Raw genomic sequence first — 57,342 nt, forward strand, 5'->3', positions numbered from 1 at the left:
CGCGGACTGTCAAACGCCATGTAGCGGATGAAGCCGCTTTCCACGTCGAACCCGAACAACGTTTCGGCACCTTGCGGGTCGGTGATCCTGACCATGGCTGTTTCATGTCCGAGAATGTCACGCTGCGGTGCGAGTGACAGCGTAAAGCCGTCATCCAAAGCTGAGCGGATAATCCCGAACCCGAAATTGTTGGCCCAGTATTCGTCGGCCTGAGCCTTGGGCATGATGCCGCGCTCTGTCCACGTCGTCTCGCCATCATAGCCGATCGCGAAGATCGTGCGCTCACCGGATTTCGCGATAATTCGCACTTTGCCGTCTGCACCATGCGCTTCAGTCCGGCCGCGCTCGAAGGCTCGCGCCATCGTATAATCGTCGGCAATTGCGCGGACCTGCCCTGTCTGGCCATCGAAGAAAGTTGCCGTGCCCGATAGCTGCAACGTGCCCGGATCTAGGAATAGCGCGCCGCCGTGGACCGCGATGCCGCGTTCGACGACATCACGTGCGCTGGTCGGCTCTTCGGCTTGCGCGAGACCGGCCATGCCCAGCATGATCGCCGCGAGTGATCCCAACCATTTGCACATTGCTCGCTCTCCACCGCATCCGGCAATTTGTCCGGACAGCTTTTCAACCACCTCCGCGTGGTTTAGGCAAGCACGCATGAAAAACTGTATCGCTCTAGCTAGCCTCACAGCGTTTGTACTTGCTGTACCTGCGCAAGCTGAAACGCGGCTCGAACCGGGAATCTGGACCAACACGGAGGACGTCTATTTCGCTGAGGAAGAGGGCCGCGAGAGAGCAGAATGGCGCGCTTATGAGATTTCGAACGACAGGCAGTGGCGGCTGATCGATGAATTTGGCAAGCCGGTTGACGGGATTGACGGCCAATGGACTGTCGGTGCGATCCCAAGTCTGACAGAGCGTGAAGAGGGCGGCTGGCAGATCGGCGCAAGCGAGCTTCGCAAAGCCAACCCTTTTTCATGCTGGGTATCAGTGCGCAAATATGCTGCGAAAGAGGATGGCTCGCCTGATTGGACCTTCGCGCGCGACCTGCAGATCTTCGATCAAGGCGGGCGCATTCTGGTTAAAGGCAATGGCGATGCGCCCGACGTAACATTCCGGATGCGCAATGTGACCTGGGCCAAGGGCAGCCGCAACAAACCTTCGCTCGTACTTTATGTGCACAAGGATGATCCGGTGCTCGCAGAAAGTTATAGCTGGGCGTCGCCGGATACGGATATGGTGGGCATAAATCTGCGCTGGGTTCAGGGCAGTTGCAGCCGTGTACAAGGAAACTGAATTATGAAAAGAGCGCTCGCAATCCTCCCGCTGTCCGTCCTGCTCATGGCCTGCCCACCGTCCGAAAAGATGGTGCAGCAATGGGCGGAGATGCAGCAGGAACAAGAGCTGCAACTCGCTGCAGAAGGCGAACGCTGGCTCACCCATTATCAGGCGGGCGATTGGGAAGCGCTACGGGCGCTCTACACTGACGATGCAGTGTTGATGACTCAGGGCCAAGAAAAGATCGTCGGGGCGGACAACATCATCACCTTTCTGCGTCGCCTGCCTGATTCGGGCGCGCTGGTGCAATTCCAGTTCGAGAATGAAGAGGTCGATGCAGGTGGCCGCTACACCTATGTCAATGGCTTCGTCACCGCCAAATACATGATGACGATCACTTTCCCTGGACAAGAGCCAGTGCAGGTCGCCGGGCGATCCTTCCTCGTCTACAAATGGGTTGATGGTCAGTGGAAGCTGTGGCGCGATATTGATAATCTTGCGCCAGATGTGACTCCAGCAGACTTCGCGCAATGACACGCATCCCGCCGCTTGCGCCTGCTGAAGCTTTCGGCGGCGACGAGAATGCGGAATTTGCTCGTGAATTGATGGGATATGTGCCCAATTCCGTGCTGACCATGGCGCATTGGCCGGAGCTTTTAACGGCCTTTCGAGGGCTCGTTGCAGTGATCTATGGCGAGAGCAAGCTCGACAACGGCTTCAAGCGGCTGATTGGTCACGCGGCGAGCCTTGCAGCTGGTTGTCGCTATTGTCAGGCCCACACCGCGCATGGAGCTGAGGGATTAGGGGTCAGTGAAGCGAAGCTGTCCGCGCTGTATGATTTCGAAGGGTCAGAGGAGTTCACTGAGGCCGAGCGCGCAGCGCTTGCGCTCGCTTTTGCGGCAGGCGCCACGCCCAATGCAGCAGAAGACGCGCATTTCGCCCGGCTTTCAGAGCATTATTCCCACGCTGAGCAAGTCGAGATCATGGCGGTGATCTCGATGTTTGGATTTCTCAACCGCTGGAATGATACGCTTGCGACCTCGCTTGAAGCCGAACCGCTAAAGCACGCTGAGACGATGCTGACCGGACACGGCTGGGAGGCCGGTCGTCACTTAAGAGACTAGCCCTGCTTCCAGGTCGCGCCGCCAACCCAGTCACCAGCGACGGCTATGAATTCTTCGCTGCGAATGGATTGCCATACGCCGGCAGAGAAGTAGGGATCTGCTTCGAACTTGGCGCGTGCTTCGTCCTGATTGTCGGCCTTGATGACAAGGAATGAGCCGACGGTTTCATCGCCGCGTTTCAAAGGGCCTGCCACCGCATAGTCGTCTATATGGGCTTCGACATGCGCCAGATGCGCGTGCAAGTCCCGCTCACGCAGTCTCGCGCCATGCTCGCCGTCGCGGCAATAGAAAGCGTACAGCGCCATTATCTTATCCTACCTCTACACATTCGATGAGTTCTGTGCCTGAGCCGATGGCGGTTGCGGCACGTCGCCCTCCATACATCGCGCCTTGCCGTACGGAAGGCTCTTCAATCCATTCCGCTTCACATTCATCGAGGTTTTCCACCGCGAGTGTGACTAGTGCATTACCTGGCGGTAGCATGCCTTCATGACGCGGTCGGCGCATGGCGCTGCGCGGATAGTCATCGACTTCAACGATCGGCATGCGGCCCTGCTTGACCATGCTGATCGTCGTCAGTGTGTCGTCGGGCAGTCCGAACGCATCATTGATCATGGAATAGGGCAACGTGTAGTCGGCACCGCGCTCAAGCCCCAGATTGTCGGCATACCATTCGAGGCTCGCCTTGCGGTCCGGAGTTGCAAGGATGACGATAAAGATGCGGTCAACATCGGATTTGGCTCGCGGCAAGTCCGTGTCATCCATATTCTTCAGCACCTGGTTGAGATAGATCATCTCCTTGCCTGGCCCGAGCGCTTGCATCGGGATGAAAGCTGGTTCGATGTTCTCAAGCGTCTTGGGCGGTCCGACTATGGTGAAGTGATTTTCTGGCAGAGCGTCCGGCCATTTCCAGACATCTTCGACTGTCAGTTCGAACGCGGCCCAGCCATAGGTTGTGGTCGGTTTGAAACCGCCAAAGTCTGGCTGCTCGACCAATCGCAGAAAGCACGGCTCACCTGATTTGGGCTGGAGCACAGCATAGGGAGAGCCATAATTTCCCGAACAGTTCCAGCTTGCTGCAAGACTTTCGTCAAGCTCGCCTTGTTCCACTAGATCGAGGCCGAGAACATCGCGATAGGCAGCGATGCCAGCCTTGAGATCGGGGACTGTTGAAAGTCCGCCAAGGATCGTGCCGTGTTCTATCATCGCTGCATTCTCTCCCGTGTCAGGGTCGGCCCTTGTGGCCTAACTCAAAGCAGCAGTCCTGCGACTTTGGCGTCTGCAGATGATCGACGCGCGGACATAAGAAGGGTTCCCTCTACTCTGGCAGGGTCGTTCAGAATTTCGGCTTTCGTTTCTCCATGAATGCCCTCGTGCCTTCCGCAAAGTCATCACGCGTGAAGGCAGCATCGAAAATCCCAAGGGTCTCGTGATCGTCCTCGCTCTGCCCGTCCAGAACTCGCTGAATGAACCGTTTGCTTTGCCGTGCAGTATGGCTGGACGCAGCCAGCAATTGTTCGATCAGGAAGGCGCTATCTTCGGCGACAAACTCGACCAGACCGATGCGCTGGGCCTCCGCCGCATCAATCAGCTCGCCTGTGTAAAGCATTCGCTTGGCTTGACCTGGACCGACGAGGTCAACCAGCAGTTTTACATCGTGAAGCGGATAAACAAGGCCGAGTTTTGCTGGGGTGATCCCGAAACGCGCGGCCTTTGTTGCAACGCGCATATCGCATGCCATCGCGAGGCCGCATCCGCCACCGACGCAGTCTCCTTCAACGAAGGCAATGGTCGGGATGTCCGCCCGGGCGAGCTCATGCTGGACCCGGTTTATCTCGGCCTGATTGGCGTTCCGCCAGCTGGAATTGTCCTTGTTCTCCATCAATTCCTTGATGTCTGCACCTGCGCAGAAGGCGTTTCCAGCAACTGCTGAACGCAATTCCAGTACGCGGATCGCTGGATCGGATACAGCATCATTCAGCAATGCCGGAAAGGCTTCCCACATCGCCATATTGAACGCGTTGCGCTTGTCAGCCCGGTCAATCAGCAATCGGGCGATGGCCCCGTCTTTTTCCAGTCTCAAACTCATGCCGGATTGGTCTCCATGAAGTGATCCGCGATTGCTTTGCGCGTTGTCACCCATACACCATCATGTGCGCGGACATGCTTGAAAAATTCTTCCAGCGCCCAGATGCGCCCGGGCCGCCCGATAATACGCAAATGCAGTCCCAGGCCCATCATCTTGGGATTGCCTTCCACGCCTTCGCGATAGACTTGGTCGAAATTCGCTTTGGCATAGTCGAGCCATTGATGCGGCGTGAAAGCCGGGTCGGTCCACATCTTCATATCATTGTTGTCGAGCTGATAGGGGACGATGCACATGGGGCTGCCTTCGGGCGGTCCGCCAGGGCCGCTGCCGCGATCCCAGAACGGCACGTCGCCTGAGTAGTCGTCCATGTGATAGGTGAAGCCCTCTTCCGCCAAGAGGCGGCGCGTATTGTCCGTCAGAAGATAGCGGCTGAGCCAGCCATAAGGACGCACGCCGCAGGTCTTTTCGATACTGCTCACAGCCTTGCGGATGAACTCGCGCTCTTCGTCTTCTTCCATCTTGAACTGATGTACCCAGCGATAGCCATGGCTGACCGGCTCATGACCCAGCTCTACAATCGCTTCAGCGATCTCGGGATGGTTTTCGAGCGCAAGTGCGGCAACAGTCCAGCTTGCCATGATGTCATACTGCTTCAGCAAGTTGACGATGCGCGGTGCGCCAGCTTTGATGCCGTATAGGTAGTTGCTCTCGTTTGAATAGTTGCGGATCTTCGACTTTACAAAGACGCCCAACTCGTCGACCGGCTCCATCCCTCGGTCGCCGCGCGCGATAGTCATTTCACTACCTTCTTCGACATTGACGACGACGCTTAGCGCCATCTTTGCGCCGTCAGGCCAGTCGATCCGTTCTTCAGGAAGCGGCATCAATGCATTTCCTCTCCGCCACTAACATTCAAGGCTTCGCCCGTCACATAGAACGCTGCATCGCTCGCTAGCCACAAGCATGCGGCCGCAGTGTCAGATGGCAGGCCGGGACGGCCCATGGGATTTTTCGCGCTCATATTGGCAAGGTAATCCTCGACTGTGTCAAAGCCCAAGAGCTTGGAGAAATACTCGTTCTGCTGTGCGCCAAGGCCGGTTGTCACATGGTTCGGGCACACCGCATTCACAGTGATGCCATGCGCTCCGAGTTCAACGGCCGAGGCACGCGTCAGCCCGACCATGCCGTGCTTGGAAGAAACATAGGCAGGCAAATGCGGAAAGCCCGTTTTGGCTGCTTGGCTGGCGATATTGATAATCCGCCCGCCATTGCCTTTCGCCACCATCGCGCGCGCGGCAGCTTGCGAGCAGTAGAAAGCGCCCGACAGATTGACGCTGAGCACTTGGTCCCATTCGGTGGCTGTGTCGACTTCGAGGAACGGTTTCATCTTGAAGCCGATGCCAGCATTGTTGACCATCACATCGACAGCGCCGAAATGCTCGATAGTCTGCGCGACCAATGCCTGACACTGCTCGGCGCTGGATACATCACATGCAATGGTCGCTACCTTCGCCCCGCGGCGGCGCAGCTCCTCAGCCACCCCGTCGGCTTCAGCATCAATCGCAAGGTCTGAGACGACGCAATTCGCACCATCATCGGCAAAGGCCTGCAAGATGCCTTGACCAAGCCCCCGCTCCTTGCCGGAGCCTGTGACGACAATGGTCTTTCCAGTAAACTGGCCCACCTTAGAGGTCTTCCGTCAGGATAAACTGCGGCGCATCAGCATAGACCTGAAAAGGCGCTGCAGCCTCTTGGAATTCAGGGTTTGAAATGTCTGCAATGAAGTCATCCATACTCGTGATGTCGAGCACTTCGAAATAGGCATAGGGCGATGGCGTATCCGGATCGCCAAACAGCCCGGTTGCCTTGTGCACGGTAAAGCTGGTGACAGAAGGAAGCGCGCTTGCGGTCGGCACATCCTTGGTCTTTGCCCATTCCTCATATTCCGCCACATCGGTGCCGGGCTTCAAATTGAACGGTACGATGATGCGCATGGATTTTCTCCTTCAGCATGCAGGCGCGCGGTAAGCGCGCAGATTGTTATCGAGGAAACGAGCAAGAGCGAACAGGCCTTTCTCAAAGCCCGGCGCGCAAAGCATTTGCACGCCCAGTGGCAAGCCCCATTCCGTGCAGCCCATCGGCATGCTCAAAGCAGGTACGCCTGCGATATTGGCCAGACAAGTAAAGTCTGCCTGTGCTGGCGGTTCAGGCTCGGTATGCTTGAACGGCGGATTGGGCACTGTCGGCATGATGAGGAAGCCATGCTCTGCGATGATAGTCCGCACTGTCTCGGATGTTCGTTCGAGGATGTGCCGATCCTCCCCCCACTTCTCGCTTGCACGGGCAGGACCATAAGTCAGCAATTTGGCGAGATGATCGGAGACGGGAACGCCTTGCAAGTGCTTTGCCATGACCTTTGAGACCTGAATGAAGCCGGCATAGCGGATGCGGCTGCAGGGATGCTCAAGCGATACTTCGGCCGGTGGCGCTTTCAGCCCTGCGACCGTGCGGCGGAAAGCGCGGGCCACTTCGGAGTCGATTTCAACGCCGTGATCGACCAGCACCGCCCCGCTAAAGGCCTCCTGATTTTCGCCGAAATCGGAGATGACTCGCGCAGCCTTTTCAAGCGTATCAAGATCGCGCGCGAGTGGTCCAATGGCATCGAGTGACAGGTCCGCTGGCTCCAAGCCGTCCTGGCTGACCCGCGAAGTTGCGGGTTTGAAGCCGTACACCCCGCAATGAGATGCCGGAATGCGAACCGAGCCCATCGTGTCTGTGCCAAACGCAATATCGACAAGGCCCGCTGAAACCGCTGCTCCACTTCCACCGGACGAACCCCCGGGAGAAAAGCCTTCGCCATGCGGATTCTGCACAGGACCGAAATGGGGGTTATCCGTCTTGGAACCGAGCGCTGCTTCTTCCATATGCAGCACGCCTGTGATCGCAGCGCCAGCTGCGCGCAGCTTTGCGACCACTTCTGCGTCGCGATCAGCCTTGCGATACTCCCAAGCGCCGATCCCGGCATGGAATGGCATGCCTTCGACCATGATGTTTGCTTTCACGCCTACGCTCAGGCCAGCGAGCGTGCCATCCTCGCTGCCCGTTGCCGCATCATCGCGGTAAGCAAAGGCGTTATAGCGGTCGAGGGTCATGCGTTTCTTTCATCGATCAAGCGCAGCGGCTTTTGGCGAGTGTCGATCTCTGTCGCCTGGGCTGTACCACCTGGCTCGCAAAGCGCGACATCGACCTCAACGCCCAGCCCTTGTTTCAGCGTTGCAGCAAGTGCTGCTTGGTCGGTCCCGCCGCGGCTTTCCAGCGTCACCCGCATCGCATCGCGGCCACTCGCATCGCGAGACAGATGGCAGACATATTCGCCGGTCAAATCCGGGCTGTTCTCAATGATCGCGCCGATCGCGTGCGGAAAGACATTAATCCCGCGCAGTTTGACCATGTTATCGCTGCGGCCACGGAAACCGGCGATTCGCTTGAAAGCGATCTCGCCGCGTCCATCGAGCTCATGCGTGATATCATGCGTATTGAAGCGAATGCAGGGTGCCACGTCATCTTTGTAGAGACACGTCACGACCATGTCGCCGGTTTCGCCTTTGGCAACAGGATTGCGATCATCGACGCCGAGCAGCTCGAGATATTGCGCGTCTTCCCAGACATACATCCCGTCGCGCTCAGGCCCTTCGCCGGCGATAGAACCAGTATCGCCGACGCCGTACCAGTCATACGCCTTGGCGCCGTGCCATGCGGCTTCAGTCGCTGATCGATCTTCTGTGCCGAGATGCCCGATGATCATCTTGATATTGATGCGGTCAAACAGGCCTTCGGCTTCGGCTGTTTCAGCAAGCTTGCGGATGTAGTCGACAAAGCCAACCAGCGTTGTGACGCCGAAATCCGCCATCAGCCGTACTTGATTGACGCTGCGTGTTTCTATGCCTGTGCCAGCGGATAGGAACACGGAGTTTGTGAACTTGGTCACAGCCTCGCGGATGTAATGACCGCCATTGATCATGCCGTGGCCATAGACTGACTGGACTACGTCTGTAGGCTCCAGCCCCATCCAGCGATACATGCGCCCGACAAGCAAATTGCCGACCTCGCGTCCCTTGGGGCCGAACATCAAGACCTGGGGCTTGCCGGTCGTGCCGGACGTCGTGTGGAAGACGGACGGCGTGCGGCCCGAAGGTTCTCCGAGGCCATGAAAGTCGCCATAGGGTGGATGCTCGTCGATCGAGGCCATCAGGTCCGATTTGTCATAGACTGGAAGCTTTGTGATGTCGGTGAGACCAGCGATATCGCCCGGCTCGATCCCATGTGCGCCCCACAGGCGCTGATAGAATGGAATTTCCCAACCGCGCTTCATTAGCCGTTTGAACTGGGTGTCCTGGATCGCAAACAGCTCATCCTGGCTCATGCCGCGATAACGCGAAAGGAAGTCATCTCCGATTGGGTAATCAGCGAGCATCTGCTTGGCATCAAAGGCTTCAAAATAGGTCGGGTAAGTCATGATTTCCGAGTGAAATAATCCAAAGGATCGTCGAAGATGCGCGGGTCAGCATCGGCGGGCACAAGCTCACGAGCCAGTGCCATGCGTCTTGCAGATTGCGTATCCGTAAGCGGATTGTCCGGGCTGCCGAGTGTGGCTGCGATGGCGTGTTTTGTGATGGAACCGTCGTTTAGCGTGACAGTCAAAGACTGCGGAAACAGCGCATTGGGATCCTCATTGTCGTCCGGCACGAGTGCGAGCTTCTGTGCCAAAGCGGCCAGCCCTGGGTCTGCCATATGTTCAGGCGTGAAGCGGCGCGGGTCTATGCGTCCATCTGTCAGCATTAGTGCGCTCAGCCATTGCAGGCAGAGCCGCGCATAAGCTGGCGTCATTTCTTGTTTGTAAGGCCGTGCGACCAAGCGCCGGATCAAGGGCGGACAGGCAAGTTCAATGCTTTCCACTTGCTTGGGGTCAAGTGCGAGCTCTTCCAGTTTGCCCAGCGCCGCATGGCTCGCCCGGCCTGACGGATAGGGCTTCACGCTGATCTCGCTAACCCGCCAGATGTTCCCCAGATGATTGGTGTATGATGCGAGATCACCTTGGTCGAACAGCGTGAAATAGCCGAACTGACCTTGCAGCGGATCTTTCGGGCCGGGAAAACCTGCTTTGGCGAGATCGCTCGCGGTAATAGCCGCGCGCGCAGCATTGGCTATCTGAAAGGGCAGCGTTGCAAGCCCTTCGACATGCGCTTGCATGGTGCCAGCGGCAGAGGAGTAAGCGACACCCAACGTGTCATCCAATGGTGCGCCATCGATCCGCGCCACAGCCAGCGCGGCTCCCATCACGCCTGCGGTCGCCGGACGGAAAAAGCTTAGGCCGCTTGTTGCGGCGAGGCCCAGGCCTGAAGCAACATCAACGCCGACAGAGAGCGCCACCAGTGCTTCTTCCGGGTCGCAGCCGCCTTTGCGATCGATCGCTGCACCGAGCGCGGCGACAACGGTGCTCATCGCGTGAACTACGGCAGGCTCATGCACCGCATCCCATTCCAGGCAATGAACGCGGTAGCCATTGACGAAGGCCGCAGCGGGGGCAGGAAGCATCTCGGACGTACCGAGCAGGCGCGCTTCTGCTACGGTTCCCATCGCGCGCGCTGCGGATAGGATTTGATCCGCGCCTGGCGCGTCAACCGCGGCCGCGCCCACGGCAAGCGTGTCGCCCAGCAAGCGTTCTGCATCCGCGCGGGCATCCGCGGGAAGCACATGGTCCGCACCGGCAAACTCCAACAGCTTTTCAGTCGGGCTCATCGAGTCCAAGCCTCCAACATCGCATCAAGCGCATCGACGTCGTCGCTTTGCAAGGCGAGGTTCACCGCCTTCTCCGCTTCTTTTGGCTGCAGTCCGCCCCATTTTGCGAGGGAGAGCATTTTCGCAATGATGTCGTCTTCGCTTACGGGACGCTCCGGATCACCAAGTGTATCGACCAGCTCAAACCCGTTTACGCGCGCGCCGAAATGCGCCGGATAGCGGGCGGTAATCGCTGGGTCCTCGCTGACAGTCACTTGCGCGCGCAGCTCGCTAAGCGCACAGACCGCTTCCATTGTGAAATCCTGCGGTTCGGCTTGTCTGCCGTCTGCGACAACTGCAATCGCATGCTGGAGCGAGAACTTTGCTTCCAGCTCCGTTTCTGGCTCTGGCCTGTCGCAAAATGTCAGCGCGTCTTTGAAAGTCTCCACTTGGAATGGCGCTTCTAGTTTGCCGGCCCTGCGCAGCTCCATTGCCGCATCGATTGCGGGGTGCGCATGCCTGCAAGCAGCGAAGGGCTTGAAGCTGACCGTGTCGATCATCCAGCCATCGCCGTTCGAGGCAAGCTCGCCCGGTCCTTTGGTGAAAGCCTCAAAAAGCCCCTGAGGACCTTCCAGAATGCCTTGCGGTCCGGTTGCGCCGTAGTGGACATGCATTGCTGCATCGCGGCCAGTGCGTACCGCATGATAGATATGCCATTGCTTCGTGAGCACATCGTCATGCCGCATATGCCAAAGGCCGCCTGCGACAGAGCCCGCATTGCCCAGCGCATTCGCGTATTCGACGGGCGCGAAGCCAATCAGTGAACCGAACGACGCGCATGCACCAAACACGCCCATTGTCGCGGTCGGATGCCAATGCGCGTAGTGATGCGCGTCAAATGCTGCGCCGATCGCAATCATCGCTTCATAGCCGCGCACCGCTGCATCAAGCCGCGTGTCCATGTCGGCACTCGGCATGGAAAGGGCCGCTGGCCAGATCACAGGCCCCGGATGAAGCAGCGAAGTGCGGTGCACATCGTCCATCTCGAGCACATTGCCGGAATAGCTCGCGCTTTCCCAGCCGCGCGTTGAAATCGCGCTGCCCATCGCATGAGCTTCAGTGCCGCGCGCGCCTGCGATGCAGGCAAGCCAGTCAAGCAAATGCAGTCTTGCACGCTGACGCTCGCTTTTGCTGACAGGACGCGCTAATGTCCGGACAAGTCGGGAGAGCAGAGGCTCGCTCATCGCAGCGATCCTCCTAACAGGACTGGAAGACGAACTAAGTGGCAAGCAAAGCGGCCAAGAAGGCCAAATCCGGTAAATCGAGCAAGACCCCGCGTTACCTGCAATTGGCCGGTATGCTGCGCGAAGCGATCCTTGCAGGCGACTTTGCCGACGGTGGTCAATTCCCGACGGAAACCGTGTTGTGCAAGCAATTCGATGTCAGCCGTTTCACGGTGCGCGAAGCTTTGCGCCGCTTGGAAGCGGAAGGGCTTATCCAGCGCAAGCGCGGTTCCGGCACCACGGTACAGCCAGCTGCGGCACGCGGAGGCGCGTTGCATCAGCCATTGAGCAATGTGGGTGAGATCCTGCAATATGCCCGTGGAAGCGCGGTGGTGTACCGGCCTGCTGGAACGAGCCCTTTGCCAAGCGATATTGCTGAACAGATCGCGCCCAGTACTTCTGGTAACTGGACGATGTTTAGCGGCATCCGCCAACAGGATTTTGGCGAAAAACCATTGGCCGCCACTGCTGCCTATTTCCACGAAAGCCTCGGCGATGCGATCGAAAACTTGGATTTGAATGCCAGTTCGCAAACGCTGTTCAGTCAGATCGAGCAGCTTGCAGGCGTCAGCGCTCGCACTGTCACGCAGGACATTCAAGCGATTGCTGCAGACAAAGATATGGCTGAGAAGCTCGATGTTCCTGAAGGCAGTCCGGTGCTGCAAATCCTGCGGTGCTACATCGATGCCAAAGGCCGCGTGTTCGAGATCTCGGTCAATCACCACCCTGGTGACCGCTTCGCTTACGCGATGCATATCGACGTCGACAGCTAAGCTCATTTTTCGCCAAGCCCAGGTACATCGCCAGGTTCCCAGTCTTCTTCTGCGAAGCGAATGGCTGGTGCGACGTGTTTGCCTCCGCCGGGGGCCTCAACCAGCAATCCCCGCTCTACGATATGCGCCTCGTCCAGCGCTTCGCGGTAATCAAGAACGGGCGCAAATGCGACGTCCTTGTCTGCAAACCATTCCACCCACTCTTCACGAGTCTTGCTTCCGAAGGTCTCTTGTAAAAATGCGACGAGTTCGCCTTGTTCGCCTGCAGGATCCTCAGCGATGGGAAGCAAGTCTTCGCGTCCAAGTGCGGTGAGCAGGTTCCTCGAAAACTTGAGCTCGCGTCCGCCAAGTACAACGTGTTTGTCATCTGCAGTTTTGTAGACCTGATAGAAGGCTGCACCACCAAGGCTTCGCTGCGAAGCTGATCGCGGACTTTCACCCCCTGCAATCGCGCTACCAGCGGTGTGCGCGCACCATGGCAGCAGGCTATCGAACATCGCGCAGTCAATATACGCGCCTTCGCCGTTCCGATCGCGCCCGACCATCGCCATCAGAACCGCAGACAGAGCGGTCAGGCCAGCTGCAAGATCCGCGCTCGGCGCGCCGGGAACGACCGGCGTTCCATCCACTCCGTCATTAACTGAGAGGAAACCGGCCAATGCTTGCACGGCCATGTCATGGGCCGGATGATGGGCGAGCGTTCCTTCTTGTCCGAAGGCAGATATCGAGCAGTAGATGATGTCAGGCCTGATCGCTTTTACAGCGTCATAGTCAAAACCGAGCCGCTTCATCACGCCGGGGCGAAAGCCTTCGACAAATACATCAGCGTTGGCAATGAGGTCGCGCAAAGCCGCTTTCCCGGCGTCAGCTTTAAGATCGAGCACAACGCTTTTTTTGCCCCGATTGAGATTGGCGAACCAAACCGAATGCTCCTCATCGCCATAGGTGTCGAAAGGAGCCTGGTCGCGTGCAGGGTCACCATAGGTCGGCTCGACCTTGATGACTTCAGCGCCTTGATCCGCCATCATGACCGTCATCATTGGTCCCGGCAAAAACATCGAGAGATCGACAACACGAATGCCGGAGAGTTTGCCCATGATGCTCAGATCGTTCCATTCGCTCGCAGCTTCGCAACTGCGTCTTGGTCATAGCCGAGCTCGGCCAGCACATCCTCGCTGTCCGCGCCCAGCAATGGCGCTGCACGGTTGGGCACTCGCTGCCCATCAAACTTGATCGGGCTTGCAAGGATTTGCAGGTCATCCTTGTCCGGATGCTGGACTTCGTCCCGCATCCCGATGGTCTTAAGCCAGGGATTGTCGAGCGCATCGCCCAGTTCATAGACCGGCGCGACAGGCACGTGGCCAGCCAGCAGCTCTTGCCAATGCGCCATGGTGTGCTCGCTGAAATGCGCGTCGAGAAGTTCGGTTAGAGCATCGCGATTGGCGAGCCGCGAAGGATTGTCGGCAAAGCGCAGATCATCGCGTAGGTCCGGCCGCTCAAGCCGTTCGACCAGAATGTCCCAGAACTTGGGCAGCTGGCACATCACAAACATCCAGCCATCCTTGGCTTTGAACATCTGGCTCGGCGTTGCTTGCGGGTGCGCGGAACGCGGTGTTCGCTGCGTTTCGTCGCCGTCATTCATGTACCAGATCGCGGGATAGCTTGTCTGATGGATCGCTGCGCTGAGCAGGTCGGTATCTACATCGCGGCCTTTGCCGCTGGATCGTGCATCGACCAATGCGCCGAGCAGCCCGATGCAGAAGATTGTGCCGGTCATAAAATCGACCATGGAGAGGCCCATGCGCTGCGGATCTCCGCCTGGCTCGCCTGTCATCTGGCAATAGCCCGCCTCGGCCTGCATCAAATAGTCATAGCCGGGCCATTTGGCGCGTTCATTGTCGCGCCCATAGGCAGAGAGATGCGCACAAACGATCGCAGGGTTAATGCTCTCAAGCGCATCGTAAGTGAGGCCCAGACGCTCTGGCAGATCACCGCGGAGATTGTTCGCCACAACATCGCAGGTCGCGACAAGTTTGTGCAGGATTTCCTGCCCTTCATCGCTGTTCAAATCGAGCGTGAGTGAGCGCTTGTTAAGATTGAAAGCCTGAAAATAAGTGCTTTCACCTTTGCGAAGGTAATGCGGACCGACGAGCCTTGCGGTGTCGCCGCCGCCTCGCCGCTCGCCGTCAGGACCGACTTTACCAGGCGGCTCGATCTTGATGACCTCCGCGCCCATTTGCGCGAGGAACATCGTGCCATAGGGGCCTGCACCGTATTGCTCGGCGCTGATGACTCTGATGCCTTTAAGCGGCAGATGCATCTTCAGCTCCCTTCCCAGACTGTTCCGCTTTTCGCGCGGCTTGTTGTTCTTGCATGCGAAAGCGAATGATCAGATCGGGTTTGCTTTCAAATGCTGCTTCGCAATGATGATGCGCTGCATTTCATTGGTGCCTTCGCCAATACACATCAACAGACTGTCGCGGTAATAGCGTTCGATGTCATATTCCTTGGAGTAGGAATAGCCGCCATAGATGCGCATTGCTTCCTGGCTGTTTTCAACCGCTGCTTCTGACGCGAAATACTTCGCCATGCCCGCTTCCATGTCGCAGCGCTCGCCTTTGTCATAGGCTTCGGAGGCGTCGAGCGTCAGCAGCCGGGCAGCGCGTGCGCGGGTCGCCATTTCACCGAGCTTGAGTTGGATCGCCTGATGATGCGCTATGGGCTTGCCCATGGTCTCGCGCTGCTGCGCGTATTCGGTGGCGTGGCGCAGTGACCCTTCAGCAAGGCCTACGCCGCGAGCTGCGACGTTGATCCGGCCAAGCTCAAGCCCGCCGGTTGCCTGGAAAAAGCCTTGCCCTTCAACACCGCCGATGAGTTGATCAGCCGGTATGCGATAGTCTTCCATGATGAGTTCAGCACTATCGATTGATTTGTAGCCAAGCTTGTCGAATTTCTTGCCGGTGGTCAGCCCGTCGCGCTTGTCGGCAATGAACAGACTCATGCCTTTGTAGCGCGGGTCTGCATCAGGATCAGTCTTGGCAAGAAGCGCAAAGCACTGGCCATTCAATGCGTTGGAAATCCAGGTCTTAGTGCCGTTGAGCACATAGTCGTCGCCATCACGCTTCGCCACTGTGCGGATCGCTTGAAGGTCCGTTCCGGCATTGGGCTCAGTCAAAGCCAGACCGCCGCGAATCTCTCCGGTCGCGAATTTCGGAAGCCATTTGGCTTTCTGCTCGGGGGTGCCGAAACGCTCAACCGCGGCCGCCATGATCAAATGCGAATTAAAGATACCTGTGATCGCCATCCAGTGGCTGGAGATCTTCATCACGATCTTGGCATAAGTTGTGGCAGGCAGACCAAGCCCGCCATATTCCTGACTGATCGTGGCGCCGAATAGGCCCATTTCCGCCATTTGCTCGACCAGCTTTTCCGGCCAGATATCGCCGTGGTCATGCTCTTTGATGACAGGGATAACTTCGCGTTCCAGCCAACGGTCGATCGCGTCCATGAATGCGCGTTCTTCGTCCGGATCGATTGACCGGATCGCGTCGTCGAGCTGTACTGCGGTTGCCATGATATCTGTCCTTTGAGGTATTCAGGTCTTTGTCGTCTTAATCGTCGAGATTGCCGAAGCCGCGCTTCCACACGAGCACCGTGCGTTTGTAGTGCGCGACCACATCACTGTGCTGGTTCTTGGCCGTCGTTTTGAAAGTCACAATGCCTTGTTCCGGCCGGCTCTTGCTCTCGCGTTTCTCCAGCACTTCGCTTTCGCAATAGACTGTGTCGCCAACGAACAGTGGATGCGTCATGCGCACTTCGTCCCAGCCCAGATTGGCGATCGCTTTGCCGCTCGTGTCTGAGACGCTCATGCCGGTCATGATTGCGATGGTGAACGGGCTGACGACCAGCGGCTTCCCGAATTCGGTATCTTTGGAGAGTTCATAGTCGAAATGTGCAGGATGCGTGTTCATAGTAAGCAGCGTGAACCAGACATTGTCAGCGTCAGTAATCGTGCGACCGGGACGATGCTCGTAAATATGGCCGACGACGAAATCGTCGAAATAGCGACCTTGCACTTCGCGAAAGCGCCCGGGGGCGACTTCGATGACTCCATCACGCATTACGCTTGTCCTTTATGTCGCGCGAGGATTGCGCGGTATGTCTTTATCATCGGCGCTTCCAGCATGCGGCCTTTGTGGCGCACGGCCTTGCCGCCGGTTTCCTCGTAAACCTTGAGCGCCTCTTGAGCTTCTGCGACCTGCTCGGCAGTAGGCGCAAATACATCTTCGATGATCGGCACTTGCTTGGGGTGGATTGCAGACTTGGCCGTGATGCCGATAGCGCGAGCCGCTTCGCATTCGCGGCGCAAGCCGTCTTCGTCATCCAGATGAATGTAAGGTACATCTATCAGCGGCGTGCGCGCTTCAGCGCAAGCCAATACCAATTGCTGGCGGGCTGCAAGCAAGGGCTCCCAAGACACAGCGACTTGCAGCTCGCCAGAGAAATCCGCGCCTCCAAACATCAGGGCAGAGACTTTGGCGTGGCTCGCGATCGCAAGTGCGTTGCGCAGTCCTTTGGGCGTTTCAATGAGGGGGATAAGGGCAGGGCAGCGCTCCCCAAAGGCGCTTGCGATAATGTCCAGCTCCACCGCGCTTTCCACCATGGGCACCATCAGTGTCGCAGGTAAAACATCGCTTTGCGTAAGCGCGGCCAGGTCACGAATACCTTCTGGCGTGGTCAAGGCATTGATCCGGATCGCAAAACCTTCGCTTGCTTCGCGCACTTGCTTGAGTGCCGCTTCACGAGCGGATTCCTTGTCTGTTGGCCCGACTGCATCTTCCAGATCGATCACGACAAGGCCAGCGCTCGCCGCGCCTGCCTTGGCAAAGCGGTCCGGACGCGATCCCGGCACAAATAGCAGGCTTGAAGCTGCAAACATTAAGCAAAGCACCTTTCCTGCGGCTGGCTTTCGCGCCGCTTGAATTCTCGTTTTACAATTTGTCCGGACAAATCTAAAGTCAAGCGCAAATCGGGATATAAACGCATTTGAGGGGGAATCTTTCCAGCTATGACTGACATCATCAAGCGCACAACTCTCATGGTTCGCGATGCGGAGAAAGCAGCGCAATGGTATGAGGATGTGCTTGGGATGAGCCGCTGGATGGATACGCCATTCACGCTTTCAGGAACCCAGCTGGCCGCAGGCAATAAAGGTGACAAGACTCGCCTTGTAATTATGAAGGCCGAACATGAGACCATCGGCATGATCGGCCTGCTGCAATGGGTTGATCCGGAGCGGGAAGATGCACCCGCCGAGCTACCGACAGAACTAAGCTTTGGCGCGCCCATATTCGTTGTTGCAGCCGAAGACACCCGCGCCACGGTTGAACGGGCGCGTGCTGCCGGATCGCGCATCCATAGCGAGCCGCGCGATTGGACGGTCACCGGGGCGGACGGCAAGCAAAAGGATATGGTCGGCGCAAGCTTCTGGGATCTGGACGGCTATTTCTATGAAGTGAATCAGGTGGTGCAGGTCCACGGCTGATGGGCGCTGCGGAAGAACTCGCAGCGTTTGACGCATTGGCAGCCAAGCGCATTGATGATGATGCGAACTATCAATGGCGTATCGCTCGCAGGCCGGTTGGCAATGTGAGACCGGAAGACTTCGAGTTCGGCGTTACAGAGATCCCAGAGCCGCGCGAAGGCGAAGTGCTTTTGAAGACACATTACCTGGGGCTCGCCCCGGTGATGCGGTTTTATATGCAAGCAACAGCGCGCACAGGCGATGTGTCGCTCGGCATTGGTGATGTGATCCATGGGCGCGGTGTTGCTCAAATTGTGAAGAGCCGTCACCCCGATTGGCGCGAAGGCGAGATCGTTCAGGGCCAGATGGGCTGGCAGACCTACAAAGTCAGCAAGATGACAGCACAGGAAAAGTTCTTCCGCATGCCAAACAATGGCCTGGATGCAGCTTTGGGTGCAGGTGTCCTCGGTATGACGGGACTGAGCGCGCATGCGGGCTTGTTCGCTTGTGGCTCTCCCAAAGAGGGTGATCGCATGGTCTTGTCCGGTGCGGCAGGCGGGGTCGGCTCCATGGTCAGCCAGATGGCCGCGAATGTCGTCGGCTGCGATGTCGTCGGCATCGCCGGAGGCCCGGAGAAATGCGCCTTCATCCGCGAGCATGGGTGCCGCGCATCGATTGACTACAAGGCAGACGATATCGAGGCGATGCTCGATCAGTTGCGTCCTGAAGGCATCGATCTCTATTTTGACAATGTGGGAGGCGAAACGCTGGAAGCCTGTCTCGAGCGGCTGCGCATGCATGCCCGCATTGTCTTATGCGGCTCGATCAGCGAGTACACCCGCGAGGAGCCGTTCAAGCTTTCCAATTACACGAGGCTGCGGGCCACAGACAGCGTCATGCGGGGCTTCTTTGTTTACAATCATTTGAGCGATTGGGACCGTGTCATGGGCGAGATGTCCGGCTGGATCGCGGACGGGAAGTTGAAGCCAGTGCAGGATATCGAGCAGGGCTTTGGCGCGATGCCAAGGGCGCTCGCCAATCTCTATTATGGCCGCAATGTCGGCGTGCAATGCTGCTCTGTGAGGGGCGAACCGGAGGAATGGGTGTGAGTGAGAAACCGGCGGTGCGCTTCCAGCGGGCGAATTTTGTAGTCAGCGATCTGGATCGCGCGCTCACTTTCTACGAGGGCGTGCTGGGCTTTGAAGTGGCCTATCGCAAAGGGCACAATCCAGACAGTTATTCCGTTCCGGTGTTCGAGATACCCGATGGCGCAGAACTTGGCTTTGCTATCCTGTCACTCCCAGGCCAGCCGCGTGTGATGGCGCTTTCTGAGATCAAGGCCATCGACATGCAGCCCGTTCCTCATCCGCGCAGAGGCGCGATCGTGCTGGAAACGCAAGACCCGGACAAAGTAATGGCGGAAAGCCGTGCACTTGGCCTGAAAGTTTATGAAGAAGGCCGCTTGGAAACACATGATGGCCGTATCGGTCGCGAGATCGGGATCGTCGATTTCGACGACAACTTGGTCGTCATCTACATCATTCCGGATGCTGACTGATGCCTGCTGAAGCCGCCGCACCCGCTGAGGTCGAAGCCGCTGCAAGCGCAGCCAAGCCTTATCCGTCGGCTACTGCTGGCTGGTTCCTCGTGGTCATGCTGACCATTGCCTACATCTTCAGCTTTGTTGACCGCTACATCCTCGGGCTGCTGGTTGAACCGATCAAGGAAGAGTTCGACCTTTCCGACATTCAGATTGGCTATTTGTTGAGCGCTTTCACCATTGTTTATGGTTTTGTCGGCATTTTCATGGGTTGGTTGATCGACCGCGGCAAGCGCATGTGGATCGTGTCCGTCGGCATTGCCTTATGGTCCGCTGCGACGGTCGCGACAGGCATGGCTAAGAACTTCGTGCAATTGTTCGCGGCGCGCATGGGCGTAGGGGTTGGTGAGGCAACGCTCTCGCCAGCGACATTCTCCATGATCGGCGACAGCTTCCCGCCGGAAAAGCGGGGCAAGCCGATCGCGTTTTATTCCAGCGCGCTGCCGATTGGCGCTGGTGTGGCTTCGCTCGTCAGCGCCGGGATCATCGCTTGGGCTGCGTCAGGCGGGTCGCAGAGCCTCCCGCTATTCGGCGAGCTTTCGCCATGGCGCTTCACGCTGATCGTCGTCGGCTTGCCAGGCCTGCTGCTCGCGTTGTTCTTCCTCTTCATGAAAGAGCCTGCGCGTCGGCCTGCGCGTGTTTCAGAAGATGTCGTTGGGGGCAGCGGGTTTACCGATGCGCTCAAATACATCTTCAAGAATTTCGCGCTTTATGCAGGCGTCATCCTGATTGTGTGCTGCATGACTGCCATTGCATACAGTCAGGGTCTGCTGCCATCGACGTTTGAGCGCACCTGGGGCTGGAGCCCGCAGAAATACGCGCTCATCAATGGGGTCGCTCTGCTGATTATTGGCCCTATCAACATGATGATTTTCGGCAGCCTGTCGGATAGGCTCTCTGCCAAGGGGATCAAGGATGCGCCGCTGAAGATCCTCTATATCGGCTTCTTCATCATGGTGCCGTCAGGCGTGCTGCCATACTTCATGCCAACGCCAGAGCTCGCCTTTGCGGTTCTGTGCATCAACACTGTCGGCATCGGAATTGTCTCGGCCATCGGAGTAACCGCGCTGCTCGGTATCACTCCTGCGCAAATCCGCGGGCAAGTGATCGCGCTTTATTATCTCGGGATCAGCTGGTTCGGCTCGCTCGGCCCGATCGCGACGGGATATTTCTCCAGCAATGTCTTCGGCGAAGAGAATATCCGTTATGCCGTGGCCGTCGTGCCGGTCCTGTTTGCGATCCTGCCGCTCATTCTGATGCCGCTGACCCGCCGGCTTTACCTGCAGCAGATCGAGCGCATCGGTGAAGGCAGCAATTGACCCTTCACAAAATGTCCGGACAAATTTACAGTCAAGCCAATCCACAGGAAGAGGAACCGATCTATGCGTTTTAAATCTTTGCTTGCTGGCGTAGCTGCGCTGGTCACCGCAGGTACGATAGCGGCCACTCCTGCTGCGGCTCGCACGCTTGATCCCAATGTGCCGGAAGATGCGCTGGAGATCTCCAAGCGCTTGCAATGCGGCGTCTCGGCTGACGAGCCTGCTGTCTATCACTGGTCAGGCAATATCTATGGCCGCTCGCCTGGCATCCGCGACAAGCTGCTTTTCAAGGGCGAAGGCATGAACATCCGCCGCTGCGTCGAGGTTGATGATCCGGAGCGCGGGAAGGGCTGGCGCTTGATCAGCCGCGAGATCATGCTGATGCTCGATCCGGAAACGGGTGAAGTCGTCGATGAATGGGTGAACCCCTACACGGGCGAGACCAATCAGGTCATGCAGATCCATAATGATCCCGTGAACGGTCGCCCCAACTTCGCGTACAATGCAGACGGTTCGCCGATGCGGATGAGCACGCTGCGTGAGGCAGGGCCTTATGTGTTCATTCCGTTTGAAGTGCCGCTGTTTTACACGAATCCGCTTGCAGGGGCCTATCAGGACTATGTTGGCAACCAGTATCATGCGATGGAAATCTTTGATTTTGCAGCGCTAAAAGATGACTTATACGACACTGACAAGCCGACCGCCTATCCAATGATTAGCTGGGTGCGGATTTCGCAATGGGCACCATGGATGAAGATGGGCTCGCGGCCCGGCCTGATGATTTTCAATGCGATGGGTCGCAAATTGCCCGGCGGATTTGAAGAATTGCCTGATGTGCTTAAGGATGAAATCCGCGAAAACTACCCGATCTACGAATATGCCCCGCCCAAAGATGACACGCGCAGAAACGAGACGACCTGGACAAAGTTCAAGATGCTCGAAGATGAGCGACGCGAAGCGGCAGGTGAAGACGCTCCCGCTGCGGGTCACTCAGACTAAGCGGCAAGTCACCAATTCAAGCGACACGATAGTCGCAGGAGGACAAGGCGGGTGCTTCAAAACGAAGCGCTCGCCTTTCTTTTTTACAAATGTTTTGAGCTGCTAGTTCAGCCGGACGCTGGATTGCGCGATGATGACCCAGCCTGCATCCTCGCGCTTTTCCCAGACCTGCATGACGCGAAAGCGAGCCTCGCTCATGCCGGTGCGGGTGCGCGCATTGATGTAAGTCACAATAGCGCGGCCTTCGCTGAGCCGAACAGCGACCTCGCTATTGTCCCACGCTTCAAAGCCGTTGCCGAGATCGAACAGAGCAGCTTCCCGACCGTATACCTTGCCTGACTGTGAGATGAGGACGAGATCGTTGGCGAATATCTGCCCGGCTTTTTCCGGTTCACTCTCCAATGCGGCCATCCGGACCGTCTCTAGCGAGCCGCGGATTGCGCCTTCGTCCGGCGCCATGATAGATTGAGCATTCGCAAGCGACAGCGCGCCGATCGCAGATAGCAAAAGGCAGCGAAACATCGCGATGATGCTCCGCTGCCTTTGCATGGGGTGATCCCGGACGATTAGAATTGAAGCCGCAGAATGGCCCCGAAACGCCGGCTCGGACGATTGTTGTATTGGAACCCGCGCGACTGACCTGCGGATGCCAGGTTGAAGCCGTTCGCAATGTTGGTCCCGCCAACCACGAGGCTTCCATTGCCGCCCGTTGGATCAATGAAGCGCAGCACACCGAGCGGTGCATCTTCATTGGTCAGGTTCTTCCCGTAGAAAGCGAGGCTCAGATTGTCGCCGTATTTGAATGTGATGCGCGCATCCAATTCAAACGAGCTGCCCGTTTCAGCAAGGTTCTGGACCTGCGCAAAGCGGCTTGAGAGATAATTCCCGTTGATCGAGAAGATCGTCGAGAAATCTCCGCTCAGGTCAGCCTCATAATCGCCGAAGAACGCGGCCTGATGGCGTGCCTGACGCGGCAGCGACTGGCCGGTCAGATCGGGGTCTCCGAACACTGCGCCTTGCGTGGCTTCACTGCCTGAGGTGAAGTTAGTGTCCGTCCATGCATAGGAGCCGCCCAGTGTCAGGCCCGGCAGAGATGCAGGCGACCAGACCGTATCGAGCTCGACCCCGAAGATCTCAACATCGCCCAGGTTCGCTGTCACAGACCCGGTGGTAGAGGCTGCACCCAGCGCAGCAAGGTTCTCCGTCAGCTGATAGTCTTTCAGCTTCGAGAAGAAGCCAGCCGCGTTGAAGATCAGCTGATTGTCAAAGAAGGCGTTCTTCGAACCAATCTCAAACTGCCATACGGATTCTTCATCAAACGTGCCGAAGCCGAATTCGAAACCTTGTGCACCGTTAAATCCGCCCGGCTTAGTGCCCTTTGCAGCGCTTGCGTAAAGCAGACTGTCCGGCGTTGCTTCAAAATCGAGGATGAAGCGCGGCGTGGTGGCCTTGAAGTTCGCTTCCACGTTGAACGGCGTCACGCCGTCATTGAGGAAGATCAGATTGCCTGTGTCGATGTCGAACACGCGCAGTTGCTGATCTTCGGAAGCCCAGCGTAGTTCAGCGGTGGCCGTCAAACGATCGGACAGATCATAAGCTACCGAACCGAAGATCGAGACGTTCTCGATCAGGCTTCTCTCAATGTCTGGCGGACCAAGATCAACGAATTCGCTATCAGTCAAGTTGACTGCAACAAAAGCACCGGAAGCAGCCGCGACCTGTGCCAGCGTGGCATCGCGGGATGCAAGAATGGCTGCTTCACGTTCTGAAGTGAACGCATCGCGCAGCGTGTCGTCTTTCTCTTCATTGCGGAAGTAATAACCGCCGATCCTCCAGCGGAAAGCTTCCGTCTGAGGAGAGTCCAGACGAAGTTCTGCCACGTAAGTGTTCTGCGTGTCATTGTCATTGGTTGTAAAGTCAAATGGCAGCAAGCCGATGCCGACGACGCCTGGGCCGAGCGGGAATGGCCCGAAAATCCGAGCTGTGCCAAATGAACCTGGTTGGCCGTCGCTATCAATGAGATCGCGGAACCGCTCGCGTGTATAACCAAGCGTGGAAACCAGCGTGTAGTCGCCTAACTCGAATTCGTTGTTCAGTGAGAAAAACAGCTCTTCACGCTCAAGGCCGCCACCTTCGCCGATGATGTTCGGCAATTGATCGCTGCCGCTCGGATTCGAGCCTTGCGCACGAACAATGCCTTGGAAGAATGGCTGGACGCCGCCCAGGTCAATTCCGCCCGGGACATTGACGTTCAGCGTCTCAAAGCCGGCAAGACCAATCGGGAAATGTCCGTCATCATCCTTGTTGTACGCTACGCGAAGCTTGCTGGTCCAAGTATCGGTTGGACGGAACTCAAGCGTGCCGCCAACGCTGATCGATGATTCATTGCCAAGGCTGGGATTGAGATTGCCCGGGCGATCAAACTCGCTCTTGAAATCGTAATAACGTGCAGCGAGGGAGAAGAACAATTTGTCTTCCACCAGCGGGCCGCGCACATTTGCAAGGACTTCATAAAGGTCGTCTTCACCCACTTCCAGGCTGATCTCGCCGCCGAAATCATTGGTCGGCTGGCGGGTCGTGATGTTGATCGCACCAGAGTAGGTGTTACGGCCGAACAGCGCAGACTGCGGGCCTTTGATGATCTCAATGGTTTCGATATCGCCGAAGTTCAGGCTGCGGATCGACTGAGTGACGTTCACATTGTCGATGAAGACTGAAACGCCTGAACTGCCAAGGATGTTGGCTTGTCCGCGAATGATCGGACGGTCGAACTGCCGACCGAACGGCGTGTCAAAGATGAAGCCAGGTGTCCGCTTGGAAAGGTCATCGATATTGCCGATACCTTGCTCAAATAAGTCTTCCGAAGTGAACGCGGAGACCGCGATCGGAACATCCTGGATGCTCTCTTCTTTTTTACGAGCCGTAACAATGATGACGTTTTCGTTCGTCGCTTCTTCCTCTGGGGCATCCTGAGCTACGGCAATTGCGGGGGTTAGTCCGGTGGCCAGAACAGATGCGGCGAGAAGAGCCGTACGCGTCGCGCGGATCATAAGTGAGTCTCCCTGTCATTTCAGCTTCGTCGATCCCATTCGCGAAGCCTTACATTGCATATAGTTTCGCCATGCGCACAATTTGTCCAGACAAATTTGATAAATCCGTCTACAAGCCGTCAATTGTGAACGGATTTAGTGGTATGATTGCAACGCCATCCGACGTGATCCAGATCGCCTTTTGTGCTCGCAGAGAGCTCAGAAAACCGGCTTCACATTCCCGAGAAACGCTGTGATCATCAACAGAATATAGACAATCCAGACCCAGATCCGGGTCTTGTCCATTGTCCGCCGCAGAGGAATCTCGGTCTCGTCGCTCGATCCTTTCTCAAGCAATGCGCCCAATTGTGCGCCGACCGGCTTAAAGGCGACATCGATCATGATGGCAGCGACAAAGATTGCTCCGAACAGCAATGCTTTCCATGCGAGCCAGTCGGGCATGAGCGGTCCGTCTGTTGCGAGGCTGAGCCCTCCTAGACCAAGATAGAATGCGCCAATTGTCCAACTGATCACGCTTTCGATCTTGCGATTGCGCGCTGCACGAGGCGTCATGTCATGCTTGTGCGAATCCCACACCAGCCAAAGCCATGCGAGCCCAATAGTCCATGCTGCAATCGAGAGCGCCATGGGCACGTCCCACCAATTGCCCATATCGACGACCGTCAGCGAAAGCGGAACCATCAGCGCCCAAGCGCTGCGTGGGACCATGTCCACCTCGACCAGAAGCTTGAGCAAGGCGATGCGCTGATCAAGCGTGTATGTCTCGCGTTTGCGGAAATGCTGACCAAGCAGAAACACGCCGACATCCGCACCCAACCATAAGACGAATAGCAGCAAGTGAATATATACAAGCGTCGGGTAGGCGAGATCGGCGAAGCTCATGGTCGCTCCTTGAGAAGTTTTGCCGCAGCAGTGTTACTCGAGCGCCTCACCATGCGACATAATGTTGCTTAGCGCGGCGCAACTTGCACTGTTTTGCTTGACAAGCAACCCTTTGTCCGGACAAATCCGCCGCGGACGGAGGGACAGGTGCGGCTTTGACCGGGCAAACCGGCATGGCTGCTGTAAAGCGTACCTTATCCAGGGAAGGAAAATTTCATGAAATTCCGTAAGTTGAACCCGGTGGTTCTGGCTAGCACGTCTTCGGCGTTGGCTTTGGCTACCATGGCAACTCCTGCTCTGGCGCAGGACGCTGATACTGATCCGCAAGAAGCAGAAGAGCAAAGCGGGGTCACCACGATCATCGTAACCGCGCAGCGACGCGAGGAAAGCGTCCAGGATGTGCCGATTGCTATCAGCGCGTTCAATCAGGAGACTCTGGAGCAGCGCGGCATTGGTACTGCGCTCGAAGTTGCACAATTCGTGCCTAACCTTGTGGGCCTCAACAACACAGGGCTTGGGACGGCGAACGCCTATTATTTGCGCGGCATTGGTAACACGGAATCAATCGCGACCTTCGATCCGCCAATCGGCACATATGTCGATGACATCTATCTTTCGCGCCAGAACGCAAACAACCTCTCATTGTTCGATGTCGAGCGCGTTGAAGTCCTTCGCGGCCCTCAAGGGACTCTGTTCGGCCGCAACACGACCGGCGGTGCGGTTAATGTCTTCCTGTCCGAGCCAGGCGACGACTTTTCGGGATATGCGGAATTTGGCTACGGTTCATACGAGCAAAAGCTGGTTCGTGCATCGGTCGACCTACCTCTCGCTGACAGCTTCGCAATCAAAATCTCCGGCTATTGGCAGAATGATGACGGATACGCGAAGAACACCTTCACGGGCGAGCGGACCAACGAGAATGATGGCTGGGGTGTACGCCTGGGCCTGCGCGGCGAGTTATCTGATACAGCACGGTGGACGGGTTCTTACATCCATACCTTCGCCGACAGCGCCAACATCCTGAACTTCGACTGCGATCCGCTTGATCCGACCAATTGCGATGGCCGCTTCGTCACGACCGGCCTCCGCTCTGACAGCAATTTCACGAGCTCTGTGTTCGGAGATCTCCTCACGGGCGATAAGAATGATTTCGGTCTCGGCAACGAAGCCACGATGGACTTCGTGTCGTCCAACTTCGAATTTGAGATTAGCCCGGACTGGTCCGTCAACATCATCACTGGTTTTGTCGACATCAGCCAGAAGTTTGCTTTGGATTTCGCCGATGGGCGCGGGCTTCCGAGCGTTGCGAACCCGTTCCCGGCGGTGTTTGCGCCCAACCCGGATCCGCTCGCTGATCCGATCCCATCGCGTTACACTTTTGGCGGCTTTACCATCGCCAACGATGGACAGCACACGCAGTTCACACAGGAAGTGAAGTTCAACGGCTCAATCGCCGACGGACTGCTCGATGTCGTGGCCGGTGTCTATTACTTCTACGAAGACAACAAGACCGACTTCGGTGACATCTTCACGCTGCCGTTCGCTCCTGCGCCTGACGGCTTCCCGTTTGTTTTAGCAGACCGCACGCTCGACAATACTGCGGAAGCCTGGGCTGGCTATATTCAGGGTGACTTGAACGTTACCGATCAGCTCACGATCACTGCTGGTATTCGCTACACAGACGAAGAGAAAACCTTTGGCGTTCGCGACAATCGTGCGTCATGCAATGACGGCACGATCGAAGCGACATGTCTTGATACCTCAAATCTGTTTGCCCCGGTTTTGCGACGCGATGAGAATGGCGATGTTGTTCTCGACGTGGATGATAATCCAGTCATTGATACGGTCGCAATCCCGACGAAACAAAGCGTAGGTATCTGGACGCCGCGTTTTGCGATCAATTATGCAGTGACTGACGACGTCCTGCTGTTTGCAAGCGCAACGCGCGGCTTCAAGTCAGGCGGCTGGAATGCGCGCGGCACGTCCGCAGGCGAGTTGCTGCCGTTCGCTCCAGAAAAAGCATGGAGCTATGAGGCTGGTGCTAAAACGACGTTGTTCGACCGTTTGCTTCAATTCAACGTCACTGCTTTCTGGCTGGACGTAGGCGGTCTGCAAACGCCGTCAGCATTCGTCCGTGGCGATGGTTCGCTTGCCTTCATTACGCGCAACTTTGCAGATTATCGTAACAAAGGCGTGGAAGTGGAGCTTACCGCTGCCCCGACTGACGGCCTCAACCTGTTCGCCGCCATCGGCTATCAGGACGATGAATATCGCCTTGATGACGATAGTCCCGACTTCGACGAGTTCGGCATCAAGTCCGTTGGCCTTCAGCTTGCCGATTGCCGCGCTCAATTGGCTAACGGATTGCTTCCGAATACTGCTGGGCCGGACAATGCGCCTGACTGCGGCGTCGGCATCGTTGCACCCAATGGCGAACTTGCCGAACCGGTGCGTACGCCTGAATGGACAGTGGCACTTGGCGGTAGCTACGAGTTTGTCTTTGGCGACTTGTCTCTAACCCCTGCAATCAACGCCAACTGGCGCGCGGAAAGCGAAGTGGGCACTAGCCAAGTCACAATCTTCGAAGGCGAAGTCACCGGCGCTTCCGACACTGATTATCCGTTCAACACACTCGGAGTTGGCACCCCGGTTGTCCCAACGACCGGATCTTTCAGTGATGATCGCTGGATTGTTAATGCGTCGATAACGCTGTCGAGTGTTAGTGGCTGGTCAATTCTGGCAGAGTGCAAGAACTGCTTCGATGAAGAGGCTGTTGAATCTGCTTTGGCGAATTACAGCTATCTCAACCCGCCACGTACATGGGCCGTTCGCGCCAAGTACGAATTCTGATGCGCAAATGCCTCGAAGTCTTCGGGGTGATGGTGGGGCTGATGCTGTTCGCAGTGTCAGCCCCCACTGCTTTGGCTGATGAGGACGCAGATGCCGCCCAGTTCGGCGTCGCACCGTGGAGCGAAGCGATCGTCAGTGTATCCGATCTTCAGGAAAGTTCTTCCTGGCTGATAAAGGACGGCGATTGGCGCATCATTGCCGAAGGCGAGCTTGAGGCGAGCGAGCTGCTATATTGGAAGCAAACGGAAGGCGTTGGCGCTGCATTCCGGCTCATCTGTGCGGCCAAAGAAGAGACCGGCTGTATACGTTTCATCCGGTTTGATGGTGCAGAAAAGCAGCGACCGATTCGTCGCACCGCGCGGCCGTGGGATACAGGCGGTATTTTCTCGATCATGCTTAGAAGCGAGGACACCGAAGCGCTTTACGAGGCCGCGATTGCACGCGGGTGGTGGGCCGAAAGCGAGCCCTATCGATTCAGTTTTGGCGGTTCGGACCTAGTCAATGTCGTCATTCGCGGCCCTCACGGTGTCAATTATGCATTGTATGAAAGAGAGGCGCCACCTTTCACAGGATTTCCCATCGGCCGTCTCAGTCAAGCCTTCAATACGATGCGAATGGTGAAAGATCAGCCAGCCAGCCTGGCATTCTACCACGACACTCTTGGGCTCGACGTTTTGTTCGATGCGCCGTTTACAGATCCGGAGCCGCGCTCCAACAATTTCTCTGTGCCTGCCAATCTGGCCACCACTCTGGTCCGTCGAGCTGCAGTGGTGCAGCCCAAGCTGCCAGGTGAAACAGGCCGCATCGAAGTGATGCAGTTCGAAGGCTTTGAAGGTCGCGATCTGTCTGAGCATGCAGTTCCGCCCAATCTCGGGATTTTATCCGTTCGCTATCCGGTCGCTGATTTGGCGGGCTATCGCTCTATGCTGGAAACACGCGGAGTTACCATCGACTATGAAGGGCAAAACGTGCCAATCCCAGGCATCGGGACAGTCGACATCTTTGCAGTCCGTTCACCCGATGGCGCGATCACGGAGTTTTATGATGCGCCTTGATCGGCTTGTTCTTGCACTCGCGGCGTTGCTTTCCGCACCTGCGCTGGCGCAGGATGGCGCAGAGCAAGTGGACGAGAATTTTGAGCGTCGCTGGGAAAGTCTGGCTGCAGGCGGATATCAGCCGCTCACGATCCCGGTGGATTGGTATGATCCGATTGCAGAAGTTGCTGGCGATCCCAAGCCTTATTCGCTGACGACGCCGCAAGCTGCCGGAATTGCGACGACTTCTATCGCGTCGGCAGATGCTTGGGCCAAGTCGCAGAATTCCACTGCGCTGATTATCGCGAGAGACGGCAAGGTCGTTCACGAGCGTTATTGGCAGGGCTCTGGCCGAGATACGCTGTTCAATCCGCAAAGCATGTCGAAAACGCTGACGGCGATGCTCGTAGGGACTGCGATTGCGCGGGGTGAGATCGCGTCGGTCAACGATCCGATCGGCAAATATATCAGCGAATGGGCCGACGATCCGCGCGGGCAAATCCCGTTGCGCCATATGCTCTGGATGGCGAGCGGGCTTGAGCAAGGCGATGATGGCTATGGCTATCAAGTCACGCGCGATAATCCGATTGTGCGCCATTCGCTTGGCAGCGATTTTACAAAGCGACTATTGACGCTCAATCAGCGTGGGTCTTCCGGCGAGACTTTCGACTATAACAATCAAGTCAATCAGCTGGTTGGCATGGTGCTCGAAGGCGCGACTGGCAAAGACTACGAGATCTTGCTGTCCGAACGCTTGTGGCAGCCGCTAGGGCTTGCCGATGCAAAGATGCCTTTGGACCGTGAAGGCGGAATGGTCTTGTCGAGCTGCTGTGTGATCTCGCGCCCGATAGACTGGGTGCGGATCGGCGGTGTGTTTGTCGATGCTGAGAAGGTCGGTGCACGCCAGATCATTTCGCGCGAATGGCTTGCTGAAATGGCGGAACCCTCACCTGGCTATGCGGGTTACGGCTTTCAGGTGTGGACTGGCAATCAGCAGATTGGCGGCGAGCGTCCGCCTGGCGTTCCACTCATCCCGTGGCAAAGCGAAGCATTCGCTGCGCCAAAAGTGATCGTCTTTCACGGTCATGGCGGTCAGCGGACTTATGTGTTGCCCGATAAAGGCCTCGTTATCGTCCGAGCTGCGAGAGACTGGCCGGATGCCTGGGACGACGCTTTACTGCCCAATGTGATATGGCGCGGGACCAGCGCACAAAAAGGAATAACTGAGTGACCACAACTGCAAATTCCATGACGGACGACCGCGGCGAGTTTTCCAAGGGCTGGAAAGTCCTGCTCGCTGGTGTTCTCGGCGTCATGTGCGGCGCAAGTCCGATACCTTACAACGTAATCGGATTTACAGCTGAGCCCTTGCAGGCTGAATTCGGCTGGTCGCAGACGCAGGTTCTTTTGCCAATCAGCCTGTTTGGTGTGATCGCGAGCCTTCTTGCGCCGGTATTCGGCTGGATGGCCGATCGCTTTGGCGTTCGCCCGGTCGCGCTGTGGTCATTGTTCGCGTTTGGCGCTGCGTTTGCCGCGATCAGCCTAACCCCGACCAGCGATGAGGCTTCAACGCTCTACATCTATTACGGTCTGTGGATTATGGTGGGGCTCGTAGGCATTGGCTCGACGCCTGTCACGTGGAGTCGCGCAATCAATCTGTGGTTCTTCAAGAACCGGGGGCTGGCGCTCGGCATCCTGCTGATGGGCACGAGTATCGCTGCGATGATTGTGCCTCAGGTCGCCGTTTGGGCAATCGAGACTTATGGCTGGCGAGCCATGTTTGCGATTATCGCGCTGTTTCCGGCTGCTGCGCTTATCATTGCCTTCTTCCTGTTTCGTGAGCCGCACGCGGACGAGCGCCCTGCGGATATTGCAGGGGCCAGCGGGCGGTTGACAGGCGTTACGCTCGGCACAGCCCTCAAGGATTACCGCTTTTGGCTGATCTGGCTCTCCATTGCACTGATCGCAGTGAGCTTCGGCGGTGCGTTCATCAACATGCCGACAATGCTGCGCTTGCGCGATGTCGATGCGCAGTCTGCTGCGACCGTCATGGGCATTCTCGGTTTCGGCATCTTCGCGGGCCGCCTGATAACAGGCTTCCTGCTCGACCGGTTCTGGCAGGGCTTTGTTGCATTCCCGCTGCTGTGCCTTCCTGCAATCTCCGCGTGGATATTGCTGGGTGACAGCATCACTTTCCCGCTTGCAGCGCTTGCCGGTTTCCTGCTCGGCTTTGCCGCAGGCGCGGAAAGCGATCTGATCGCCTATCTGACCGGCCGCTATTTCGGCATGGCGCATTATGGCAAGATCTACGGCATGCTTTACATGCCGTTCGGCTTTTTCTCAGCCGCATCACCTGTGATCTACGCACAGGTTTTCGACCGTACTGGCAGCTTCGATCCCATTCTCGAGCTCGCCATCTTTGGGTTCATCATAGGCGGCGGTTTGCTGCTGTTCCTCGGACGATATCCAGACAGCTTCCCCGAAAGCGATGATGAAGCTGGCACCCCTTCAACCCCCACTCAAACCCAACTGGAGGCCGCCTGATGGCAACCCTCGCAACTGACAACCCGCTAGCTCCGATCCGTTCCGCTGTAGACGAAGCTGCGCTCCTGACCGACGCGGACAATCTCGCGCTTTACAGCCATGACGTTTTGTCTCGCGGAAGCGAGCCAGTGGCTGTCTTTCGCCCTTCAAGCGTTGAGGAACTGGCCGCGGGGGTTGGCGCTGCAACCAAGGCAGGCCTTGCTATTGTTCCGCGCGGTGGCGGGATGAGCTATACCAGCGGCTATCTCTATGAGGGCGGGCCCTTCCTGCTGATTGATACAGGCGCACTCAACGCCGTGCTCGACATCAATGAGACAGACATGACTGTCACGGTCGAAGCAGGCTGTACCTGGGACAAGCTCTATCGCGAATTGAAGCCGCGCGGACTGCGGGTGCTGGCATGGGGTACGCTCTCCGGCATCCGCGCGGCGATCGGCGGCGGGATGAGCCAGAACGGCATCTTCTGGGGCGCGCGCAATGGCACCGCAGTCGACAGCGCGCTGAGTATGGATGTTGTGCTCGCTGACGGTACAGTTGTGTCTACTGGCTCTGAATTCTTCCGCCCGTTTGGCCCTGACCTGACAGGCTTGTTTGCGGCTGATTGCGGCGCGCTTGGAGTGAAGGCCCGCGTGACTCTAAAGCTCGTCCGCGAAGCTACGGCATTCGCCTATGGCTCTTTCAGTTTTGACACTCATGAAGCGCTTTACGCCAGTATGAGCGAGATCGCTCGCGCAGAACTGGCATCGGAAAGCTTCGCCTTTGATCCATTCCTGCAAGCACAGCGTATGAAGCGCGACACTCTGCTCAAGGATGCCCAACAGCTAGGCAATATGATGAAAGAGCAAGTGAAGTCCGGCGGCGTTCTCAAAGCCATGAAGGAAGGCGCGAAAGTTGCGATGGCGGGGCGCTCTTTCCTCGATGATGTGCCGTTCAGCCTCCACTGTGTCGCCGAGGGACGTCACCAGGCCGCAGTCGATGCTGACATGAAAGCCATCGAAGCGATTGTCACCGGCAATGGTGGGAAAGTGATCGAGAATTCCATTCCTAAAATCCTGCGTGCCAATCCTTTCCCTCCGCCCAATTCCATGCTTGGCCCAGATGGCGAGCGCTGGGTTCCAGTGCATGGCTTCCTGCCGCATTCCAAACTCGTGGAATGCTGGGATCGCTTGCAGGCGCTTTGGGATGAGCATGCCGAAGATATGGCCCGCCTGAAGGTTGAAACCGGCGCTCTTATCGCCGCGACTAGCCGCACCAGCTGCCTGATCGAGCCGGTGTTCTTCTGGCCAGGCGAACACAATCCTTTCCACAAACTCGCGGTTGAGCCTGACCATATGGCGAAACTGCAAGAGCAGCCTGATAATCCCGAGGCCAATGCGCTGGTTATGGAGCTACGCCGAAAAGTGATCGATATCTTCCATGCAAGGGGCGCAATCCATTTGCAGATCGCGCGCTCCTATCCCTTGAAGGAAAGCCATCAGCCAGAGGCATGGAACATCCTTGCTGCATTGAAGCACCAAGTCGATCCGCGCGGACTTATGAACCCGGGCTCGCTAGGCCTTTAAGAATGGCGCTTGAGACGGACCGACGTCGCGCAATCGCAGCGGGCATGACCGCAGCGGTTGTGGGGTCGGTTCCTCTGGCCGCGCCGCTTGCTGTACAACAGGACAAAGATGTGACTGACACTGCCACTTACTCCGCCATCGCCATGCAGTTGACCGCACGCTCGCTGGAGCGGCTGCCGGATGAAGCGAGTGCACGCAAAGCGATCCAGGATCACATTGCAGAGCTGGAAACGCCGATCCGCACCAGCGCGATCTTCGTCCAGCAATATGCGGGAAAGCCAGTGAAGCTGGCCGTGCTGCCCGAATATCTCTTTACGTCTTATCCCGGGCGCATTTCCATCCCCGATTTCGCGCGCAAGGTCGGATTTGCGCCGGGCGGCGCGGAATACGAAGCGCTGGGTAATCTCGCGAGCAAATTGGGCATGTTTGTCGCAGGCAATGCCTATGAGACCGACGATGCTTTCCCGGACTTCTATTTCCAGACGAGCTTCGTGGTTGCGCCGAATGGCGACACAGTCCTGCGCTATCGCCGCCTGATTTCCATGTTTGCCCCAAGCCCGCACGATGTGTGGGAGACGTATCTCGACAAGTATGGGCTTGAAGCGGCGTTTCCGGTTGCTAAGACGGAGATTGGCAATCTGGCAGCGATTGCGAGCGAAGAAATCCTCTACCCTGAGATTGCCCGCGCGCTCGCGCTGCGCGGAGCGGAGCTTTTCTGCCATTCCTCTTCGGAAGTCGGCAGTCCAATCGCCACCAACAAGGATATCGCCAAGCAGGCCCGCGCGTTCGAAAACCTTGCTTATGTCGTGAGCGCCAACACTGCCGGGATTTCAGGCGCAGGCCTCCCGCTTAGCAGCGCTGAAGGCAACAGCCAGGTTGTCGACTATAAAGGCCGCGTGATTGCGCAATCGGGCGACGGCGAGACCTTCACCGCATTCGCGAACATAGACCTTGGCAGTCTGCGCGAAGCTCGCCGGACACCTGCCATGACCAACTATCTCGCGCGGCAAAGACCCGCGCTGTGGGCGGAAGCCTATGCGGCGGCGGCGGACAATTTCCACCGCGCAGACGGAATGATGGCAGATGGAAGACCGGCGATCCCTGAACGCGATTACTTCAAGCGCGCGCAAGAGAAAGTCATCGAGCGTTTGGACAAAGCGGGGATCATCTGATGCAGCACAGAAACGTCCGCGGGAAGATCCGCTATTCGTCGATGAAGCCCGGCATGGAAGGGCAGGAGCGCGGGCGTGAGTGGTTCAATTTCACCCACCATGCCGATGGCTCTGTCATTATGAGCGCGCAATGCGAGATCGAGGAGCCTGATCCCACCGTGCTCCGCAATATCGTTTGTCATATCGGACCGGACCGCAAGCCGCAGAACCTGCTCGTGCATCTAACACTCGGCGATGAGTTCCTGGGCTCAGGCTGGATGGCTTACGATCAGTCAGCGAACCAGATTACATGCGAAAGCCAGGGTCCTTCGATCGGGCGTAATTCAGAAACGCGCGAAGCGGGCGAGTTTGATGCGTTCGGCACTCATCCGGTAGTGGGCGATGGCTTCACCACACGGCTGATGGACATCTCCAAAGGTCCGCATCGCCGCAAATTGCGGTTTTTCCTGCCATCACCGGACCATCGCGGCGCGACACCTCCGCAAATCGCGGAAGTGTTCATGACCATGGAATATGTCGGCGAAGAGGAAAAGACAGTTGAAGCAGGCACCTTCCAATGCCGCCGCTATCGCTATGTCGATGACAGCGACGAAGGCATGGGCGGGGAACGCCACCCGGACTTCGACATGTGGGTGACGGCAGATAACGACTCGGTGCTCGTTTACGGTTCTATCGACGGGTACATGATGAACCGTTACGAGCTGGTCGAGCTCGAGCGAGACTAATTCGCTGTCGTTGCTCGGCCATTGTTCACCGGGCGTCTAGCCATGGGCTGATAGCCGCATGGCCATGCCCCCAACCTTCAAATACATTCTCGCTGCCGGCTTCGCTTATCTTTTTGCGAGCACTGTATTGGCGCAGGACGCTCCGTCGCAGAGCGAGATTGTCGTCACAGCACAGCGCTCGGGCGCGCCGATGTGGACCATCGACACGGCTGGCGGGACGGTCATTCTGGTCGGCGAAATCACAGCTGTGCCCAAGTCGACGCCTTGGCAGCCGGACCGGCTTGAAGAGGCCACCAAAGAGGCAAGCCGCGTTATTATCCGTGCGCGGCCCAAGTTCTCGCCGGGCGATGTGTTTCGCCTGATCTTTCGCGGAGGGCGGATCACTAAGCTGCCCAAAGAATCAGTTGCTGCCGATTACCTCTCATCTGAGCAACGCGCAGAGCTCGCCGCTCTCGAAGCAGAGTATGACATTGATTATGATCGGCGTAGCTTTCTCATGACATCATTCGATCTGCTCGCGCGGCGGCTCGATTTTGACGACGATACGACAAAGGACGCGACAGACATAGTGCGCAAGGCCGCTGGCCGCGCAGATGTGCCGATTTCGCGGCCAGAGCGCTTTCGCGGAGAAGACTTGCTCGACGATCTGGCTGAAGCTGACCCTGAGAGCCACATTCCATGCCTGGAAGCGGCGATGGCTGCCACTCGGGCAGGGCAGGATATCATCGCCGAGCGGGGCAATGCGTGGCGCAAATATGATGTGCCCGCCGTCATGGCGAACCCGCTTGAAATCGCGCTGGGTAAATGCTGGCCTTGGGCGGATGAAGAGATCGGCGAGGAAATTCGCGATCAATGGACAGGCATGATCGCCGATGCTGCCAATGAGACCGGCGTAACGCTAGCGGTTGTTCCGCTCAGGGTACTTGCAGAAGAAGGTGGCGTGCTTGATCAACTTGAAGCGCGCGATCTCACCATCAGCGGTCCAGAGTGGCGCGCCGCTCCAGCAACTACATCTGCGCCTACGCCTTGACCTTGTCCTGAAAGCTCTTGCGAAGCTTCATGGGCTTAGGAGGAATCGAAGAGTATACCGACTCTGATTTCTAATTCTTGAGGAAGGTCGATCCTTGCAGCGAAACGCGTGATGGGATCTTCGAATGATCGCAGGTCACAGTGATCCCCAGATTTGGGTAGATAAACTCACCATCGCCAAGATGGACCAGCCCATAGTCTCCATCCTTGTTGCGCAACACAGCTTTCCCGTCTTGCTGTAGCAAGTTGATGGTACTCGCTGGCTCGTCTTGGTTGGAGAATTCGCCCAGGCATGATTGAGCGACTTTTTCACTCATGGCCTTCCGGACGACCGTGCGAGCTACAGGATCGTCATAACCCAGATTTGCGCCAAAGCCGCGATTGCTTTCTGTCGCCAGCTGGATGCCATCGGGGTGGTTGGTCATCACGACTGAAACGGCGCGATCTTTTGGAAAAGCGCTGAAACTGGCGCGATATCCAGTGTTGCTGCCATGGTGCTCAAAGGACTCAACGGTACCGTCTTCAGCCATCAGAATTCCGAGACCCAAGCCATACCCGCGCGAGCGTCCCGTATCGCCGACAACAGTCAGCATATCTTTTGCAACTGATGTCGGAAGGCCGGTGTTTGTTTCGCCACCCGCAGCCTCCATAACAGCCACGATGAACTTTCCGTAGTCTTCAGCGGTGGTCCAAAGCCCTGCTGCTGCAAGTTCAGGGAAGTTGTGCCAACCACCTTCAACTGCCCCGCTGCGTTCAAATCCTTCAACCGGGAAAAGCGGCGCGACCGCTTGTGGATCGAGCGCGATGATGAATGCACTACGTTCCATGCCAACAGGATCGAGAACCAGATCTTTGGCCAAATCACCAAACGACTTGTTTGAAACATCTTCCGCGAAGGCCTGGGCGATTTGATAGCCGCCCCCTGAATAATACCACTTGCCTTCTTCCTGTGTGAATTCGACGGGCTTGGAGTTTGTTGCGTCAGAGCCGAAAATGACGTCCACATTCGATGGAATGGGGTCGGTGCGAGGGTATCCGGCAAAGCCCCCGACATCGCTTTGCGACGTGTGAGAGAGGAGCTCGCGGAGCGTGACAGGCGCTTGGTAACCCTTCACGGACGTCAGATCGAAGCTGGTGATATATGGGGCAATGTCTTCATCCAGGCTGACGCCTTCGCGCTCAGCCAGAATGGCGATGGTGGCAGCCGCCACGGCCTTGGAAAGCGACGCGCTCTGGAACAGGCTATCAGGGCCAATATCTTCGCCTACAAATTCCTGATGGATCAGCTCACCATCCTTGAAAAGCGCATATCCAGCAGCCGGAATCCCAAGCTCCTTGGCATATTGTTCAAGAGAAGCATAAGAGAGTGGTGCACCCTCTACAGCTATGCGCGGAGCTGGATTGTAAGCGATGGCCGCAAGGCGAGCCTGCTCCGCTTCCCCGTCACTATCGGAGCTATTTGTGCAAGCTGTCGCAAGAGCGGCAAGCGGCAGGATTTTCAGATGCTTGAGAATTGGAACCTCCTCCAAGAGTGAGACCCAGCGTATATTGATTACACATGTAGTCAATATAGTATTTCAAGCTCGAACAGGCCCACAGCGTGGCCTATCGAATGACTGGCGACTGCTTTGCTACGCCTTGACCTTGTCCTGAAAGCTCTTGCGAAGCTTCATCAGCTTGGGCGGGATCACAGCGAGGCAGTAGGGGTTCCGCTGGCCTTCTCCTTCCCAGTATTCCTGATGGTAGTCTTCTGCCGGGAACCATGTCGCTGCAAGGCCACCTTCAGTACCTTCAATGGTCGTGACTGCCTCTTGCCCGGGATGTTCGCCATTCCAGCGCGCGATGGCTGCCTCAGCCTCGGTCTTTTGCGCGTCATCAAGCGGGAAGATCGCACTGCGATATTGCGTACCGACATCGTTGCCCTGGCGATTGAGCTGCGTCGGATCATGCGTGCCGAGAAACACATCGTAGATCTCAGCCAGTGAAATGACAGCTGGGTCGAAGGTCACGCGAATGCCTTCGGCATGGCCAGTGCCGCCAGTGCAGACCTGCTTATATGACGGGTTCTCGATTGTGCCGCCGATATAACCGCTTTCCACTTCGGAAACGCCGACGACATCGCGGAACACAGCTTCAGTGCACCAGAAACAGCCGCCAGCTATGATAGCCTTTTCCATCACGAAATCCTCGCCATTTGCAGAAACTCCTTGCTCGCTTGTCAGTTAGGTATTGTGCGAGCGCTTGTCATCTGCCTGCGCTCAACTATTGCTGATATTTGCAACTCTGCGCATCCCCCATGGAGAGGACCTGACATGAAAAAGCCCCTTATTGCCCTTGCTGCCTTGGCTCTCGCTGCCCCCGTTGCTCCGGCGTTCGCCGATGATCATGGCGACCATTCCGCCGCACCCAAGCTTGAAGACGTGCTTGCGCATGAGCGCCGCGATGGTGACCGCGCGCGCGATCAGTATCGCAACCCGGCTGAGACGCTCGCATTCTTCGGTATCGAGCCAACTATGACAGTGATTGAATGGGGGCCGGGCGGGCGCTGGTATACCCGTGTCCTCGCGCCGTATTTGATGCCTGCTGGCAAGTATATCGCAGTCAATGCAGACAGCGATGCACGCGAATACAGCAACCGTGCTCAGGAAGCGCGCTCCAAAGGCTGGACGGAAAACTTCAAGAACACCGTTGCTGAGAATATGGGCATTGAAGCGGATGCAGTCCACGCGTTTGAAATCGACGAAGTGCCGGAAGAGCTTAATGGAACAGTCGATCGTGTCGTGATCTTCCGGTCCATGCACGGCCTGCACCACAATAGCCTTGCGGATGGCGTCCTGCGCACGCTTCGTCCGCTGCTGAAGGATGATGGCATGATCGGTGTCGTCCAGCACCGTGCGCCCGATGGCGCAAGCTATGACGATTACGGTGCGCGCCAGCGCGGCTACATGCGCACAGAAGACGTCATCGCGACATTCGAAGCGGCTGGCTTCGAGCTGGCTGGCAGTTCTGAAATCAACGCGAATCCCAATGACCCGGCGGATTGGGAAGGCGGCGTATGGACGCTTCCTCCGATGCTGAGCTTTGGCCGTCAGAGCGAAGAAGAACAGGTCAAGCATCGCGCGATCGGCGAAAGCGACCGCATGACGCTTCTGTTCAAGAAAGCGGACTGACTTTTCAGTTTCTGAAACTGGGCTTAAAGGGCGGCACATGAGAGAGATCACTGTTGCCGCCCTTCAGCTGCCGCTTGGCAGCGATGACGAGGCTGAGAACATCGCCGCGGTCAGCGAGCTGGTCGAACAGGCGGCCGCGCGCGGAGCAGAGCTGATCCTACCGCCCGAACTTTTCTCAGGGCCTTATTTTTGCAAGACCGAAGATGAAGCGCTGTTTGCGCTTGCTCGTCCGACACTGGAGCATCCCTCGGTCATCGCCATGCGCAAGCTTGCGGCGAGACTGAAAGTGACCATCCCGACGAGCTTCTTCGAACGCGACGGACATCACTATTACAACACGCTCGCGATGATCGATCCGCGCGGCGAGGTCACAGGCACTTACCGCAAGAGCCACATTCCCGATGGGCCGGGCTATGAGGAGAAGTTCTATTTCCGCCCGGGCAATGACGGGTTCAAGGTCTGGGACATTGCGCTGCGGGAAGGCGGCTCTGCCAAGATCGGCGTCGGCATTTGCTGGGACCAATGGTATCCCGAATGCGCCCGCGTGATGGCATTGATGGGCGCAGAGATGCTCCTCTATCCGACCGCAATTGGCTCTGAGCCCTATGATGCGGATCTGGACACCAGCCGTATGTGGCAACGCGCCATGCAAGGCCATGCGGTCTCCAATTGTATGCCGGTGATCGCTGCAAACCGGATTGGCGAAGAACAAGGCCAGGCCTTTTACGGACATTCCTTCATCACCAATGAATGGGGCGACAAGGTAGTAGAATTCGGCAAGGAAGAAGACGGCATCCTCGTTGCAACACTCGATCTCGATCAAGCCGCGACGCACCGCGCAGGCATGGGCTTCTTTCGCGATCGGCGTCCGCAGCTTTATGGCCGCATCGCAGAAGACACATGAGCACGGCAGCTGAGCTAGCGGACCCAGCTGGTGATCTGGCGGCAAAGGTGTCGCATCGTTATGTGCTCGCGTTCGGCTCCAATATGCGTGTCGCGGGTATCGGGAGCCCTAGCGAGGTGATCAAAGCAGCGATCGAGGACTTAGAGGACCTCGGGCTCTGGTTTCACAGCGTCTCCCCTTTCATTCGCAGCGCTGCCGTCGGTCCATCGAGCCGCGAGTATACGAACGCAGTGGCACTGGTTGAGACCTACCGTACGCCTGCCAGCATGTTGCTGCTCGCCCGCGCGGTTGAAGATGGCCTGCGCCGCAAGCGCCGCGGTCAGCTCTGGAAAGCGCGGACAATCGACATTGATATTGTGCTGTGGGATGGCGGAATTTTCGTGATCGAAGACTTGGCAATCCCGCATCCGCGCTTCCGCGAGCGGGACTTTGTTCTGGGCCCTGCCAAAACGGTGGCTGCTGACTGGCATGACCCGGTGACCGGACTTTCTTTAGCACAGCTGTTTGCACGCTTGACCCGCCCGCGCGGTGTCACTAGGTGAGCCGTCTCGCGCATGCGCCGACATAGAGTCTTGTGCGAGCCCACAAAGTGGGGGCCCTTAGCTCAGTCGGTAGAGCAACTGACTTTTAATCAGTAGGTCGCAGGTTCGACCCCTGCAGGGCTCACCACCTTTCCCAATCAGTCTTTCCTTGACCTAGGGGCGCTCAGCGGGCGATCTTGAGCGACGTCTGAGGAGGACCCGCAATGATTACCCGTCGCTCCGCATTAAAGGGCAGTGCAGCAGCTATTCTCGCAGGGGCTGCGCCGCGCATGGCATGGGCGGCGACGCAGGATGAAGTGGTCATCATTGGTGCGGGCTTTGCGGGGCTTGCCGCGGCGAGAATGCTTGAGTTTTCAGGTGCTAAAGTCACGGTTCTGGAAGCGCGCGACAGAATAGGCGGGCGCGCGCACACGCTCGACGATTTGCCCGGTGCGCCAGAAGCAGGCGGCATCCAGATCGGCAGCGGCTATACAAGGCTGCGCGCTGCTGCTGACGCATTGGGCATAGAGCTAGTCACAGGTGGCGGAGCGGGCGCTGGCATCGCAGATCTGCCCGGCAATGCCTACGCGATCGCAGGCGATGCGGCGATTGCCCCTGATGCCTGGCCCACTAGCTTAGCCAACAAGTTGGAAGAGCCGCTTCGCCAGACAGAGCCTGCGGCGCTCTTGCGGACTTATATGCGCGGCTTGTCGCAACTTTCCTCTCCAGCAGCGTGGATGAATGCCCCGCAAGAGCTCGACATTTCCTTGCGTACGGCATTGGCAAATGCGGGTGCGGATGAGCAAGCGCTGCGTCTGATGGAAGCGAATTTCAACGGGAACACACTTGCTGGAACCTCGCAGCTCAATGCCTTGCGCAGCGCAGCGATCTACCGCAGCCAGCCGGGCCCGATATACACCGTCAAAGGCGGGACGCAGCGGTTGCCGGAAGCCATGGCGGCATCGCTCAAGGGGCCAGTGCGCACAGGTGTGAAGATCACTGCCATTCGCGAAGAAGCTGACCGAGTGGTCTTGGAGACTTCCGCGGGCACAATAAAGGCACGGCAGGTGCTCTGCACCATACCGTTTGCAGCATTGCGCCAGATCAAGCTTGAAACTCCATTGATGCCTCCGGCTGCGAGGATGATCGCAGAGCTTCCATACACCCGCGCGAGCTTTGCCTTCATTCAAGCTAAGACACCATTCTGGCGCGAGGACGGATTGCCCGCGACGACCTGGACCGATGATCCTTTGCTTGGCCGTGTTTTCGTTCTTGGCGACAGCCCTCCCATGTTGAAGCTTTGGACGACCGGGGCAGGGGCAGACATGCTGGACCGATTGCCGCGCGAGACGGCGAAAGCGATGATTGTGGAGCGGCTCACTCAAGCGCGTCCATCTTCGCAAGGTCAGATAGAAGACATTGCGTTCTATAGTTGGCAGCGCTCGCCATTCAGCGCAGGCATCTACCACCATATCGGGACTGGCATGGCGAGCGATCTCGCGGCAACTGTCCGGCGCGCAGGCCGACGCTTGCACTTTGCAGGCGAGCATCTCGCGCGCGCTAGCACAGGGATGGAAGCAGCGTTCGAAAGCGGCGAGCGCGCTGCGGCTGTGGTAGCCGCTTCGCTCTAGTTCAAAGCGGTTTCTGGTCGAGCCAACGCGCGAGTTTGACGCCGCCGGTGATCAGGAATGGCACCAAGACAATGCTCAATGTCACCTTCGCGATCACCTGACCAATCAGCAGATCCGTAATGTCGAACTCGCCGTAGAATGCGAGCGTAACAAAAATCACAGAGTCAATTGCCTGGCTCAAGGCCGACGCGATCGCGCCGCGCACCATCAAACCGAATGTGTCCGCTTCACCGTCTCCGCGAAGGCGCGAGAAAATCCACACATTGAGCAGCAGGGAAACGATGTAAGCAGCGGGTCCGGCCAGCATGATCCGCGGTGTCTGCGAAAGCACGGTTTCGAAGGCGGCCAGATCGCCTGTACGAAATTCCAGCATTTCCGGTGAGGCAGGTAGGATATTGACGAGGCCAATGAGTGCAGCGGAGATGCACAGAGGCACAAAGCCCCACCAAACCAGGCGCTTCGCCATGCTCTCTCCATAGAGCTGCGCGATTGTGCTGCTGATCACGACCAGCATCAGGAACGCGAAAATTCCCGCTTCAACTGCGAGCTGTGTGGGCCAAAGCTGGACTTGTTTGAAAGCCAGTACGCCTGCAATCACAGTCATGCCGCCATACAGCAGCAGATAGACAAACAATCCGCGCGGCATTGTCATGCCCGCGACCGTATCCGTTTCTTCGCTTGCGTTCATCCGCAAGGCCTATGCGCGAGCGGTTGAAAAGGGAAGATGTCGCGTCTGACAGCCTGTGGGAAGCGTGTGCTATCAGGCTTTCAGAATTTGACTGACGCGCGACAAAAGGCGAGACGCTGCCATTCCATCGATTCTGGCCGCTGAAGGGGTCTCATGCCGCCATTTCTCATAAATATTGCCGGGATACTCGTAATCCTCGCTATCGCTTTCCTGCTTTCAACGGGCAAGAAACGGATCAAGTTGCGCGTTGTTGGCGCGGCCTTTGCGTTGCAGGCGCTCATCGCCTTGCTCGTTTTGCGTACGTCTTTCGGGGTGGGCGTGATCGAGTTCATGTCCGACGGAGTGATCGCGTTGCTCAGCTACTCCGTTGCCGGGATCGAGACGATTTTCGGACCCATGGACAGCAATCCCTTTGCAAGCACGTTTCTGATCGCGGCTTTGCCGGTTATCGTGTTCTTCGCAGCGCTTGTGTCGATCCTTTACTATCTGCAAATCATGCAACGGTTGGTGCGCTGGGTTGGCGGGGCAATCGGGTGGATTACCGGCATCAGCAAAGTCGAGGCGCTGGGCAGCGCTGCCAATATCTTCGTGGGTCAATCGGAGAGCCCGCTGGTTGTGCGACCCTATCTGGCGGCTTTACCGCCAAGCCGCCTGTTCACGCTCATGTGCGTTGGCATGGCGGGTGTCGCGGGCACCATTCTTGCCGCTTATGCTGCTTTCCTCGGCAATGACGCAGTTCCGTATTTGCTCGCTGCCGCGTTCATGTCTGCGCCTGGCGGTATCCTGATGGCGAAAATCATCATGCCGGATGACCCGGAAGAAGCCGCTGAACACGACAAGCTGATGGCTGATGTCGCGGTGTCTGAAACCTTCGAGGACGGCCATAACCCTGCAAACATTATCGAAGCGGCAGCCCAAGGTACGCAAACCGGTGTAAAGCTGGCTGTAGCGGTTGGCGCCATGGTCATGGTGTTTGTCGCGCTTGTAGCGCTTGCGAACGGCATTCTTGGCGGAATTGGCGGCTGGTTCGGGTATCCTGATGTCTCATTCCAGCAATTGCTCGGTTATGTCTTTGCGCCGGTCATGTTCCTGATCGGCATCCCGTGGGCAGATGCGGGTGCTGCCGGAGGCCTGTTCGGCACGAAGATCGTGCTCAACGAATTCGTCGCATTCATCGATCTGGGCCAGATGGAGGGTCTGTCTGAAAGGAGCCGTGCGGTCGTCACCTTCGCCCTTTGCGGATTTGCGAATTTCTCCTCGATCGCGATCCAGATGGCTGTGACCGGAGGGCTTGCGCCAAATCAAAGACCCGTAATCGCAAAGCTGGGATTGCGGGCTCTGGCTGCTGGCAGTCTCGCCAATTTGATGAGCGCGGCGCTGGCAGGCCTGTTTCTGCCTTACTAAGATCATCTTGCCTGACTAAAGTGACCGATATGACTGAGTCTCAAAACAACATCGCGGTTGTGAGCCTTGCCCAGCCGCTTGAAACCATCGCTGACGAGCTGGGCCGTAGCTTTGCCGAGTTTGGCTTCGCGGTCGTGCGCGACCACGGCATCCCCCAGGATCTGATCGAACAGGCAGAAGCCAAGTCGAAGGAGTTCTTCGCACTGCCGGAGGATGTGAAGCGCAGCTATCACAAGCCCGGCATTGGCGGGTCGCGTGGATATACCCCGTTTGGGACGGAAAAAGCCAAGGACGCGCAGATCTTCGACTTGAAGGAATTCTGGCACGTGGGCCGCTCTTTGCCAGAAGGGCATCCTCTAGCTGAGTTTATGGCGCCCAATATGTGGCCCGATGAAGTTGAAGGCTTTCGCGAGACATTCAGCACGCTCTATGCAGCGTTCGAAACAGCGGGCTTGCGGGTCCTTGAAGCAATCGCTTTGCATCTGGGGCTAAATCAGCAGTATTTCGCATCGACTGTCGAAGACGGCAATTCGGTGATGCGACTGCTCCATTATCCGCCGCTTGGCGAAGACGCACCTGATGGTGCAATCCGAGCCGCAGCGCATGGCGATATCAATACGATCACACTGCTACTGGGCGCTGAAGAAGCAGGGCTTGAACTGCTGACCAGGCAAGGAAACTGGAAGGCTGTGGACGTGCCGGAAGGTGCGCTCGTCATCAATGTCGGTGACATGCTCGACCGGCTTACGAATAGCCGTCTGCGCTCGACCACTCACCGGGTTGTAAATCCGCATGGCGCTGCGAAAACACGCTCGCGCTATTCGATGCCTTTCTTCCTGCATTTCCGTCCTGACTATGTGATCGAGACTTTGGAAAGCTGCGTCGAAAAAGGGCGCGAATCGGAGGCGCCTGAGCCTATTTCCAGCCATGAATTTCTTCAGCAACGGCTGCGAGAGATCAATCTGGCTTAGGTCAGCGGGAAAAGGTTACAAGCCTCTCCTGTTTTTTGGAGTCTGTTGCGTTGCAGCAACATGGTGCTCAACACCGCGGATTCCCGTAGCTACAGCACGGCCTGCATAGGCTTGATACCAACTGCTCTGGTGCAAAGCTGTGGTTTTTCACATTTCTGTCACAAAACCGCCTTTTGGCTGTCTCGGAATCTCCCTAGGCGGGGAGCATCACGGAATTTCGTTCTCTCTCCATTCATGTGATCAAGGGACAGACCAACATGAAAATCAAATATCTTCTTGCAGCGAGCGCAGTCAGCCTCACTGCGGCAGCGACTTTTGCAGCGCCGGCTGCAGCACAGGAAGTGACTTCTTCGGTTCAGGGTGTTGTGACCACTGAGGCAGGTGAGCCTGTTGGCGGTGCAAGCGTAACGATTACTGACACCCGTACAGGTCGCACCTCGACAGTAACGACTTCAAGTTCAGGCGGCTTTACCTTCCGCAGCCTGGAAGTTGGTGGCCCTTTCACAGTTTCAGCAAATGCGGCTGGTTATCAGGGTGAGCGCGTCGAAGGTATCTTCGCGACGCTTGGTGATACAACCTCACTGCGCTTCGAATTGGCTGACACGAATGAGGCCATGGACGAGATCATCGTTTCTGCGACAGCGATCGTAACCACGCCGCGCGCGCTTGGCCCGGGTTCTTCCTACGATCTGCAGGTCCTCCAAAGCCAGCCGTCTGCGACACGCGACATTCGTGACATTATCCAGACCGACCCGCGTGTTCTGCTGGATTCGACCTTTCCGGACAGCGCATCAAACCGCGGTACGGTGTCTTGCTTGGGTGCTTCGACCCGCGTCAACTCACTGACGGTTGACGGCGTTCGCCAGGATGATGGTTTTGGCTTGAACGACTCGGGTTTCCCGAGTGAATCCCAGCCGTTCCCGTTCGAAGCGCTCTCGTCAGTTTCTGTCGAGTTTGCTCCATTTGATGTCCAGTACGGCCTGTTCTCAGGCTGTAACATCAACGCCGTTACCAAGTCGGGGACCAACGAGTTCTCTGGCGGTGCTTTTTTCTACTACAACGACGACAGCTTAGTCGGCGATACCGTGAACGGTCGCGACGTGACTATCGCGAGCTTCGATAACAAGAAGTATGGTGCATATCTCGGCGGCCCGATCATCAAGGACAAGCTGTTCTTCCACCTGACCTATGACAAGGAAGAGGGTAGCGAAGGTGTCGATACTGGACCTGCCGGTTCGGGCCTTGGCCGTATAGCCGAAGACGTAACGCTCGATGAAATCGCTCAGGTCCAACAAATCATGCAGGATGTGTATGGTTTTGACGCTGGTGACTTCCTTCCGTCAATTCCCCGTGAAACAGAGCGTATTCTTGCGCGTATTGACGCTAATTTGAGCGACACTCAGCGGGTCGCGTTCAATTACCAGCGTACCCGCGAGAACTTCGTAACCACTCAGAACCTCGATGATCGCGATAGCGAAATTGGTCTGTCTTCAAACTGGTATCAGTCGGGCAACAAGATCGACTCTTATTCGCTGCGCTTGTTCTCTGATTGGTCTGACAACTTCTCGACCGAAGTGCGTGTTTCTCGGATCGAGAACTCCGACCAGCAAGACAGTTTGAATGGCGTCGATTTCCAAGAGTTTGAAATCACAACGCCAAGCGGCGGTGTGATCTTTGTCGGTCCGGACGAGTTCCGTCAGGCCAACGATCTGCGCACTACGACTGACCAAGTCAAAGTTGCGGGCTTCCTCACTGCCGGCAATCACAACTTCACCATCGGTGCTGAGTATGACCGGTTCGATGTGTTCAACCTGTTTATTCAGTCCGGTAATGGCGTTGCTGAGTTCGACAGCTTTGCAGACCTGATCGCGCAAACACCGACCGCATTCCGTGTTCGCGCGCCCGTTTCGGGTGATCGCGATGATGCGACCGCCATCTTCGAGCGCGAAATCTACAGCTTCTACATTCAGGACGAGTGGCTTGCTACGCCTGACCTGACGCTCCAGTTCGGTCTGCGTTATGATTTCTACAATGGCAGTGTGAATCCAGCGCAGAACCCAACGTTCTTGCAGCGGTACGGCTTCACCAACCAGACCGGCTACGACAATCTCGACGCATTGCAGCCACGTTTCGGCTTCCGTTACGATGCGGGCGAGACCTTTGCCGGGAACACCACGTTCCGCGGCGGTGTCGGCATCTTCTCCGGTGGCGACCCGTCCGTGATCTTCTCGAACAGCTACACCAACAATGGTGTAACGCTGGACGATGTCGACGAAGACGATCTGGCTGATGCAGGCATCCCGTTGGTCACCAACGGTTTCAGCCTGCCAACCGGGACAGAAGGCTTGCTTGTGGCAGGTGATGGTGAAGTCAACGCGATTGATCCAAACTTCAATATTCCGACCTTCCTGCGGGCGAACCTGGGTCTCGACCATGAGTTCAACAACGGTTGGCGCTTCATGGTCGATTACCTGTACTCGAAGTCATACGACCCGCTGTTTGTTCAGGATTTGACACTTGCACAGACCGGTACAGCGCCTGATGGCCGTCCGCTCTATCGCCAGGTTGATTTCCTTGACCCCGATTGCGCTACAACTCCGGGAGACTCCGATGAGCTGAGCCCGACATTCTGTGCAAGCCGTCCGACAAGTGATTATCTGCTAACGAACGGCAAGGGTGGTCGCGGTCATGTCATCAGCACCTCGCTCAGCAATCGCTGGAGCCAGGAAGCCGGGCCATTGGGCATCGGGGGTAGCGTGCTGCTCGCCTACAGCTTCCAGGATGTGACGGAAATTCAGCCGCTTACATCGAGCCGCGCAGTGTCGAACTTCGGCAACTTCTCGAAAGCGGATGTGAACAACCCACTGGCTTCGACAGCGAACGCTTCGCGTAAGCATAACGCGGTTTTCCGCTTGAACCTTGAGAAAGATATCTTTGGAGACAACGAGACACAGTTCACGTTCTTCCTGAAGTATCGCACCGGTCAACCGTTCAGCTACAACTATGAAACGTCATCGTTCCCTTGCAGTGATCCTGATGCTGGGCGTAACCCGTTCGGCGACAGCCGCTGCTTTGAAGATCGCGTACTTTTGTATGTTCCGACGCTCAACGACCCGAATGTTGTCTTCGCATCGCCTGACGTCGAGGCCGACTTCAATGCATTCGTCGCTGACTTTGGACTGGAAGAGTTCCGTGGCCAAATTCTTGATCGCAACCAGTTCCGTTCAAGCGATTATTGGGACTTGGACCTTCGCTTCACGCAAGAGCTTCCAGGGTTCTTCGATCGTGACCGTTTCCGTCTGATCCTTGACGTTGAGAATGCCCTCAACCTGATTGACAGCAGCTGGAACACGCTCGAGCAAATCGGCTTTGAGTATAACCTTCCGGTTGTTGACACGACAATCAATGATGCTGGTCAGTACGTGTATGAGCGCGTTCGTTCACCGAACACAGAACGTTTCTCGACCTTCCCATCTGTCTGGCAGATCCAAGTGGGTATCACTTACGACTTCTAATCCTCACCGATTAGGTATCGCAGAAGAGAGCGGCGGGGCTTCAACACGAAGCTCCGCCGTTTTCATTTGCAACGCGGTGTTATTCTTTGTCCGCCGTCTGACCCTTGAGCGATGAGGCCGTACGCGCTGTCTCCAGCAATTGCTTTGCCAGACCTCGCCGCTCACCAGACTGCGCATCGTTCTTGAGTGACCTTTCCAGTTCAGAGGCACATTCGCCGAGCTTCGCTTCGCCAAACATGCCGGCAGTGCCTGCAAGTGTATGGACAAGGTTGGCGAGCGCTTCGGCATCTTCCCCTCTCAGGGCATCGTCTCTCAGAGCAGCGCTCACAGCATCGAGCGTTTCGCGCCGGCGGACTTGCCATTTCTCGACCAAAGAAGGCGAATGCACTGTGCCTGCCGGATCGTTTCCAGGAGCCTGGTGGGCAGAGGGAGTCGCTAGCTCGCTCGTCTCTTCAACAATACGAACGGGTAGCCATCGCTGCAGCGCTTGCACGAGGTCCGCAAACGCCAGCGGTTTGGCGAGATGACCTTGCATGCCCGCTTCGCGTGCCGCAGCTATGTCTTCAGGATAGGCGTTTGCAGTCAGCGCAATAATTGGCAGGTCGCTCGCTCGGATCCCTTCTGCTCTGATGGTACGCGTTGCAAAATATCCATCGCAACCGGGCATCTGGATGTCCATGAGAACGAGATCGAAAGGCGCGCTCTCGCTGAACGCCCCCAACACTGCTTCAATTGCCTCCTCCCCATCGCGCGCAACGGTTACCCGCTGTCCGCAACGCTCCAGCATCGCGGTCACGAGCATCCGGTTTATGTCATGATCTTCGGCCAGCAGGATATGCGCGGGCTGGATAGGAATGTCGGTATGCACGGCGGCCTCCTTCGGTGCGGCAGGCTGAGGCATATCCGGCGCTCTGTCATAGGGTATGCGAAGCATAAAGTGGCTACCAACGCCTGGCGCCGAGGCAACATCGAGCTGACCTTCAAGCAATTCTGCCAGCTGTCGGCTGATCGTCAGGCCGAGCCCTGTCCCGCCAAACCGGCGCGCCGTGTCGCTTTCGGCTTGTTCGAACGGATCGAAGATTGTGGCGAGGCGCTCTTCATCGATTCCGATCCCCGTATCCTCGATTTCGATATTAACAAAATTGTCGCGGATCGAATGCCGCAATGTAATCGATCCGGTTTCAGTAAATTTGACAGCATTGCTCAGGAGATTGAGCAAGATCTGGCGCAGCCGTAAATCGTCGGTGATGATGTAGGGGCCTTGGCGTGCACCTTCGCACGTCAGAGCGAGCCCCTTCTTCTGCGCGCTTGCTTGATGCAGCCGCACACAATCGCGTATCAGCTCGCCCAAATCCGTTGCTTCGCGCTCGATTGTGACATGGCCGGCTTCGATCTTGGCCAAGTCCAGGATGTCATTGAGCAACATCATCATGGAGCGGCCGGACTGGACAATCAGTTTGGCATGATGCTGCTGCTCGGGCGGCAAGCCGGATTCCGACAGAAGCTCTGCGAAACCCAGCACGCCGTTCATGGGTGTTCGGATTTCGTGGCTCATATTGGCGAGGAATTCAGATTTGCCTCGTGCTGCTTCCTCGGCAATCCGGCGGGCGCGGGTGAGCTGCATTTCGAGCTCGACCCGATCGGTCACTTCGCGTGCTGACACCACTATGCCTGTCGCAGGACCCCCCGCCTCTTCGCGCACGACCGCGCAATCAGCTTCGATATAGACGGGGCGGCCTTCTTCATCGTCTTGCTGCCGGCGGAAAACGATGCGTTCCTGTTCGCTTTCCCCTCTCAGCAACCTCTCTTCGACTGCTGTCACCTGGGATTCAGATTCGGGATGCGCGCGCTGCACGCTGATTTGACCTATCAGGTCTTCAGGTTGGCTTCCCAATACTTGCTGAACAGAACGCGAGGCATAGGTACAGCGACGCTCGCGGTCAAAATGAAGGACGGCGTCCGTGATGCTGTCGGTAAGCAGCGAAATCTCGGACTGCTTTGCCGCCAGTTCTTCCAATGCGCGGTCTCGTCCGGCCAGCATGGCGGCAACGGGCAACCCCATCAGGAAAGCCGCTGCGAGATAGACCTGTAAGACGATCAGCTTGATAGTGTCAGACGCATCAAGCGCACTTATGGGTCCCAGTCCTGCAGCGGTAAACTCGATCGCTATGAAGGCTGCGGTGGCTATACCTATTGCCGTGCCTGCCGCCCCTAGCCGGAACGCATGTAGGACAATGATAGGAAGGGCCATGAACAGGACAGGCACTGCGCTCTGACCGAAGATCGCCATCATCGCGATCGCACCGCCGACGAGGATCACGCTCCATTCCGCAAGGCGCTTGCTGTTCGGCTTCGTGAAATCCCGGAGCGCATCGATCAGGATCATCAGACTGGGGGCGATTATAGCCATACCCAAGCCATCGGTTGCCGCCCATTTTGCCCATGTTGCCAAAGGGCCGATCGGCTGATCTTGCAGCGCAAGCATGGCGAGAGTGGCTGCCGACATCGGCGCAATAATCGCAGCTGCCGCAAGAAAGCAGGCCAGGTCGCCAATCTTTTGCATGTCGGGCCTTGGGCCGCACCATGCGCGGGTTAGCGACACTGCCAACTGGATCTCGATGGCATTACAGGCGGCAAGTGAGGCGGCTGAAAACGGTGTATCGCCGCCGACCATATTGGCGATCGAATTGCCGATCCAAAGCGATAGAAGGAAAAGATGCTCCTTTGGAATTGAGAAACGTAGCAGCAGAGCGACAGCGACGGCATTAGGGACCCAAACCGCAGCGATACGGCTGTCCATCCGTGTAAACTCGAGGCTGACCCATGCCAGCCCTCCGAACAGCAGCATACCGCACACGCAGGCGAACAGCACGACGCTGTAGCCGCCTGACCGCGCCCATGCGCGCCAGCTCTGCTCCTTTTCTTGCATGACCATGTTTCTTCTTCCACTTGAGTTTTAGAAAGAAGCTCTACGTTTCGGGCGGCATTGGCCTTCCTTCAAACCTGTCGTAGAGAGATCCTATGGCTCGCAGCTCACGATATGCATCACAGCGCCGTCCGACCCGTTGGGGAGTGATCGCAATACTCGCTTTGCTGCACGTCTTGGCGCTCTACGCGTTTGCGCGGATGCTGGCGCCTGATTTGACTGCATCGGTAGAACGCAGCGTCGTTTCAGCTTTCACGGTGACTATTACGGCGCCCGACGAGCCTATTCCTCCGGAGAACACGCCAGAACCCGATGAAGGTGCACAAGGGGAGGCCGGCGAGCGAGCCGTTCCCAAGCCTGTGACCGCACCAACACCGAAGATCCCTATCAAGCAAGACGATCCGATGCCCCGTGCATCTTCTACCGGTGCAGCAAATACGTCGGGCGCGCGTGATAGTGGTGACGGGACGGGGGCAAGTGGCTCCGGTCTCGGCACAGGAAGTGGCCGGGAAGGTGGCGGTATGGGCGGGGTCGCTGTGACGAAGCCGGTCCATATTGCGGGTGCCATCAACAGTGCGCGTGATTATCCGATCCCAGAAGGCGGACGCAATGCGCGCAAGGGCAGTGAAGTGATCGTTCGGATGATTGTCGGCGTTGATGGACGAGCGCGCAATTGCACCGTCTATCGCGCGAGCCCGTTTCCTGATGCTGACCGGATAACCTGCCAGCTGGTGGAAGAGCGCTTGCGTTTTCGGCCCGCGCAGGATTCACGGGGCAATGCGACACCTGCACCGTTCTATTGGCGGCAGCGCTGGTTTTAATGCTAGGTTTTGACCCCGGGTTGGATTGTAACACTTTCCCGCTATGACGCTGGAGATTATGAGCGAGCCCTTGATCTATCCGGTGATTTTGTGTGGCGGCAGCGGAACACGCCTGTGGCCGCGCAGCAGACGCAGTGCGCCTAAACCCTTTATCCCTTTAGTGGGAGAACGCACGCTGTTTCGTGCGGCGATTGAACGGGCCAGCGATCCGGCGGTTTTTGGTGCGCCGGTAATCGTGGCTGGGGCTGCGCATGTTGGGCTCATCGAAGCGCAATTGCCGGAATCGACAAGCGCGCAGATTGTAGTAGAGCCCGCTGCGAAAAATACAGCGCCTGCCATCGCTTTGGCAGCGGCTGTGCTTGATCCTGATGCAATCATGCTGGTCTGTCCAAGTGATCACCATATTGCCGATGACAATAGCTTTGTCGCGGCCGCAAGGAATGCTGCTCAGCTGGCGCGCGAGGATTGGTTGGTGGCGATCGGCATCGCGCCTGAACGACCTGAGACAGGCTATGGCTATATCAAGCGCGGCGAAGCGCTTGAAGGCGGGCATCAGGTCGCACAGTTCGTGGAGAAACCGGAACTCGCGCGCGCTGAAGCATTCCTCGCGGAAGGAGGATATGCCTGGAATGGTGGGATTTTCGCCTTCCGTGCCGGCGCATTGCTCGATGAATTAGCCGCACATCGCCCGGCGATGGCGGAAGCTGTGAAACTGGCTGTCGCTGAAGGCAAGCGGGATGGGCTGCAATTCCATCCTGATGCTGACAGCTTTCAGGCTATCGAAGGCGACTCTATCGACTATGCCGTAATGGAAAATACTGCTCGTGCAGCTGTCGTTGAAGCGAGCATGGGGTGGTCCGACATCGGCAATTGGGCAGCGCTGCAAGATGCTCTGCCGAAAGACAGCGATGGCAATCATGCGGTTGGTGCAGCCGAGTTCAAGGAAGCTCGCCAAGTGCTCGCGATGAGCGATGGCCCTCGCATTTCTGTTGTCGGTCTCGATGACATCTGTGTGATTGTTGACGGTAATGAAGTGCTGGTGACAAGCCGTGATGGCGCGCAATTGGTTGGTAAGTTGCAAGGCCCGGCTGAAGGATGAGCGCAAGAGGCGCCTTTGAGCCCGGCGCGGGCGGACAGGGTATTCTGCCCACTCGTGCGGTCGAGAAGGTTTGGGGCAGGCGGGAATTGCCTGAACCCTTTGCCAGCGAAGTGCGTGGACGCGTTGCAGAAGGTGAGCCAGTAGGCGAAATCTGGTTTGCATCGCCAGCCGAACTCGATGACATCCTCGTCAAATACCTCTTCACCAGCGACAAGCTGTCTGTCCAGGTCCATCCGTCTGATGTGCAAGCGCATGACGGTGAGGACGGCAAGGAAGAGTGTTGGCTGATCCTTGACGCAGACCCGGATGCCAAACTGGCGATCGGGTTCAAACAGGAGCTTTCAGCGGACGCGATGCGCGAGGCCGCGCTAGATGGCTCTATCGAAGACTTACTGGAATGGCATTCTGTTCAAGCAGGCGATTTTTTCTACCTTCCTGCAGGAACGGTCCATGCCATCGGTGCAGGTATCTCGCTGGTCGAAGTCCAGCAATCAAGCGACACAACGTTCCGCTTGTATGATTATGGTCGCCCGCGCGACCTGCATCTGGAGCGCGCAATTGCGGTAGCCGATCGCGGATCTTATTCAGCTGCGTATCGCTCAAGAGTACCCGATCAGACGTGTGCGCTGGTTGGCGGACCGCATTTTCAGCTAACCCGAATGATTGGATCGCCTGATCCTGCACTCACCGATCAGTTCGCGCGGCCTTGCATGGTGCTGCCTCTGGAAGGCGAGGTCAGCCTGAACGGCAGTCCGGTCTCAGCAGGTAGCTGTGCTTATGCCGGGAGCCTCTCGGCCTTTCGCTTCAGAGAAGAAGCGGTTGCTTTGCTCGTCGCGAGCGCCAGCTAGCTCGAAGCCTAGTCGCTCAAGCCAGGCACTACTCGAAGTATATCGCTGAGATCATAGGGCTTTTGCAGAACGCCCGCTGCGCCCAGTTCCGAGGCCTGCTCGCTTACATCGCCATACCCGGTTGCCAGCACAAACGGGATACCGCGGCCGCGCAGCTCTGAAATGATGGGCTCGCTGGTCTCCGCTCCAAGATTGAAATCGACAAGCGCAAAATCAGGCTTAGCGCTTTCGATCGCTTCGATTGCGCCAGCCACGGTGCTGCAGGTCGAAACTCTATCAATGCCATGGCCGCGCAGGATTTCCGCTGTGTCGAGCGCGATGATCATGCTGTCTTCAACAAGCAGCACATGGTTAGGCTTGAGCGATGATGCATCGCCAGACGAGGCCGCATTTAACGCACCACGCTGAGGGATGCTGACTTCTCCCGCATCGACTGCGAGAAGTGCGCCACCTTCTTCGATATAAGTCGCAGGAATGCGGAAATGCGCTTCTAATCCCGACGGTTTGAAGTCGACTTTCGTCTCGCCTTTCAACTCGAACGGGATCGAGCGTTCGATGATGGTCGAGCCGAAACCGCGCCGTGTAGGCTCCTTCACCGGCGGGCCCCCGATCTCTTTCCAGTCAATAACCAAATCACCGTCATGGCTGCGGGTGAGAGCGATTTCGAGTTCGCCGCGCCGGTCGCACAGGCTGCCATATTTGGCAGAATTGGTGACCATTTCGTGCAAGACGAGCGCGAGAACGGTGTACGCTTGCGGAGATACAAGCACATCTTCGCCGCTTAAACGCAGACGGTCGCTCTTGCCGTTGAGGTAGGCTTTTGCTTCAGCTTCGATCAGCTTGGAAACCGGGGCAGGGGCCCAGTTCTCACGCGTGATGTTCTCATGTGCAGTCGCAAGCGCGCTGATCCTGCCGCGGACGATATCGACAAACTGCGTGACATCGATCGCTTCATGCTTTGACTGGTCCACCAGACTGCGGATCAGATTGAGGATGTTGCGCACGCGGTGATTGAGTTCCGCGATCAGCAGCGATTGCTGCTCTTGTGATTTGCGACGCTCGCGTTCAGCGTCGTCAGTCATCTTGAGGATGATTTCCAGCAGGCTCGTTCTCAGGCCCTCAGCAATCTGCAAATCATCGGAATTCCAGCGCTCGGAATGATTGGAGACACGCTGCTCCCACGCGGCAAAGCTGCTTCGCGGCGTCAGTGTATCGCTGCGTTTGTCTTTGGTGACGGCTTTGTCAGGGTTGCCACCCCACACGACTTTCTGTGGCAGCTCTCGCCGCCAAAGGACGAGATAATCCCTCGGATTGCGCGAGATCGGAATAATGAGAGCGCCCGCCACACGATCGGCAAATGCGCTTGCCGTCGAAATATGCTTCGCAATCGAATCTGACGAAATGATCTTGCCGGGCGGCGAGCCATTAAGCGCAGGCAGCATGGCTTCGAATTCCTCGCGGTCGGGCGCTGCACCACGCGCGCGATAAACGCCGTCGGCAAAGATGGACATGCCGTCATGCGCGATGGTTTCAGTCAGCATTTCGTCGAGCATCGGCAGATTCTCGATAAGCGTGCGCCCTTGTGCCAGCCGCACCATCAGCTGGTCATGCAAGCGTCGGCCTTCCTCGCGGATGGTTTCGCTCTTGCGCAGCAAAGCCCGATCGAGAGCGAGTGAAAACAGTTGCGAGAAAAGCTCTGCAGTGGTGCGGGTCGCAAAAGGCAGCGGCTTCGCGCTGTAATGGTGGCAGGCGAAGAGGCCCCACAACTTCCCTTGATGGACGATGGATATCGATAGAGACGCGCCGACACCCATATTCTTGAGGTATTGAATGTGGATCGGCGAGACCGCGCGTAGTGTGCTCATGGAAAGGTCGAGCGGTTCTGCCCCAAAGCGGCCTTTAGGCAAAATCGCGACCGGCTCTGCTTCAATGTCTGCGATGATCCGGAATCGGTTGCGCAGATAGAGCGCGCGTGCTTGCTCAGGTATATCGGTGCGCGGATAGCGCAGTCCGAGGAAGCTCTCCAATTCTGCCTCGCGCTCTTCCGCGATCACTTCGCCGGTGCCGTCTGCATGGAAACGATAGACCATAACCCTGTCGTACCCGAGGATGCTCTTCAGCTTGGCAGCGCCGATCCGGCATATCTTCAGAAGGTCATGCGTCGTTTCGAGCTGCGATGTTAGCGGGCCGAGCAAGTCGAACGGGCGTTCCTGCCCCGCGCTCGTCGAA

At 57.3% G+C, this 57,342-nt stretch carries 51 protein-coding genes and 1 tRNA gene (2 of these 52 running past the window's edge); 28 read left to right on the forward strand and 24 right to left on the reverse strand.

What is annotated here, in order from left to right:
• A protein-coding gene (locus tag HUO12_RS12020) for a hypothetical protein (protein ID WP_176273823.1) crosses the window boundary here: on the reverse strand, positions 1–581 show its 5' portion. The gene continues 196 nt to the left of window position 1, outside the view; the window shows 581 of its 777 coding nt (coding positions 1–581); the start codon lies at positions 579–581; the stop codon falls past the left edge of the window.
• A gap of 76 nt (positions 582–657) precedes the next feature.
• On the opposite strand from HUO12_RS12020, the gene HUO12_RS12025 reads away from it, so the two are divergent.
• Genes HUO12_RS12025 through HUO12_RS12035 form a run of 3 tightly spaced genes read left to right on the forward strand, consistent with a single transcriptional unit; the run spans position 658 to position 2,402 of the window.
• Entirely contained in the window at positions 658–1,296 is a 639-nt protein-coding gene (locus HUO12_RS12025) for a hypothetical protein (RefSeq protein WP_176273824.1), read from the forward strand.
• A 3-nt stretch (positions 1,297–1,299) separates the two neighbouring features.
• Complete coding sequence (locus HUO12_RS12030; protein ID WP_176273825.1) at positions 1,300–1,812, forward strand: YybH family protein; 513 nt, start codon at positions 1,300–1,302, stop codon at positions 1,810–1,812.
• Positions 1,809–2,402, forward strand: a complete 594-nt coding sequence (locus tag HUO12_RS12035) for a carboxymuconolactone decarboxylase family protein (RefSeq protein WP_176273826.1) — start codon at positions 1,809–1,811, stop codon at positions 2,400–2,402. Before HUO12_RS12030 ends, HUO12_RS12035 begins: the two co-directional genes overlap by 4 nt.
• Here the strand turns inward: HUO12_RS12035 and HUO12_RS12040 are convergent.
• From HUO12_RS12040 to HUO12_RS12085, 10 genes are all read right to left on the reverse strand, one after another.
• Positions 2,399–2,707 carry a YciI family protein gene (locus HUO12_RS12040; RefSeq protein ID WP_176273827.1) on the reverse strand — a complete coding sequence of 103 codons (309 nt, stop codon included), beginning with the start codon at positions 2,705–2,707 and terminating at the stop codon, positions 2,399–2,401. The two genes, HUO12_RS12035 and HUO12_RS12040, sit on opposite strands and share 4 nt — an antisense overlap.
• 4 nt (positions 2,708–2,711) lie before the next feature.
• Positions 2,712–3,608 carry a VOC family protein gene (locus HUO12_RS12045; RefSeq protein ID WP_176273828.1) on the reverse strand — a complete coding sequence of 299 codons (897 nt, stop codon included), beginning with the start codon at positions 3,606–3,608 and terminating at the stop codon, positions 2,712–2,714.
• 130 nt (positions 3,609–3,738) lie between these two features.
• Entirely contained in the window at positions 3,739–4,491 is a 753-nt protein-coding gene (locus HUO12_RS12050) for an enoyl-CoA hydratase/isomerase family protein (RefSeq protein WP_176273829.1), read from the reverse strand.
• Positions 4,488–5,375 carry a polysaccharide deacetylase family protein gene (locus tag HUO12_RS12055; RefSeq protein ID WP_176273830.1) on the reverse strand — a complete coding sequence of 296 codons (888 nt, stop codon included), beginning with the start codon at positions 5,373–5,375 and terminating at the stop codon, positions 4,488–4,490. Before HUO12_RS12055 ends, HUO12_RS12050 begins: the two co-directional genes overlap by 4 nt.
• The gene (locus HUO12_RS12060; RefSeq protein ID WP_176273831.1) at positions 5,375–6,175 is read right to left on the reverse strand and encodes an SDR family NAD(P)-dependent oxidoreductase; all 801 of its coding nucleotides are present in this window, start codon (positions 6,173–6,175) and stop codon (positions 5,375–5,377) included. Before HUO12_RS12060 ends, HUO12_RS12055 begins: the two co-directional genes overlap by 1 nt.
• A gap of 1 nt (position 6,176) precedes the next feature.
• Positions 6,177–6,485 carry an REDY-like protein HapK gene (locus tag HUO12_RS12065; RefSeq protein WP_176273832.1) on the reverse strand — a complete coding sequence of 103 codons (309 nt, stop codon included), beginning with the start codon at positions 6,483–6,485 and terminating at the stop codon, positions 6,177–6,179.
• Between the two features lie 12 nt (positions 6,486–6,497).
• Positions 6,498–7,643: an amidase family protein gene (locus HUO12_RS12070; RefSeq protein WP_176273833.1), complete on the reverse strand. Its 1,146-nt coding sequence runs from the start codon at positions 7,641–7,643 to the stop codon at positions 6,498–6,500.
• Complete coding sequence (locus tag HUO12_RS12075) at positions 7,640–9,007, reverse strand: phenylacetate--CoA ligase family protein (RefSeq protein ID WP_176273834.1); 1,368 nt, start codon at positions 9,005–9,007, stop codon at positions 7,640–7,642. Before HUO12_RS12075 ends, HUO12_RS12070 begins: the two co-directional genes overlap by 4 nt.
• Positions 9,004–10,290 carry an MmgE/PrpD family protein gene (locus tag HUO12_RS12080; RefSeq protein WP_176273835.1) on the reverse strand — a complete coding sequence of 429 codons (1,287 nt, stop codon included), beginning with the start codon at positions 10,288–10,290 and terminating at the stop codon, positions 9,004–9,006. The genes HUO12_RS12075 and HUO12_RS12080 overlap by 4 nt, the downstream gene beginning before the upstream one ends.
• Entirely contained in the window at positions 10,287–11,513 is a 1,227-nt protein-coding gene (locus HUO12_RS12085) for an MmgE/PrpD family protein (protein WP_176273836.1), read from the reverse strand. Before HUO12_RS12085 ends, HUO12_RS12080 begins: the two co-directional genes overlap by 4 nt.
• Before the next feature lie 38 nt (positions 11,514–11,551).
• Here HUO12_RS12085 and HUO12_RS12090 point away from each other — a divergent pair, with 38 nt between their 5' ends.
• Positions 11,552–12,325 carry a GntR family transcriptional regulator gene (locus HUO12_RS12090; RefSeq protein WP_332310412.1) on the forward strand — a complete coding sequence of 258 codons (774 nt, stop codon included), beginning with the start codon at positions 11,552–11,554 and terminating at the stop codon, positions 12,323–12,325.
• Between the two features lie 2 nt (positions 12,326–12,327).
• Here the strand turns inward: HUO12_RS12090 and HUO12_RS12095 are convergent, their stop codons facing one another.
• From HUO12_RS12095 to HUO12_RS12115, 5 genes are all read right to left on the reverse strand, one after another.
• Positions 12,328–13,422 (reverse strand): CaiB/BaiF CoA transferase family protein, encoded by a 1,095-nt coding sequence (locus HUO12_RS12095; protein WP_176273837.1) that lies wholly within the window; start codon positions 13,420–13,422, stop codon positions 12,328–12,330.
• 5 nt (positions 13,423–13,427) lie between these two features.
• A complete protein-coding gene (locus HUO12_RS12100; protein ID WP_176273838.1) occupies positions 13,428–14,645 on the reverse strand; it encodes a CaiB/BaiF CoA transferase family protein in 1,218 nt (405 codons plus the stop codon).
• 69 nt (positions 14,646–14,714) lie between these two features.
• Positions 14,715–15,899 (reverse strand): acyl-CoA dehydrogenase family protein, encoded by a 1,185-nt coding sequence (locus HUO12_RS12105; protein ID WP_176273839.1) that lies wholly within the window; start codon positions 15,897–15,899, stop codon positions 14,715–14,717.
• Between the two features lie 37 nt (positions 15,900–15,936).
• On the reverse strand, positions 15,937–16,446 hold the full coding sequence (locus HUO12_RS12110) for a MaoC family dehydratase (RefSeq protein ID WP_176273840.1): 510 nt from the start codon (positions 16,444–16,446) through the stop codon (positions 15,937–15,939).
• Positions 16,446–17,264: an HpcH/HpaI aldolase/citrate lyase family protein gene (locus HUO12_RS12115; RefSeq protein ID WP_176273841.1), complete on the reverse strand. Its 819-nt coding sequence runs from the start codon at positions 17,262–17,264 to the stop codon at positions 16,446–16,448. The genes HUO12_RS12110 and HUO12_RS12115 overlap by 1 nt, the downstream gene beginning before the upstream one ends.
• A 129-nt stretch (positions 17,265–17,393) precedes the next feature.
• On the opposite strand from HUO12_RS12115, the gene HUO12_RS12120 reads away from it, so the two are divergent.
• From HUO12_RS12120 to HUO12_RS12140, 5 genes are all read left to right on the forward strand, one after another.
• On the forward strand, positions 17,394–17,870 hold the full coding sequence (locus tag HUO12_RS12120) for a VOC family protein (protein ID WP_176273842.1): 477 nt from the start codon (positions 17,394–17,396) through the stop codon (positions 17,868–17,870).
• Complete coding sequence (locus HUO12_RS12125; RefSeq protein WP_176273843.1) at positions 17,870–18,958, forward strand: NADP-dependent oxidoreductase; 1,089 nt, start codon at positions 17,870–17,872, stop codon at positions 18,956–18,958. The genes HUO12_RS12120 and HUO12_RS12125 overlap by 1 nt, the downstream gene beginning before the upstream one ends.
• On the forward strand, positions 18,955–19,407 hold the full coding sequence (locus tag HUO12_RS12130; RefSeq protein WP_176273844.1) for a VOC family protein: 453 nt from the start codon (positions 18,955–18,957) through the stop codon (positions 19,405–19,407). Before HUO12_RS12125 ends, HUO12_RS12130 begins: the two co-directional genes overlap by 4 nt.
• A complete protein-coding gene (locus HUO12_RS12135) occupies positions 19,407–20,768 on the forward strand; it encodes an MFS transporter (protein ID WP_176273845.1) in 1,362 nt (453 codons plus the stop codon). Before HUO12_RS12130 ends, HUO12_RS12135 begins: the two co-directional genes overlap by 1 nt.
• Before the next feature lie 63 nt (positions 20,769–20,831).
• A complete protein-coding gene (locus HUO12_RS12140) occupies positions 20,832–21,767 on the forward strand; it encodes a DUF1838 family protein (RefSeq protein WP_176273846.1) in 936 nt (311 codons plus the stop codon).
• A 102-nt stretch (positions 21,768–21,869) separates the two neighbouring features.
• Here HUO12_RS12140 and HUO12_RS12145 read toward each other — a convergent pair whose 3' ends face one another.
• The 3 genes from HUO12_RS12145 to HUO12_RS12155 all read right to left on the reverse strand — a co-directional run bounded on the left by HUO12_RS12145 (position 21,870) and on the right by HUO12_RS12155 (position 25,699).
• Positions 21,870–22,226 (reverse strand): nuclear transport factor 2 family protein, encoded by a 357-nt coding sequence (locus tag HUO12_RS12145; RefSeq protein WP_176273847.1) that lies wholly within the window; start codon positions 22,224–22,226, stop codon positions 21,870–21,872.
• Between the two features lie 107 nt (positions 22,227–22,333).
• Complete coding sequence (locus tag HUO12_RS12150; protein ID WP_176273848.1) at positions 22,334–24,817, reverse strand: TonB-dependent receptor; 2,484 nt, start codon at positions 24,815–24,817, stop codon at positions 22,334–22,336.
• 198 nt (positions 24,818–25,015) lie between these two features.
• The gene (locus HUO12_RS12155; RefSeq protein ID WP_176273849.1) at positions 25,016–25,699 is read right to left on the reverse strand and encodes a hypothetical protein; all 684 of its coding nucleotides are present in this window, start codon (positions 25,697–25,699) and stop codon (positions 25,016–25,018) included.
• Positions 25,700–25,915: 216 nt separating this feature from the next.
• Here HUO12_RS12155 and HUO12_RS12160 point away from each other — a divergent pair, with 216 nt between their 5' ends.
• From HUO12_RS12160 to HUO12_RS12195, 8 genes are read left to right on the forward strand one after another with little or no spacing between them, the layout of a single operon-like run.
• On the forward strand, positions 25,916–28,549 hold the full coding sequence (locus tag HUO12_RS12160; protein ID WP_232367390.1) for a TonB-dependent receptor: 2,634 nt from the start codon (positions 25,916–25,918) through the stop codon (positions 28,547–28,549).
• Positions 28,519–29,604, forward strand: coding sequence for a VOC family protein (locus tag HUO12_RS12165; RefSeq protein ID WP_176273850.1), 1,086 nt, complete (start codon positions 28,519–28,521; stop codon positions 29,602–29,604). Before HUO12_RS12160 ends, HUO12_RS12165 begins: the two co-directional genes overlap by 31 nt.
• Complete coding sequence (locus tag HUO12_RS12170) at positions 29,591–30,814, forward strand: serine hydrolase domain-containing protein (protein ID WP_176273851.1); 1,224 nt, start codon at positions 29,591–29,593, stop codon at positions 30,812–30,814. Before HUO12_RS12165 ends, HUO12_RS12170 begins: the two co-directional genes overlap by 14 nt.
• Positions 30,811–32,127 (forward strand): MFS transporter, encoded by a 1,317-nt coding sequence (locus tag HUO12_RS12175; RefSeq protein ID WP_332310413.1) that lies wholly within the window; start codon positions 30,811–30,813, stop codon positions 32,125–32,127. Before HUO12_RS12170 ends, HUO12_RS12175 begins: the two co-directional genes overlap by 4 nt.
• On the forward strand, positions 32,127–33,689 hold the full coding sequence (locus tag HUO12_RS12180) for an FAD-binding oxidoreductase (RefSeq protein ID WP_176273852.1): 1,563 nt from the start codon (positions 32,127–32,129) through the stop codon (positions 33,687–33,689). Before HUO12_RS12175 ends, HUO12_RS12180 begins: the two co-directional genes overlap by 1 nt.
• Positions 33,690–33,733: 44 nt before the next feature.
• Positions 33,734–34,861 (forward strand): nitrilase-related carbon-nitrogen hydrolase, encoded by a 1,128-nt coding sequence (locus HUO12_RS12185; protein WP_176273853.1) that lies wholly within the window; start codon positions 33,734–33,736, stop codon positions 34,859–34,861.
• Positions 34,861–35,586: a DUF3108 domain-containing protein gene (locus tag HUO12_RS12190; protein ID WP_176273854.1), complete on the forward strand. Its 726-nt coding sequence runs from the start codon at positions 34,861–34,863 to the stop codon at positions 35,584–35,586. The genes HUO12_RS12185 and HUO12_RS12190 overlap by 1 nt, the downstream gene beginning before the upstream one ends.
• A 58-nt stretch (positions 35,587–35,644) precedes the next feature.
• The gene (locus tag HUO12_RS12195; protein ID WP_232367391.1) at positions 35,645–36,616 is read left to right on the forward strand and encodes a TraB/GumN family protein; all 972 of its coding nucleotides are present in this window, start codon (positions 35,645–35,647) and stop codon (positions 36,614–36,616) included.
• Positions 36,617–36,686: 70 nt separating this feature from the next.
• Here the strand turns inward: HUO12_RS12195 and HUO12_RS12200 are convergent, their stop codons facing one another.
• Both HUO12_RS12200 and msrA read right to left on the reverse strand, forming a co-directional pair.
• Entirely contained in the window at positions 36,687–38,144 is a 1,458-nt protein-coding gene (locus HUO12_RS12200; protein ID WP_176273855.1) for a serine hydrolase domain-containing protein, read from the reverse strand.
• 102 nt (positions 38,145–38,246) lie between these two features.
• Positions 38,247–38,792, reverse strand: a complete 546-nt coding sequence (gene msrA, locus HUO12_RS12205; protein WP_176273856.1) for a peptide-methionine (S)-S-oxide reductase MsrA — start codon at positions 38,790–38,792, stop codon at positions 38,247–38,249.
• A gap of 135 nt (positions 38,793–38,927) precedes the next feature.
• Here msrA and HUO12_RS12210 point away from each other — a divergent pair, with 135 nt between their 5' ends.
• The 5 genes from HUO12_RS12210 to HUO12_RS12230 all read left to right on the forward strand — a co-directional run bounded on the left by HUO12_RS12210 (position 38,928) and on the right by HUO12_RS12230 (position 42,841).
• On the forward strand, positions 38,928–39,785 hold the full coding sequence (locus HUO12_RS12210) for a class I SAM-dependent methyltransferase (protein ID WP_176273857.1): 858 nt from the start codon (positions 38,928–38,930) through the stop codon (positions 39,783–39,785).
• 37 nt (positions 39,786–39,822) lie between these two features.
• Positions 39,823–40,689: an N-carbamoylputrescine amidase gene (aguB, locus tag HUO12_RS12215; RefSeq protein WP_176273858.1), complete on the forward strand. Its 867-nt coding sequence runs from the start codon at positions 39,823–39,825 to the stop codon at positions 40,687–40,689.
• Positions 40,686–41,231 (forward strand): 2-amino-4-hydroxy-6-hydroxymethyldihydropteridine diphosphokinase, encoded by a 546-nt coding sequence (folK, locus tag HUO12_RS12220; protein ID WP_176273859.1) that lies wholly within the window; start codon positions 40,686–40,688, stop codon positions 41,229–41,231. The genes aguB and folK overlap by 4 nt, the downstream gene beginning before the upstream one ends.
• A gap of 51 nt (positions 41,232–41,282) precedes the next feature.
• Positions 41,283–41,358: transfer RNA gene (locus HUO12_RS12225), tRNA-Lys, on the forward strand.
• A 76-nt stretch (positions 41,359–41,434) separates the two neighbouring features.
• Complete coding sequence (locus HUO12_RS12230; protein ID WP_176273860.1) at positions 41,435–42,841, forward strand: flavin monoamine oxidase family protein; 1,407 nt, start codon at positions 41,435–41,437, stop codon at positions 42,839–42,841.
• A 1-nt stretch (position 42,842) separates the two neighbouring features.
• Here HUO12_RS12230 and HUO12_RS12235 read toward each other — a convergent pair whose 3' ends face one another.
• On the reverse strand, positions 42,843–43,529 hold the full coding sequence (locus HUO12_RS12235; RefSeq protein WP_176273861.1) for a queuosine precursor transporter: 687 nt from the start codon (positions 43,527–43,529) through the stop codon (positions 42,843–42,845).
• Between the two features lie 153 nt (positions 43,530–43,682).
• Between HUO12_RS12235 and HUO12_RS12240 the strand changes: the two genes are divergently transcribed.
• The 3 genes from HUO12_RS12240 (at position 43,683) to HUO12_RS12250 (ending at position 49,419) form a co-directional block, all read left to right on the forward strand.
• Positions 43,683–44,933 (forward strand): NupC/NupG family nucleoside CNT transporter, encoded by a 1,251-nt coding sequence (locus HUO12_RS12240; protein ID WP_176273862.1) that lies wholly within the window; start codon positions 43,683–43,685, stop codon positions 44,931–44,933.
• Positions 44,934–44,962: 29 nt separating this feature from the next.
• Positions 44,963–45,904 carry an isopenicillin N synthase family dioxygenase gene (locus HUO12_RS12245; protein WP_176273863.1) on the forward strand — a complete coding sequence of 314 codons (942 nt, stop codon included), beginning with the start codon at positions 44,963–44,965 and terminating at the stop codon, positions 45,902–45,904.
• A gap of 257 nt (positions 45,905–46,161) precedes the next feature.
• On the forward strand, positions 46,162–49,419 hold the full coding sequence (locus HUO12_RS12250; RefSeq protein ID WP_176273864.1) for a TonB-dependent receptor: 3,258 nt from the start codon (positions 46,162–46,164) through the stop codon (positions 49,417–49,419).
• A gap of 79 nt (positions 49,420–49,498) precedes the next feature.
• Here HUO12_RS12250 and HUO12_RS12255 read toward each other — a convergent pair whose 3' ends face one another.
• Positions 49,499–52,354, reverse strand: a complete 2,856-nt coding sequence (locus HUO12_RS12255; protein ID WP_176273865.1) for an ATP-binding protein — start codon at positions 52,352–52,354, stop codon at positions 49,499–49,501.
• Positions 52,355–52,440: 86 nt separating this feature from the next.
• Between HUO12_RS12255 and HUO12_RS12260 the strand changes: the two genes are divergently transcribed.
• The 3 genes from HUO12_RS12260 to HUO12_RS12270 are packed head-to-tail and all read left to right on the forward strand — an operon-like array spanning position 52,441 to position 55,113.
• A complete protein-coding gene (locus tag HUO12_RS12260; RefSeq protein WP_176273866.1) occupies positions 52,441–53,166 on the forward strand; it encodes an energy transducer TonB in 726 nt (241 codons plus the stop codon).
• 43 nt (positions 53,167–53,209) lie between these two features.
• Entirely contained in the window at positions 53,210–54,265 is a 1,056-nt protein-coding gene (locus tag HUO12_RS12265) for a mannose-1-phosphate guanylyltransferase (RefSeq protein WP_232367392.1), read from the forward strand.
• Positions 54,262–55,113, forward strand: a complete 852-nt coding sequence (locus tag HUO12_RS12270) for a class I mannose-6-phosphate isomerase (protein ID WP_176273867.1) — start codon at positions 54,262–54,264, stop codon at positions 55,111–55,113. Before HUO12_RS12265 ends, HUO12_RS12270 begins: the two co-directional genes overlap by 4 nt.
• Positions 55,114–55,121: 8 nt before the next feature.
• On the opposite strand, the gene HUO12_RS12275 is transcribed toward HUO12_RS12270, so the two are convergent.
• Positions 55,122–57,342, reverse strand: partial view of an HWE histidine kinase domain-containing protein gene (locus HUO12_RS12275; RefSeq protein WP_176273868.1) — the 3' portion only. Its footprint extends 374 nt past the window's final position; 2,221 of the gene's 2,595 nt are visible here — the last part of the coding sequence; its start codon lies off the right edge, out of view — the gene reads right to left on this strand; it ends in the stop codon at positions 55,122–55,124.

This window comes from Altererythrobacter lutimaris, assembly GCF_013371495.1.
GTDB classification, from domain to species: Bacteria; Pseudomonadota; Alphaproteobacteria; order Sphingomonadales; family Sphingomonadaceae; genus Erythrobacter; species Erythrobacter lutimaris_A.

Coding starts and splice junctions, on each gene's coding strand:
- HUO12_RS12025 (WP_176273824.1), top strand. CDS start 658: ATGAAAAACTGTATCGCTCTAGCTAGCCTCACAGCGTTTGTACTTGCT.
- HUO12_RS12030 (WP_176273825.1), top strand. CDS start 1,300: ATGAAAAGAGCGCTCGCAATCCTCCCGCTGTCCGTCCTGCTCATGGCC.
- HUO12_RS12035 (WP_176273826.1), top strand. CDS start 1,809: ATGACACGCATCCCGCCGCTTGCGCCTGCTGAAGCTTTCGGCGGCGAC.
- HUO12_RS12040 (WP_176273827.1), bottom strand. CDS start 2,707: ATGGCGCTGTACGCTTTCTATTGCCGCGACGGCGAGCATGGCGCGAGA.
- HUO12_RS12045 (WP_176273828.1), bottom strand. CDS start 3,608: ATGATAGAACACGGCACGATCCTTGGCGGACTTTCAACAGTCCCCGAT.
- HUO12_RS12050 (WP_176273829.1), bottom strand. CDS start 4,491: ATGAGTTTGAGACTGGAAAAAGACGGGGCCATCGCCCGATTGCTGATT.
- HUO12_RS12055 (WP_176273830.1), bottom strand. CDS start 5,375: ATGCCGCTTCCTGAAGAACGGATCGACTGGCCTGACGGCGCAAAGATG.
- HUO12_RS12065 (WP_176273832.1), bottom strand. CDS start 6,485: ATGCGCATCATCGTACCGTTCAATTTGAAGCCCGGCACCGATGTGGCG.
- HUO12_RS12070 (WP_176273833.1), bottom strand. CDS start 7,643: ATGACCCTCGACCGCTATAACGCCTTTGCTTACCGCGATGATGCGGCA.
- HUO12_RS12075 (WP_176273834.1), bottom strand. CDS start 9,007: ATGACTTACCCGACCTATTTTGAAGCCTTTGATGCCAAGCAGATGCTC.
- HUO12_RS12080 (WP_176273835.1), bottom strand. CDS start 10,290: ATGAGCCCGACTGAAAAGCTGTTGGAGTTTGCCGGTGCGGACCATGTG.
- HUO12_RS12085 (WP_176273836.1), bottom strand. CDS start 11,513: ATGAGCGAGCCTCTGCTCTCCCGACTTGTCCGGACATTAGCGCGTCCT.
- HUO12_RS12095 (WP_176273837.1), bottom strand. CDS start 13,422: ATGGGCAAACTCTCCGGCATTCGTGTTGTCGATCTCTCGATGTTTTTG.
- HUO12_RS12100 (WP_176273838.1), bottom strand. CDS start 14,645: ATGCATCTGCCGCTTAAAGGCATCAGAGTCATCAGCGCCGAGCAATAC.
- HUO12_RS12105 (WP_176273839.1), bottom strand. CDS start 15,899: ATGGCAACCGCAGTACAGCTCGACGACGCGATCCGGTCAATCGATCCG.
- HUO12_RS12110 (WP_176273840.1), bottom strand. CDS start 16,446: ATGCGTGATGGAGTCATCGAAGTCGCCCCCGGGCGCTTTCGCGAAGTG.
- HUO12_RS12115 (WP_176273841.1), bottom strand. CDS start 17,264: ATGTTTGCAGCTTCAAGCCTGCTATTTGTGCCGGGATCGCGTCCGGAC.
- HUO12_RS12120 (WP_176273842.1), top strand. CDS start 17,394: ATGACTGACATCATCAAGCGCACAACTCTCATGGTTCGCGATGCGGAG.
- HUO12_RS12125 (WP_176273843.1), top strand. CDS start 17,870: ATGGGCGCTGCGGAAGAACTCGCAGCGTTTGACGCATTGGCAGCCAAG.
- HUO12_RS12135 (WP_176273845.1), top strand. CDS start 19,407: ATGCCTGCTGAAGCCGCCGCACCCGCTGAGGTCGAAGCCGCTGCAAGC.
- HUO12_RS12140 (WP_176273846.1), top strand. CDS start 20,832: ATGCGTTTTAAATCTTTGCTTGCTGGCGTAGCTGCGCTGGTCACCGCA.
- HUO12_RS12145 (WP_176273847.1), bottom strand. CDS start 22,226: ATGGCGCCGGACGAAGGCGCAATCCGCGGCTCGCTAGAGACGGTCCGG.
- HUO12_RS12150 (WP_176273848.1), bottom strand. CDS start 24,817: ATGATCCGCGCGACGCGTACGGCTCTTCTCGCCGCATCTGTTCTGGCC.
- HUO12_RS12155 (WP_176273849.1), bottom strand. CDS start 25,699: ATGAGCTTCGCCGATCTCGCCTACCCGACGCTTGTATATATTCACTTG.
- HUO12_RS12160 (WP_232367390.1), top strand. CDS start 25,916: ATGAAATTCCGTAAGTTGAACCCGGTGGTTCTGGCTAGCACGTCTTCG.
- HUO12_RS12165 (WP_176273850.1), top strand. CDS start 28,519: ATGGGCCGTTCGCGCCAAGTACGAATTCTGATGCGCAAATGCCTCGAA.
- HUO12_RS12170 (WP_176273851.1), top strand. CDS start 29,591: ATGATGCGCCTTGATCGGCTTGTTCTTGCACTCGCGGCGTTGCTTTCC.
- HUO12_RS12180 (WP_176273852.1), top strand. CDS start 32,127: ATGGCAACCCTCGCAACTGACAACCCGCTAGCTCCGATCCGTTCCGCT.
- HUO12_RS12185 (WP_176273853.1), top strand. CDS start 33,734: ATGACCGCAGCGGTTGTGGGGTCGGTTCCTCTGGCCGCGCCGCTTGCT.
- HUO12_RS12190 (WP_176273854.1), top strand. CDS start 34,861: ATGCAGCACAGAAACGTCCGCGGGAAGATCCGCTATTCGTCGATGAAG.
- HUO12_RS12195 (WP_232367391.1), top strand. CDS start 35,645: ATGGCCATGCCCCCAACCTTCAAATACATTCTCGCTGCCGGCTTCGCT.
- msrA (WP_176273856.1), bottom strand. CDS start 38,792: ATGGAAAAGGCTATCATAGCTGGCGGCTGTTTCTGGTGCACTGAAGCT.
- HUO12_RS12210 (WP_176273857.1), top strand. CDS start 38,928: ATGAAAAAGCCCCTTATTGCCCTTGCTGCCTTGGCTCTCGCTGCCCCC.
- aguB (WP_176273858.1), top strand. CDS start 39,823: ATGAGAGAGATCACTGTTGCCGCCCTTCAGCTGCCGCTTGGCAGCGAT.
- folK (WP_176273859.1), top strand. CDS start 40,686: ATGAGCACGGCAGCTGAGCTAGCGGACCCAGCTGGTGATCTGGCGGCA.
- HUO12_RS12230 (WP_176273860.1), top strand. CDS start 41,435: ATGATTACCCGTCGCTCCGCATTAAAGGGCAGTGCAGCAGCTATTCTC.
- HUO12_RS12235 (WP_176273861.1), bottom strand. CDS start 43,529: ATGAACGCAAGCGAAGAAACGGATACGGTCGCGGGCATGACAATGCCG.
- HUO12_RS12240 (WP_176273862.1), top strand. CDS start 43,683: ATGCCGCCATTTCTCATAAATATTGCCGGGATACTCGTAATCCTCGCT.
- HUO12_RS12245 (WP_176273863.1), top strand. CDS start 44,963: ATGACTGAGTCTCAAAACAACATCGCGGTTGTGAGCCTTGCCCAGCCG.
- HUO12_RS12250 (WP_176273864.1), top strand. CDS start 46,162: ATGAAAATCAAATATCTTCTTGCAGCGAGCGCAGTCAGCCTCACTGCG.
- HUO12_RS12255 (WP_176273865.1), bottom strand. CDS start 52,354: ATGGTCATGCAAGAAAAGGAGCAGAGCTGGCGCGCATGGGCGCGGTCA.
- HUO12_RS12260 (WP_176273866.1), top strand. CDS start 52,441: ATGGCTCGCAGCTCACGATATGCATCACAGCGCCGTCCGACCCGTTGG.
- HUO12_RS12265 (WP_232367392.1), top strand. CDS start 53,210: ATGACGCTGGAGATTATGAGCGAGCCCTTGATCTATCCGGTGATTTTG.
- HUO12_RS12270 (WP_176273867.1), top strand. CDS start 54,262: ATGAGCGCAAGAGGCGCCTTTGAGCCCGGCGCGGGCGGACAGGGTATT.